The organism is Acinetobacter sp. SAAs474, from assembly GCF_032823475.1.
Taxonomy (GTDB): Bacteria; Pseudomonadota; Gammaproteobacteria; order Pseudomonadales; family Moraxellaceae; genus Acinetobacter.
In genome coordinates, this window is sequence record NZ_CP127915.1 from 1,268,773 (window position 1) to 1,326,443 (window position 57,671).

The window sequence follows — 57,671 nt, forward strand, 5'->3', positions numbered from 1 at the left end:
GTTGAAATGCTTCTTTAAAGCCTGCAGGTGTTGTCACATGACCATCTTGATATTTTGCCCCTTCTTCATCTCCTGAACGGTTTAACGGTAAAGTAACATTTTGTGCAAATTTAGCCATTTCTTCTAAAATGGCTTCAGCAGTTGCTTGATCTAAATGTGCCAGCTTTGGATTGGCTTGCCAAAATTCAGCGGCATTGAAAACATCATTTAAGATAAATTTCATATCTGTTAAAGGGGCATGATAGATTGGCATAGTTTTTCATCTCTTTATTGTTTACTGCGTTTAATCTTGATCAGTCTAAAATAAAAAAATATATAGCATTAGACATAAGACGACGCAAAATTAATTTTAGCTATGATTCTGATATGGAAAAGGACCGCCAACGTATTGGCTGTCCTTTTATGATTGGTTATAACAAGAAATTTAGAATGCGAAATGTTCTGCATCGAGTTCCATCAAGGGTGCCAGACCTGTTGCAATCACTTCGACATGTGAACGTACACGTGGCAGAATTTTCTTGAAGTAGAAACGGGCAGTGGTGATTTTTGCCTGATAAAAATCAACCTCTGTTGAGCCGGCAGCCAATTGCTGCTGTGCAGTTAATGCCATACGTGCCCAGAGATAAGCTAATGTGACATAGCCTGCAAAATATAAATAATCAACAGCAGCGGCACCGACTTCCTCAGGGTTTTTCATGGCACGCATGCCAATTTGCATGGTGAGATCGCCCCATTCTTTATTGAGTGCTGCTAATGGTTCGATAAATTCTTGCATTGCTGCATTATCTTTATTGGCTTCGGTAAACTTATAAATAATTTTGGTAAAGTCTTTGAGCATTGCACCTTGTGTACCCAAAACTTTACGACCTAATAGATCTAGGGCTTGGATCTCTGTGGTTCCCTCATATAAACATGCAATACGAGTATCACGGACAATTTGTTCCATGCCATGTTCAGAAATAAAGCCATGTCCACCAAAGACCTGAACACCATGATTTGCAGCTTCAAAGCCTGTTTCTGTTAAAAAGGCTTTAGCAATAGGTGTCAGTAGTGACAAAATATTGTCAGCAAATTTACGCTCTTCTTCAGTTGCACCTTTTTCAACCACATCCGCATAGAGTGCCAACAAATACACCAATGCACGGCCACCTTCAGCAAATGCTTTTTGTGTTAGCAACATATTACGTACGGCAGGATGAACAATAATCGGATCTGCTTCTTTATCTGGTGCTTTAGGACCAGCAAGAGAGCGCATGGCTAAACGTTCTTTAGCATATGCCAGTGCACCTTGGAATGAACTTTCAGATGCAGAGAGTCCTTGAACTGCTGTACCAATACGTGCGGTATTCATAAAGGTAAACATACAGTTTAAACCGCGGTTTTCAGGACCGATCAAAAAGCCTTTTGCCTGATCAAAATTCAGTACGCAAGTTGCATTACCATGGATTCCCATTTTATGTTCGATTGAACCACAATGTACCGCATTACGCTCACCTAGAGAGCCATCTGCATTGACATTAAATTTTGGGACAATAAACAGCGAAATTCCTTTGGTTCCTTTCGGTGCACCAGGAAGACGCGCAAGTACGATATGGATAATATTTTCAGCCATATCATGTTCACCAGCAGAGATAAATATCTTCTCGCCAGAAATTGCATAGCTACCATCTGCTTGAGGCTCTGCTTTGGTACGAATAATACCTAAGTCAGATCCTGCTTGAGACTCAGTTAAACACATAGTACCTGTCCATTCTCCTGAAATCAGTTTTGGCAGGTACTTTTCTTTTTGTTCTGCTGAACCATGATACTCAAGTGTACGTATGGCACCATGAGATAAACCTGGATACATTCCCCAAGCCCAGTTTGCAGTTCCAACCATTTCGGAAATAACGGTTGCTAATGAGTTTGGTAAGCCTTGTCCACCATATTGTTCTTCAGCAGAAAGTGATGGAAAACCCAACTCAATATATTTTTCATAGGCTGCTTTAAACCCGGTAGGTGTGGTTACTACACCATCATTCCAGGAGCAGCCTTCACGGTCACCCACCTGGTTGAGAGGAGAAAGTTCATTTTCACAGAAGTCCGCAGCGGCTTCTAAATATTGATCGACCAATTCACGGCTAACATTACCTTGAAATTCAGGTAATTTTTCATAATGTTCTTCAATATTTAAAAGCTCATGCAAAACAAATTGCATATCACGTAAAGGCGCTTTGTATTGTGGCATATCGTTTTCCTCAATACTGGTTAAACCAGCGTTTTCATCCTAAAAAAATATTTTATATGCTGTATATCGCATGTATTGGTATGGGCTTAATCGTGCAACATCTCATAGTAAGGTACAAGCGTTTCTGTACGGTTTCTGAGTGACTGCAAAGTCAATAAAAAAAACTTGTAATTTAAGATGCATCATCATGATCACAATAATAATTTTCCTTTTTTAATCCTTATTTACAGTTTTTAAAAAATAGTTATTGCGATATCAATAAATCAATTATCTGCCCAATCAATTATTTGTTTTAGCTTATATAGTTTTATTAGAAACAAATAGTTAAAAAACGTAAATAGATTTTAATGATGCTGAAGTACAGCAATAAAAAAGTTTATATTCTTCATGATTATGACTATAAAAGTGATTCTTATATCATCTTTACAAAATTGATGCTAAAGCTTTAAAAAAGCACTAAGGTGCTATGAATTTTATATTTTCGATTTAAATCTGTCTTCTCAGTAAGCTGGGGTTATGGATCATATCTTTGATCATTATTCAATTTTGAGATAATCAATGCATATTTTGCTAAATATATAAAAGGAATAATTAAAGTAGATTTATTTATTTTTCATAAAAAAACTAAATGTTTAGCATAGTAAGTCGTTGTTGTGTTAAGTGGAAAGTAAAGTGAGTAATAAATCAAAACCGTTAATTGTAACGGCCATTGTCATTATTGCATTAACAGCATTTGTATATTTTCAAAACACGCAACATGCCCAGAATCAACAGATCAAACATGTATCGACATCATCTGAAAAACCAGTTGTGATTGCTTATCAAACTGGAGTCGATCCCAGCAAAGTAGCGCAAGCCAATGGCGATTATGAAAAAAATAGTCAACGTGAAATTGAGTGGAAAAAATTTGATACAGGTGCTGATGTGGTCAATGCTTTAGCATCTGGTGATGTTGATATTGGTAATTTGGGTACCAGCCCGTTTACAGCAGCCGTGAGTCGTGATGTTCCTATTGCTGTTTTTTTTATTGCAGCAAAACTAGGTCATTCAGAAGCCTTAGTTGTTAGCCATCGATCTGGTATTACCCAAGCAAAAGATTTAATTGGTAAAACCATCGCAGTTCCTTTTGTTTCTACAGCACATTACAGTCTACTTTCGGCATTAAAACATTGGAATATTGCACCATCACAAGTGAACATTATTAATTTGCGACCATCCGAAATTTCTGCTGCATGGCAACGTGGAGATATTGATGCGACTTATGTTTGGGAGCCTGCTTTAAGTAAAGCATTGTTGTCAGGAAAAGTGCTGACAGATTCACAACAAGTTGCAGATTGGGGCGCACCAACATTTGATTTATGGGCAGTACGACAAGATTTTGCAGAGAAAAATCCTGAATTTTTAAAGGCCTTTGTTCAGAGCTCTTTAGCTAAAATTAATGAATATAATCAAAATCCTAAAGCATTTGAGAAACGTACAGATTACATCGAAAAAATTGCAGCATTAACAGGCTCTCAACCAAATGATATTCCATTACTGTTGGCTGGAAATATCTATCTGAATCAAGCACAACAGCTGGATATTTTACAGAAGACTTTTGCGCGTAATATTTTTGATACAGCAACGTTTTTGAAGTCTCAGGGCAAGATTGATCGTGTTAAAGATGATTATCAGGCCAACCTCAATTCACTGTTTTTAAAGCCTTGAGGATAAGTTTATGCAGACGTTAAAAGCTGAAAATATTAATTTAACCTATCCACAGCAAGATATCGCTGTATTACAGAATATCAATTTAAATATTCCAGAATCATCTTTAACCGTCGTAGTGGGTGAGTCAGGTTGTGGCAAAACCACCTTGCTAAATATCTTGGCTGGCTTTCAAAAAATGAGTGCTGGTGCTGTCAAAATTGATGATGAAGTGGTAACCCGTCCAGATGCACGTCGTGCAGTCGTTTTTCAGGAACATGCTTTATTACCATGGTTAAATGTTACTGATAATGTAGGATTTTCACTTAAATTAAATGCAATCCATCCTCATGAAATAACCCGTCGGGTAGCAGCTATTTTAGATACAGTGGGATTGTCAGATGCTGCACAGGCAAATATTTGGCAACTCTCTGGAGGAATGAAGCAACGAGTTGGCATTGCACGCGCATTAATTAGCCAAGCCCCTTTTATTTTACTGGATGAGCCTTTTGCTGCATTAGATGCTTTTACACGTGAAAACATGCAGCAATTGGTACTCGATTTGTGGATCAAAGAGAATAAAGGCTTTTTCTTGATTACGCATGATATTGAAGAAGCTTTATTGTTAAGTCAGCAATTGGTTCTCATGGCCGCACGTCCTGGACGCATTATTGAAATTTTGAATCTGGACTTTGCGACACGTTATCGTCAAGGGGAGTCAATACGCGACATTAAATCAGATCCTAGTTTTATCGTACTTCGAGAACGCTTGTTTGAACATCTTAAACAGCAGAAGTTGCATGCATTGGAGCACTAAATGAGTTTTCAATCACAACCCAGTATGGCGAAAGCACTGCGCAATAATCAGCGCTCTTCTCGTAAAGTCATCGGTAAGACCATCAATACAATACGAATCTATTCACAACATTATATGATTGTTGCTATTAGTCTCTCGAGTGTCTTAGCACTGCTATTGCTCTGGTATATCGTGACGGCTTTACATATTGTTCCATCACTTTTCTTACCAAGTCCAGCAGCAGTCTGGCAAAAATTTTTGGAAGTGAGTCAACAAGGCTTTATGCAAGCCACATTATGGCAGCATCTCGCTAAAAGTATTGGTCGAGTGTTATTGGCACTTTTTGCTGCAATTTTGATTGGTGTGCCACTAGGACTGTGGATGGGATTAAATAAGTGGATACGTGCTGTCCTTGATCCATTGGTTGAATTATTGCGTCCTATACCGCCATTGGCATATTTACCTTTACTGGTGATTTGGTTTGGAATTGGTGAAACCACTAAAATTCTTTTGATTTTCTTTTCTATTCTGACACCGATCATTATTAGTTCGACGTATGGCGTGTTAAGTCATCAAAAGAATAGAGAGCGTGCTGCATTATCTTTAGGGGCAACTCGGTTTCAGGTTTTTAAATTTGTGATTTTACCGACGGCATTGCCACATATTCTCACCGGTATTCGTATTGGTTTAGGCGTGGGATGGTCAACATTAGTTGCTGCGGAATTGGTTGCAGCAGATCGCGGTATTGGCTTTATGGTGCAATCTGCAGCGCAATTCTTAGTCACGGATACAGTGATCTTAGGCATTATTGTGATTGCAGTGGTTGCGGTAAGTTTTGAATTGTTTTTACGCTGGTTACAACAGCAGTTAGCGCCGTGGTACGGTCAAAATATGTAGAAGAGAAGTTATGTCATTACAAATTAAACAGATTAATCCAAATATTGGTGCAATTGTTGAAGGTGTTGATTTAAATCAAGTTAATTCAGAAATCGCTGCCGACATTCATCGTGCATTATTAAAACATCAAGTCATTTTTTTCCGCCAGCAAATGCTGACAGCACAATCGCAGGTTAAACTTGCCAAAATTTTTGGTACTTTACATATTCATCCTATTTATCCGGCACTGGATGAAGCACCTGAAGTAATTATTCTTGATAGTCATCGTCAAGACTTACGTGATAATGACTTATGGCATACTGATGTTACTTTTAGTCAAACGCCACCATTAGGGTGTGTTTTACAAGCCATCAAAATACCTGCCTCTGGTGGTGATACCTTATGGGCAAGTGGTACTGCTGCATTTCAGGCCTTGCCTGAAGATTTAAAACAGCAGTTACGTGGATTAACTGCTACGCACGATATGCGAAAATCATTTCCTACAGAGCGTTTTGCGACTTCGCTTGAAGATCAACAACGTTTAGAGCGATCGTTTCGTCAATATCCACCTGTTATTCATCCTGTGATCCGTACTCATCCTGAAACAGGGGAGGAAATCTTATTTGTTAATGAAGGTTTTACTACCGATATTAATCAACTTTCAGATAGCGAGAATGAAGATTTACTCGCTTGGTTATTTGCACATATTGTCAAACCTGAATTTCATTTACGTTGGCAATGGCAAGCGGGTGATGTGGCAATTTGGGATAACCGTAGTACTCAGCATAAAGCTTTATTTGATTATGGTGATGCACATCGGATTATGCATCGTGCAACGATCAATGGTACCGTTCCTTATTATACAGCACCATAAATGAGTAACAGTTAATTCTAAATGGGATGATATCCATGATTTTAGCTGGTATTGAGTTTCTTTATGAGCACCAATAGATCATCCGTTCACATACGATGTTAGTTGAGTTATCAGTTGATCCTTTAGAAATTGATGAGATCATTCAGCATGATCTCATTCAAAAAATACGTCATCCGATATCAGGATAGAGATAAATTTTGCCCATTTTATCAGGGTAGTTTTGAGTTTTTACTGGTATTTTTTTCTTGTCGTATCCCATCCGCTAGTGTCATAACATCACCACGTATAGTACTGATCATATTAGTTTGATCATATGTGATGTGTATTGACTATGATCTAACCAAAATTCAGTGATTATCTATGCTTTATTGTTTAAATATAAGTCAATGCTTAAAACGATTAATCTGCTTATCCTTCAATTGAGTTGTACTTTCATTTTAGACAATATGTGACTGACTATAAGGTGAGCAAAATTATGCTGTGATGATTTATTACTCATTAAATTATCATATTAAGATAATAATATTGACAAATTAAAGTGTATTTGTAAAAATTGACTAACAAAATATCTAAAAGTGAATAAATTGCCTTTAATTTGTTCTATGAGATATTTAACTCTCCTTTGAATAGCAACACGTCATCATGGTGTTGATCTATCACTTCTTTGATTTATGTAATTACGTTATATCGCTTGCTTTATAACGCACTGAGATTTTTCTAAAAGAAAATGATAGATGTTTTTAGAGATAAGCTATGTTGCTAATACGACCGATTCTCGCTTTTCGTCCAAATAAATTGGATTGGATCTTTGCGATTAAAACGTTTTTGGCAGGTATGCTTGCACTTTATGTGGCGTTTTCTCTGAATCTTGCTTATCCAATTTGGGCTGTTGGAACAGTTTTTGTGATTGCTAATCCCTATGCAGGGATGACGTCTTCTAAAAGTCTATATCGGCTATTAGGCACCTTATTAGGTGCCATAGTGGCTGTAGTTGCAACCCCTTTTTTAATCAATACACCATGGTTATTTACTTTTTTTCTCGCCTTTTGGGTCGGATTTTGTCTTTATATTTCATTGTTGGATCGAACGCCAAGAAGTTATATCTGTATGTTGGCAGGTTATACCACGGTGATTATCAGCTATAACATTATTTATAATATTGATACCAGTTCTGTTTTTGATATGGCGATTGGCCGATTTTTAGAAATTACCGTTGGCGTGGTATGTAGTGCGGTTGTAACGACGACGATTTTTCCGATGCATATTGGTCCTGCCATTCATACACGGGTATCGAAAACCTTACAAGATACGCATGCACTTTTTGAAAAAATTCTGGTTAATGGAGATGAATTTAGCAACTATAGTCAGGCATTACGTCATCTTGCCACAGACATTACAGATATTCATGTGATGGCAGTACATTTGAGTTATGAAAAATCAACATTAAAAGGGATGACCAAACCCTTACAAGAAATGCTACATCAACTGAGTATGCTGGTGGCCAATATGGTGGCTATGGCTGAACGGATTAAACAGTTAGATCAAATTGATTTAAAATATCGTGATGATTTGATACAGACCAGTCAGCATATTCAAGCCGTTCTACAATCTGATAGCGTGATTGATGAGAAGTCATTTCATATTTTACCTGCGCAGTTTGAGCAGGATTTTCACAACTTATTTGCTGTTGCAACACCTTCACAACAGGTAATGTTGGCCAGTCTTAAAATGGATATTCGGCATTTTATTGAAAATATCCGTGCTATTCAATGGATTTGGCAACGTATCCAGCAAGGAGAGGCGACTTTACCAGAAAGCATTGTGCCTTTAACCACCCAGTATCCCAGTTTGCATCGAGATCATGGGATTGCAATACGAGGAGGTATTTCTGCCTTTTTAGTGGTTGTGATTGCAACAGGTTTTTGGATCATCAGCGGTTGGAAAGCTGGATTTATGTTAGCAGAAATGGCTGCAATCAGTGCGTGTATTTTGACGGTTATGGATAATCCAGTCCCTGCATTAAAAATGTTTATTCGAGGCAATATTTATGCTGGTATATTGGTATTTATTTATGCTTATGGCATTTTCCCGAATATTAGTGAATTTTGGCAACTGGTTATCGTTTTAGCGCCTTTTATTATTTACTGTTTAATGATGTTTCCTCATCCACCATTAACAGGTCTTGCTTTACCTGTATTGATGGGCACTGTGATGGGACTCAATCTACAAAATCGTTATAATTTAGATCAAGTTTTCTTTTTTGATGCTGCTATTGGTACCGTACTTGGGCCGATTATTTCAGTTTATATCATCCATTTAGTACGCGCGATGTCACCGGATATCACTGCTCAGCGTATTTTATCATTACATTATAAAGCGATTCGTCAGGCACTTTATATTCCTTATGGTGTTGAATTTCGTATTCATTTACGCAGTATGTTGGATCGTATTGGGGTATTAAATAGTAAAGTTGTGCAATCTGATACACTCAAAAAAAATATTCATCTTGCTTTGATTGAATCAAGTGCTGTGGTTGATTTAACCCGAATACAAGAATTGATGGGGCAACTAGCTCAATTTCCATCGCTCTATACTGCACTGAATGATCTGCAACAACAATTAGATGATTTTTTTAGTGCTAAAGAATTACATATTGAAGATGATGTATTTAGAGTTAAAGTTTTAGAAAAAATTCAGGCTATTCAACAACAAATTATCATGTATGACGATTTAAATCTTATACAACGTTTACAGCTTTCTTTAAACAATATTCAAAGTAGTTTGTGTCATGTTGCTGTACAAGACACCACACCAATATATTGGAAAGGAGCAGCATCATGGGTGAATTAAATATTTATGGTGTCTATGTTCCGGTGTTATTGATCCAAGCCATCATTGCTTATCTTATTTTACGGTTAGTGATGATCTTGATGGATCGATGGGCCACTCAGACTTGGATTGCTTTTCCAGGTATCTTTTATTTAGCATTTTATATCGTGATTCTATGGCTCATTCATTGGGTTTTTCTGCTTTATTTGCCCTAAGCACGCCACGACTTGACATGAACAATGAGGTAAAATAAACATGATTTCTATTGATTCTCGTAAGGTTATTCGACCTTTAGTTTTGTTTATTGTCATCATTTTGGCCATGTTTGCACTGCGACATATCTGGAATTATTACAATGCTGAACCATGGACACGTGATGGTCGTATTCGTGGGGATGTTATGCAAATTTCTTCAGATGTTTCAGGTTTGGTCACACAAGTTTTGGTTCATGATAATCAGAGCGTTAAAAAAGGACAGATACTGTTTAAAATTGATGTTGCACGTCAAGCATTGGATGTTGAGCAGGCACGTTCAGATCTTGTGAAAGCCAAAGCTGGACTGGTGGCAGCCCAAGCTGAATTAGGTCAGGCCCAAGCCAATTTACTGAAATCTCAAGCCAATATTCAATTGGCTGATCAAAATGCCCATCGTTATGCCAACTTGATGGATGGCGCAATTTCGAAACAGGAACAAGATCAAATGTTTGCTGTTCGTGATCAAACTCATGCAGAACATCAACAATTTAAGGCTGCCATAGAGCAAGCCAAAGCCAATATACTACAGCAACAGGCATTAATTGATGTGGCGACCAGTCATCTAGATTTGGCTGAACTTAATTTGACACGTTCCGAAGTGGTTGCGCCTGCAGATGGAACATTATCTAACTTTGAATTAAAAGCCGGTAATTATGTTAAGGTGGGAGAAGCTGTAGCAGCACTATTGGATCGTAAACAGCTCTATGTGGTGGGGTATTTTGAAGAAACAAAACTCAATAAAATTTATGTTGGTGCACCTGCAACCGTTCAGTTAATGGGTGATTCACAGCAATTACGAGGACATGTGCAGGGTATTGCTTCAGGCATCGAGGATCGTGAACGCAGTTCAGGTACTGGTTTATTGGCAAATGTGAATCCAACTTTTAGTTGGGTCCGTTTAGCACAGCGTGTTCCTGTTAAAATTACCTTAGATGAAGTGCCAGAAAATGAATTGGCTTTTGTTGCGGGTCGTACAGTGACCATTCATATTGTGGCACCATCTGAAAATCGTAAAGCATCCTAAATAGGATGCTGCTGAGTAAAATAGCGCCATTCAGTTTATGCGTTTAGCTTATGGCCGTTTTGATATAGATGCGCTTTAATCTAATTTTCTTAGCGTTAGAATTTGTTCACTACGACCGAATGGGCCATGGCTATCATGTAGAATAGAACTGGTTAAACCAATTCCATCTGCGCCGTATTGTTGTACGGTTTCTAGACCTAGCCATTGACCTGTTGGGGCCCGATATAAATGAATTTGTAAGTCTAGATTTGGAAAGCCCCAAGTAAAGGCCTCATCTTGTCTTGCCACTACACCATTTGCAGTATCAACCATGCCCATAAGATGTACAAAATCAGAAGTAGGTTGATCTTCGACCATGGCTAATGAATTATTGAGCCAGACAATTCCTTTACCTGCGCGTCTATCACTATTGGTTCGTGCTTCTAAACTTTCAATAAAACCACCAGGCCAACGTTTGATTCCTGTCCAAGGTTGATAATCTTCAGGACGATGGATGGATTGATCTTCCAGACCTGCTACGCTTTGACTGTTTTGTGTACACATTCGCCAAGCCCGAGCGACGATACAGATTTTATTATTGGCACGCATCACGGCTTCAATTAACTCAATCGTTTTTCCAGCACGAATCACTTGGCTGCTAATGCTAAAGTCATTTAATGCGATGAGACCAAAAATATCAAAACTAATTCGTCCAATTCGTAGATCTGAACGTGGTTGAAATTGTTCTAGTTCTGCAGCTAAAACACCACTGGCAGCAGCCATATGTTGTTCATGAGCATTCCATGCACCTTGTGTATGTAGCGTGGGACGATAATGACTTGTGACAGTATCTTCAGTGATGACTCTATCTAATAATTGGTAATAAGCAGACATTGGTTTTTGATTATCCTTTCAAAATTAAATTATTTTTCATTGACCATCATGCCATTAATTGCCTCATTTTTTTTAATTAAAAACTCATGCGTCTAAAAAAATAATATCAATCGATTCAATCTATCAGTGGTTTATGTTTATTTTAGAAAAATTGATATTGCAATAGGATGTAAATAAACAGATCAACAATTTTCTCTATAGATGAATAATTGCCTTTATAATGGCCATATATTTTGTTGTATATTTTGTCTTGGTGTATGTCTCAACTTTCATATTATTTGGCACAGAATAGGTTTTGTGTTTTATTGGAGCATTTAACTTCAATTGCAGAGATTGTACCTATACAACCGACATTGGCAGGTTATCCGGTGTGTATCACGTTGGCAGATCGAGTACAGAGTGACCATGATATTGCCGTGATTGATCGTGCTGCTGATTATGCTGCAGCAATTGATAAAGTATTGCATTATGCGGGAAAAGATCGGGATATCAGCGATTTTGAGCATTTTTTAGTTCAAGCAAAGCAGCAACAGTATCAGAATTTATTATTACTTACGGGAGATAAACTTAAACAGCACCATGATGGTGATGACTTACATCCACGAACACGTTACTTGGAGTCTGTAAATGCAGTTATGGCGGCTAAAGCCTATGACTATTTCTACATTGGCGTTGCATTTAATCCTTTTAAGTATACGCAAGCAGAACAGGATGCTCAGTATTTTAAACTGCATAAAAAAATCAAAGCAGGTGCTGATTTTATTATTACGCAGCTCGGCTATGATATGGCTGCTTTAATACAGTTACAGCAATTTTTAAAACAGCAAAACTATTCACTTAAATTGTTGGCCTGTGTGATGCCACTCACTTTGCCACGTGCTCAATTTATGTTAAAAAATAAAACGGCTGGTATTGTTTTAACGCCACATATGCTGAACGTACTGCAACAAGAACAGCAAGCAGGCTTAGGTGATCGTGTTTATAGACGCTGTGCACTACAAATTTTAATGTGTCAGCATTTGGGTTTTGCAGGTGTGCATTTATCCGCCTGCCATCAAGCCAAGGAACAGCATTTACTGGCCGATTATATCGAGCAATATCGTCATCTGGACTTTACAGCTTGTCAACGTCTATGGAACGAGTTGTGGGAGATTACCTCAGATGAAGCATTGAGACCACATATTGATCATGATATGCCGTTAGTTACATCCCAGCAAATTGCTAAATATCAGTATTTACAGATCATGCATGACATGTTTTTTAACTCTAAAGTTGCTCGAAGCATGGGGCATTTTATTTTTAATCCCTCTTTTTGGCAAAAACACCTTGCTCAAAAAATGTTATTAAAAACTGAGCAGCTAAGCAAACAGGGGATTTTAGGCTGTGAGAGTTGTGGTCAGTGCCGAATTGCTGAAACACTGTATATTTGTCCCGAAACCTGTCCAAAGGGGTTGGCCAACGGTCCATGTGGGGGAACGTATTTAGATCGTTGTGAATTTGGTGATCGGCAATGTATTCACTCCGTTAAAGCCAGTTTAGCTAAAGCAGTCCAACAGACAGAAGTATTAGAAAACACATTGATTCCTACTGTACCGATTGCGATCAGAGGGACAAGTTCTTGGCAAAATTGGTATGTTAAATCGTGATAATACGATACAGAAATGATCGAGGCCAAAAGCGAAAGGATAGTGCATCTTTTTAGCGCTTTGTTACATTCTAAGATTTTATGTGTATAACACAGTAGCGATAAAATAAAGATACTGTGTTATTTAATTAAAATTGTCTAAAATTTATTTATCTTTAAAGACGGCAGATAGCGGCATAGAAAGTGTTGTTTCCAGATATTGATCTGCTTGAATTAACACCGGTATAAAGTCATGTAACCAAAGCTGTTGTGCATTAAACGTGACCAAATCTTTTTCATGTGGAAGAGCATAAGGCAGCTGTTGATAAAAGTGCCAAAAATTGACTTCAGAGAGGTTGCGAATCAAGGCATAATTATTATCATCCATACGACGAATTAAGTTCTGTTTTTCCAGTAATACCAGATAGGCAGGTAAGGCACCAATTTCATCACATCCTAAAATACTGAGTGCTTCGGATTCACTAACGACCTCTCCCGTTTTTTGCTTGGTATAAAAGAAATGAAGTAAGCTAAGTAACATGATGATGGGATGATTTTTTTGATTAGCACCTGAGTGAAATGCTGTAATGGCATAGCTAAGTTCTACACCTAACAGAATAATATTCCAGGTTAAAAATACCCAAAGTAAGAAAATAGGGATTGCAGCAAATGCACCATAGACAATTTGATAACTGGTAAAATTAGACATAATAAAGCCGAATAAATTTTTCAGTAATTCAAAAATCACTGCCGTAAAAATTCCAGCAATAAATGCAGCTTTAAGTGGAACAGTACGATTGGGAATCGTCCAATATAGAATAAAAAAACCTAAGATCGTTAAAGTAAAAGAAATGCTCCAGAGAATAAAAGAGCCATCAATTTCATAGCCTGCAAAGTTATTGCTTAGGATGTTGAGTGATGCAAGTGTTGATGAAATGACAAAAGCACTTCCCAATAAAATAGGACCGAGAGAAATAATAGTCCAATACCGCATAAAACCTAAAATACCACCACGTGTTTCCTGAACTCGCCAGATTCTATTAAATACATTTTCAATATTGGTGAGCATCAGTACTGTGGTTACAAATAAAAAAAGTACGCCAATAACGGTCAAGTTACTTGATTTATCAGTAAATTCACTTAAAAGTTTATCGAATGCAATCGTCGTTTTAGGTAAAAAATTACTATAAATAAGTTGTTGTAATTGTTGTCTAGCAGGTTCTAATGCTTTGATTGAAGAAATAATCACTAAAAACACAGTCAGCATTGGAACCACTGCAAATAACGTCGTATAGGTCAGTGCACCCGCCTGTTGCCGACAATGATCTGATTCAAAACGACGTAATACAAATAATATAAATTGAAACCAAGTCTTTTGATAAAAAGGGAGCTTTTTTAAATATGCAATCATGCTTTAAGTCATCTCAATTATTTTGGGATTGTACTGATTGTTGCCAAAATTTAGCAAAAATAGCAAAAATACCGTATAGTTTGAATCTTTCAGGTCTTATTTATAACAACATATGCAACCGTATATTTTAGTTCTATATTACAGCAAATATGGCGCAACAAAAGAAATGGCCCATTTAATTGCCAATGGTATTGAATCCACGGGGATGTCCGTCAAGATTCGCACAGTTCCGCAACTGGCAACCGTGGTGACAGAAGCAGCAGCAAGTATTCCTGAAGATGGTGATATTTATTGTAGTCTCGATGATCTTGCCCAGTGTTCTGGTTTGGCTTTAGGCTCACCAACACGCTTTGGTAATATGGCTGCAGAGTTAAAATATTTTTTAGATCAAACCACAAGCTTATGGTTAAGTGGTGCACTGCATGGTAAACCTGCATGTGTTTTTACGGCATCAGGTTCCATGCATGGTGGTCAAGAAAGTACATTATTAACGATGTTACCGCCTTTATTTCATCATGGTATGCTAATTATGGGACTGAGTAATGCCAACCCTGCATTATCAAATACAAAGACAGGTGGTACACCTTATGGCGCAAGTCATGTCAGTGGACCACGACATGAGCAAAGCTTAAGTCAGGATGAGCGTTCTTTATGTGAAATGCAAGGTCGACGATTAGCAGAAGCTGCTGCAAAATTATTATCTTGATTCATTCAAAATTTTTTAATTTACTTTTGCTATTCTGATTAACATCCCTCACATAAATTCTATTATGTGGGGGATCATCATAATTAATAGTATTGAATTGATGATTTAATGAAGAAAGTTTAATTTTTGATGAATTTCTATAGGTAAATTTTTGGTTGATAATCCACCATTATTATTCACGTGAATATGTGGATATAGATTAACAACACCTAACGGCCCTAAAAATAACGAGAGTAGGCTATAAAGTAATATTTTTTTCTTATATTTATTTAAATTATACAATAGCTGTGTTGATTGAATTATATTGGAATTAATTAAATAAATTAAAAGAATAATACTATTAAAAAGAAATAGACTAATCCATCTAAAGTAATCGAAAGCAATAACGGATAAAGCGAGTGGTGACATACTGAAGATAAATAACCATAGATATTTTTTTTGAGGAATTGATTTTATAACAAAAAAAATAACTGGAGCGATAATCGTTAAGCAAAGTGTCAATGGGACCAGCATTTTATTATCAATAAATGAATGATAATTCATGATCAAATTGTCATATAGACTTAATGATGTTGTTCTAAAGGCAAATTCATTATAGCCTCTATATGTTTGGTAATTTTCAACCAATAGCTGTAATTGATCTGCATTTATTTTGCCAAAGTAAGAAATTAAAATAATTGAAATAAATGCATAGATTGAAAATAAAAATATAGGAATGACTTGTTTGTATTGTAAATAATAAAGTAATAAAAGTGTTGGAATGAATATAATAATCCCAGCTTCATGAATCAGTGTGATTAAGGGTATAGCAATAAAAATATAACAAGAACATAAATATATGTTGGCTTTTTTTAATAATAGAATTAAAAACAATATTACGAGTATTTGAAATATTTGATCAAATCTAGACATTTCTAAAATAAACTGTGATAGCGTAAATGAACAAAAAAAGAAGCAACAAGCATAAGTAAGTACTTCATTGTTTTTTAATTTTAAATTAATTAGAGTCTTAATAATTAAAATATATAAAAGATAATATAGTGAAAGTAAAATAAATATTGCAATTAATCTAACATGATTATAATCTCTAGAAATATTAAGGAAGCTGAGCGTTTCTCCAACCAATCCACGTTTCATAAAACCATATTGATAATTAAAAAGCCAAGAACTATATAAATAGGGGTCTAAGGACAGGCTAAAATCAAGAGAAAAGGCTCGGCTATGTAAAAATAAAACAATAAATAAAATGAAGAAAGGGTAAGTTAAATATAACTTTACCCTTTCATTTTTTAAATAATGAAACATATCATTAAACCAAAATTATAAAAGAATATAGAGAAAATAAGCCACACTAATACCCGTAATTATTCCAGCAAAAATTTCTAAACGGGTATGCCCCATACGCTCTCGTAAAGGTATTTCTTGGGGACTATTGCTATTAATTTTATTAATGGCTATGGCATGTTTTCCGACTTGTTGTCTTAAGCTATTTGCATCGAGTAGGACAATAAAGGTGAAGGTTATTGCAACTGCAAAAGCAGCTGTATCGATCCCTTGTTGCAATGCAATCAGTGCTGTTGTACTACTGACGATTGCACTATGATTACTTGGTAGGCCACCATAACCAATCAGTGTAAAGGCTAATTTTTTAGTCTTGATTGAATTGATACAGAATTTTAAAATCCCAGCGGTGAGCCACGCACAAAAAGGAGTAATTAAATAGATATAATAATTCAAATCATTCACCAAAAGATATTAAGTTAATAATCATTAAAAATGAGGAATTAATACCCAAATACAACATGTTATCCATGCAAATACAGTAGTTAATATTTGGATATCTTGAACAATAATATCTGTGGGTGATTCACCTTCTGAGCATGTTTCAACAATAAACCAGTAACGATATAAACCAAACATAACAAAAGGAATTGTAATAATCAGTTTGGGTTGTACGGACATTACGTATAAACTATAAAAGATAATTGAACAGACTGCAGCCATTTCAGCAAAACGATCAATTAAAGAAATCGAGTAATGTTCTAATACACCACGACTTTGTGAGCCATTATGAATTAATTCTTGTCGTCTTTTAATTGAAGCTAAATATAGAGATATACTCAGTGTAGTGACAAACATCCAGTCTGAAATTGGCACATTAAGTGCAACTGCACCTGCATAGACACGTAATACAAAACCAAAAGCAACAATAAAAATTTCAATTACAGGTTTATGTTTAAGTTTAAAGGTATAAGCGAAATTTAAAGCTAAATAAATAATAATTACATAGAGTAAATGGGGGTTAAATAGCCAACAAAATCCAATTAATATATATATTAAGATTAAAAATATAATCGAACTTTTAATTGAAACTTCACCTGAAGCTAAAGGTCTTTTCTTACTTTTTTCTGGGTGAATACGATCTTGATCAATATCTTTTAAGTCATTAATAATATAGACACTTGATGCTGCTAAACAAAAAAATAAAACTGCATAAATAGTTGATTCAATTGATTCTAAATGAAGAAATAATCCTGAAAAAATTAAAGGTGCACATACGAAACTATTTTTCACCCATTGTTTAGGGCGTATCAGTTTAATTAGTCCTTTAATTTCTCCTAGAATCGATTTATTAAGTATTATATGATCATACATCTTTTATCAACTTTGATTTAATAATGATTAATTCTATTAGGCTAACAGTGCTTTATATTTGTTTTGCACTGATAGCAACTCTATTTAACATCTTAGCACAACAAATTTCAACTTATATTTATGATGGAAGTTTTTATATAATCTATGCAATGCTGATCGGAACTTTTTTAGGTTTAGTGATTAAATATATATTAGATAAAACCTTTATTTTCCAATATAAAACGAGAAATTTACAGCATAATACTCGATTATTTATTTTATATTTAATAGCAGGAATATTAACAACATTTATTTTTTTTGGAGCTGAATTATTATTTTATTATCTATTTGAGGATAAAGAAATGCGTTATGTCGGTGGTATAATTGGTTTAATGATTGGATATATATGTAAATATTATCTAGATAAAAAGTTTGTTTTTAAGGTTTAATATATGCAAACAATTCAATCTTGGGGTAGATTATCTAAAAATAAACATAATATTATTCATTTAAATAATACAAAAAATATAACATTACAATTACATCATCATTTGCCAGGTATTGTGTATGGTTTTGGACGAAGTTATGGTGATGTTGCTTTAAATCGTGATCGTAATTTGTGGTTAGGTCGAGGTTTAAATCATTTCATTTCATTTGATGATCATCGTGGTATTTTATCTTGTGAGGCGGGTTGTTCATTACAAGATATCCAACGGACATTGCTTCCTCGAGGATGGATGCTTGCTGTGACGCCAGGAACGCAAATGATTAGCGTGGGTGGTGCAATTGCCAATGATGTACATGGAAAAAATCATCATGGTTTCGGTTCTTTTGGTGACCATATTTTACAGATAACCCTATTACGTACAGATGGTGAATTGATCTGTTGTTCACGGACAATGCATCGTGAATTATTTTTTGCCACGATTGGTGGTATTGGTCTAACTGGAATTATTGTCGAAGTAAAAATTCAATTACGCCAAGTCACTGGTCCTTGGTTAGAAGCTGAAACTATTCCTTATTATAATTTAGAGCAGTTTTTTGAATTGGCTGATCATTCTGAGCAGGCATGGGAACATACCGTTTCGTGGGTTGATTGTATGCATGGTCATCAGCCACGCGGATTATTTATGCGTGCGAATTTAATTGACATTGGGGTCAAGCCCTATCCTCAGATCAAAGATAAAACATTTCCTATCACACCGCCTGTGTCACTTGTTAATCGATTAACGCTCCCTATTTTTAACTGGGCTTATTTTTATGGACATCGTCTTAAAAAGGATAAAACACTGATTCATTATGAATCCTTTTTTTATCCACTTGATGTTGTACATGAATGGAACAAAATGTATGGGCCTAAAGGTTTCTATCAATATCAAAGTGTTATCCCACGTGATGTCGGTCAAGATGCTACCCAAGAAATGTTACATGCAATTAAAAAATCGGGTGAGGGATCATTCTTGGCTGTATTAAAAACATTTGCTGCTCGTGAGTCTGGCGGTTTATTGAGTTTCCCTCAGCCGGGTGTCACCTTGGCACTCGATTTTCCTAATCGTGGACAAAAAACCCTTCAATTGTTAGCGACTTTAGATGCGATTGTTAAAGAAGCCAAAGGGCGTTTATATCTGGCGAAAGATGCAAGAATGCCTAAATCGCTGTTTGAAATTGGTTATCCAAAATTTAATGAATTTTTAAAATATCGAGATCCGGGCATAAGTTCAGAAATGTCTCGTCGTTTATTGGGTGTATAAATGTCAAAAAAACAAAGAATATTAATTATTGGTGCGACATCTACTATTGCAGAACACTGTGCTAGACAATGGCTGGCAAAAGATGTAACAGAAATTATTCTGGTTGCACGTAATTTAGAAAAATTACATCGTATGGCACAGGATTTAAAGGTGAGATATCCTCATGTTGAGATTCAATTACAACAGGTCGATTTTTTATCTGTAGCATCGGTTCAAGTGTGTATTGAACAGATATATGTGCAAGCAGCAATCGATATTGCATTGATTGCTCAGGGGACTTTACCTGATCAGCAAGCATGTGAAAATAATCTCGAACTGTTGAAACAGGCAATCGATATTAATGCATTATCGCCAGTATTATTTAGTGAAATGATTTTAAGCAAAATGATTGCATTAAATTTTGGTCGTCTGGCGGTTATTGGTTCTGTTGCTGGTGATCGAGGGCGTAAATCAAATTATATTTATGGTGCCTCAAAGGCCTTGATTGAAAAATATGTCCAGGGCGTACAGCATCGTTTAGCTTTGATTGGTTCTGATGTTAGTATCACATTAATTAAACCGGGGCCTACAGCAACAGCTATGACGGAAAATATGGCCACTACTAAAAGTTTAGCGTCACCAGAACAGGTTGCAAAAGCAATACTACAAGCAGTCGAACAAAGAAAGCATGTCCTTTATACACCCGCTAAATGGGCTGTAATTATGTTGATCATTAAAAATTTACCTTTCTTTTTATTTAAAAAAATGGATATTTAATCTATAGCAAAGCCATATGACGATGCCTTAAATAAAAACCATGATCAACGATAGAGAGGTGATGATACCACCTCTTTATGGTTAAATTAGGCAGAATGGTTCAATTAGACTGAAGCCGAAATTGGTTGTTTAAATTTATGTTGGCAACTTTTACATTTGTAATCTAGAAAAATACGTTGATCAATCAATACGCCAGCTTTTTTACCATAAAATCTTCCTAAAAATCCCCCGGTAATACCCACGCCCATTGCACCCACTACTGTTCCGACTGTTCCACCGACAATAATACCTAATGGTCCTGCAACCGCAATTCCAATTGCTGCACCAATGGATGCACCAGATGCAGCACCACCAACAGTACCTACCGTTGCACCAGCGGAGGAGAGTAATACACCGCCTATTTTTTGTAGATTCTGATGATTACGTTGTTCAATATCGCTGGAGCCGCATTGAGGGCAGTGAATTGGGTTGGACATATTAAATTCCATAATGTGAATGACCAAATAATAATTCAGGTATGATCGACTGAACTTACATGAGATATAGACTGTATAGCGTTATATTCATGAAAGCAAAAAAATAAGCGTCTTGAAATACATCAGACGCTTATTATTTATCCATATCTAAAGTTGTTAAGCTTCACGAACAAACTCAACAGTACCATTTACCAGAGATTTAACGCGTGCTAAAGACTCTACACGATAGCCTTTATCTAACAACAGTTGACGACCTGGCTGGAAAGATTTTTCAATCACAATGCCAATACCAACAACTTCAGCATTGGCTTGGTGAATCAGGTCTGCCAAGCCTAAAGCAGCCTGACCATTTGCGAGAAAATCATCAATCACTAAAACTTTATCTGTAGCATTGATGTGTTTGTTGGAAATTGCAATCGTACTTTCAATTTGTTTCGTAAAAGAAAATACTTTGGCACGATATAAATCATCTTTTAAGGTTAAAGATTGATATTTACGTGCGAAAATCACAGGAACACCAAGCTCTAGGCCTGCCATAACAGCAGGTGCAATACCAGAAGCTTCAATCGTAATGATTTTAGTAATGCCAGCATCTTTAAAAAGACGAGCAAATTCTTGACCAATTAACTGCATCATCGCAGGATCAATTTGGTGATTTAAGAAAGAATCGACTTTCAGAACCTCTTCAGATAGGACGATACCTTCAGCTAAGATTTTCTGTTCTAGTGCATGCACGGGAGAATCCTCAAGAGCGGGTGCTTGGAAAAGCAAAGGCATATTTTAAAAATCATATAAAAAAATGCAAGTGGAATTGACTAAATTCATTAATTTTTATGTGACGGGTTATATTTTTATTATACAGCATCGTTCAGTTTTTAAAAAAATAGCCAATAATCATTAACCATAATCAGATTAAAAGGACCATTTGATAGGTGAAGTCCACTTATTCAACACAGTACGATGATATGATTTTGATCGTGTTTAGCTGGAGGAATACTTATTCTTTAAGCCAAGCTGTAACGTGAAGTTAGCGATCAATTAGTCTCTAATAAAGTGATGCTGTATCTTCATTTGCCACTAAGAGTAATAATGATATGAACTTGAGCTGGTTATTGCTCTAGCTAGGATGCGATGTGGTCGTAGGAGCCTCAGTGGTATTTGTTTTGGATGCTTGATTATGCCAGTCGTGAGTATCGTACGGAATTGGATCTTTGGCAAAATTACCAAATAATCGCGTTAAATTAACATTCCCAATGACCACAAGCTGTGCCTCACGTAAAACAGCATGATTGACGTGAACTTTGCCTAGTGTATCAATAATCGATGCACTCTTACCTAACCAGCGATTAAGATCTAAATACAATAAGTCATCTTTGACTTTAAGGACATTTAATTTTTCTAAAATCATGCCTAAAGGATCTTTCATTAATATTTTTTGATAAAAAAATACGGCAATCCGTACTGCCCATTGATGAAAAATTGTAGGATAAGTTGCATTTACAATACGGGTATCACTGATTTGTTCAAATACAATCAATTGTGTTTTATTGTTGAGTTCCATCTGAAGCAGTTTCAGATCTACAGATAGTGTGATGTGTAGACCTTGGTAGTTAAGTGTTGCGTATAAACGTAACCAGTCATCATGTAGATCTGCATGTAAATCTTCAAGCATTTTAACATTATCTGTGACAAAGCGCTGAAATGTTGCATTTAAAAATACTTCAGAGAAAGAAAACTCTCGTTCATCTTCAATAAACCCTTCGGCTTTTCTATAGACCTGTTGAATATATTTAGAAATATTAGAGATCAACGCTTGCATGTAGAGCATTCCAAATAGTAGTTAAACTTTATATTGAATAAAAATAATTCAAATGATATAAAAAAGATAATGAAGATACTCAGTTTAGCAAAATAAATCGTATTGTTTTTAGAGTTTACAGACTCATCTGTGATTTATCTATGTGAAACGTGTATGAAATGTGCAGATCGTCTTTGCTGTATGTATTGTGATATCAGAAAAATATTTTATAATCTTGTAAGCCCATCGCCATGATGGACAATATAAACTGAAATTAAACTCTTTTTATCATGGCAATAGAAATATAATTAATAGGGAAGAGTATTGCTTTAATATGGGTTGTTAAACTTCGATAAATTTAAAACTTCAGTTGATTTTTGTGGTGATTGCTATAACAACAATCATGATCACACCTATTTGTACGGCATATTTGTGCTGTTAGACTTTTTATTTTAGGGGACATTAACAGTGATGTTAATGGATAATAATGTTAAAAAAAAATGCTTTTAATCCTCCATATTTTCATCAATGTTGGTGGAATGACTGGGTTTTTTTATGTGCACTATTGGCTGCTATAGTATTGCATGGCACATTAGTATTTATTGATTTTGCTGAAGTGCCGGCAGAGAAAAATACGCTAAAAGAAATGGCATTGGCGATGAATATCTCATCTGAGACACCACGAGATGCTGATTTTTTAGCACAAGCCAATCAATTGGGTTCTGGTAAGTTTCGTGAAAAACATCGGATATCCACCCCCATCATACAGACTTTGGCAATGGAGCAGCATTCAGATCATCATCTACAACAACAGCAAAATTCTCGATTATTTTTTAACAGAAATGATACCCAAGCACGAATATTATTGACCATTGTAAATTCACGATCAGTATTCAAACAGCAACAAAAACTATTACATGCATTACAACAACAATTTCAGGCCAAAGCAGCAATGATTGCTACCATTGAAGCTCAATATTTACAACATCAGCATCATTTTAGTCGGCAGCAAAAAATTAAAACGCTGGATAGTATTCAGGCAAAGCAGGATGTTTCAGCACATTATCTTGAACAATTTCGAGAAAAAGTTGAATTTTATGGCAATCATGACTATTCAACTCAAGCAACATTACAGCATCTTGCAGGAGAAGTTCGTTTATTGGTGGTTTTAAATCATTATGGTGAGATTCGTACGATACGCTTAATTGAAAGTTCTGGTTCTAGCATTTTAGATGAAGCGGCAAAAAATTCGGTGAGAAAAGCGGCACCTTTTGGTTTGTTTGACAAAAAAATGAAGAACATCAATGAATTGAGGATTATTCGTACTTGGCGCTTTAATCCAGTAGAAACAGAAATTAATATCGACCCATGAAGATAGGGTGAGCGTGAATATCAAATAATCGCCAAATCGAGTGTAAAGTCCAGTCCTTTGGGCAGGAGACAAAATATTAGACTTAAATAAAATAAGTGCCGTAACATCTTGTTGGCAAATCTGTAGATGTTACGACGACATGAATCTTATTAATCTTGTATGAGGTAAGGGTTATCAATCGCCAGTTTTTTTAAAATCTCAATTTCTAATGCTTCCATTTCTTCAGCATCTTGTTCGGATGTTTCATGGTCATAGCCCATTAAATGTAATGTGCCATGAACCAGCATATGGGTAAAATGAATCAGTGGCTGTTTATGTTGTTGATCTGCCTCTTGTAACACAACTGGAATACAAATAACCAAATCACCAATTGGAAATGAATCGAGAATTTGTGCCATTTCGTCTGCAATATCGCTAGGAAAAGACAGTACATTGGTGGGTTTGTCTTTCTGTCGGTATGTCAAATTAAGTTGATGGCTTGCATCATGATCGACACAAGCAATTCCAATTTCACAATCACTTTGTGTGCCGATATGACGTAAAGCTGTTTCTATAACTTTTTTAATATAAGCACGTTTTAACACCAGTTCAGGCGTTTGAAAACTTTGTTGTAAAGAAAGATTAAGTTTCAAAATGAATCCTTAAAATATGAATTAAATCAGGCATCATGCTGTGCATCAGCAGCAGCATCATTTTCAGAGATTAATGTATCTTGACGAGCTTTACGTTCTGCTCGTGCTTGAGCACTTAAACGCTGTTGTTCACTATCCCAGCCCTCATAAGCTTCAACAATTTTTTGCACCAATTGATGACGTACGACATCTCTAGAATGAAAACGCGTGATATGAATTTCTTTAACAGGTTCAAGTACACGTAACGCATGTGATAAACCGGATTGTTGACCACGTGGTAAATCAACTTGTGTTACATCACCTGTGATCACCGCACGAGAACCAAAACCTAAACGGGTCAAAAACATTTTCATTTGTTCTGGGGTGGTATTCTGTGCTTCATCCAAAATGACAAAAGAATGGTTGAGCGTCCGTCCACGCATATAGGCAAGTGGTGCAACTTCAATGACTTGGCGCTCAATCAGTTTGGCAACTTTTTCAAAGCCAAGCATTTCATATAAGGCATCGTAGAGTGGACGTAAATAGGGATCAATTTTTTGAGTCAGATCGCCAGGTAAAAAGCCGAGTTTTTCTCCTGCTTCGACTGCAGGTCGAACGAGTAAAATTCTTTGAATTTCATTGCGCTCAAGCATATCTACTGCTGCGGCAACAGCAAGATAAGTTTTTCCTGTGCCCGCAGGGCCAATACCAAAAGAAATATCACTTTGTAGAATTCGCTGTACATAGCGTTTTTGATTTGCGCCACGTGGATTAATACGGCCTTTACGGGTTTGCAGCCATACTTCATCTAAGCCAGTATGTTCTTGATCTGAGCAATCTTCTTGAAAATCTCGATCTGTTTGACTGCCTTGAATGATAAGATGAAGTGTATCTGCCGTAATTTGTGGATTAAGTTCACTTTCTTCATGGAGCCGATGTAACAGCTGTTCGGCCCTTGTGACGATATCGATTTCTCCATCGATGAAGAAAGCTTCTCCACGATGGAATATTTTGACATTTAAACGTTGTTCGATTTGTTTGAGGTGACCGTTATATGCACCTAACATGCTTTTTAAACGGTCAACTGAAATACCAGGAAAAGTTACTGTACGTCGAATCGCTGCAGTCAAGAGAATACCTTTTTGAAGTAGACGAATGTATTGCTCTACATTACGCTACGTCAGGTTCAAGATTCAAGAGCTCACCATAAACTAAATTCAATGTTTTAATCTCAGTAATCTCAATTTCTGCGAAACGACCGACCCAGCTTGGATCACCAATAAATGTTACTAAACGTGTATTATCTGCTGTTCCAACTAAAATATTCGAATCGTGTTTGGAAATATTCTCGATTAATACACGCTGAATGGTGCCGAGCATAGCATCTGTTTTATCAATACTCGATTTTTTAATCCAATGTTGAACTTTAGCTAAACGCTCTTTTTTCACTTCTTCTGCTGTATGATCAACCAATTCAGATGCTGGTGTACCTGGACGTTTTGAATAAATAAAACTATAGGAGTGATCGAAATCCATATCTTGAATAAATTGATAGGTTTCAGCAAAATTTTCATCTGTTTCGCCAGGAAAACCGATAATAAAATCAGAAGATAAGTGCATATCTGGACGAACGGCACGTAACTTTTTAATTTTTTCAATATAAACATCAATAGTATGATTGCGTTTCATTGCTTGTAGTACATCGTTTGAACCACTTTGTACCGGCAAATGAAGATGTGACACCATTTGTGGTAAATCACGATAACATTCAATTAAATCATCGTTAAATTCCAGTGGATGAGACGTGGTATAGCGAATACGACCAATGCCTGGAATTTCTGCCACTAAACGTAGTAAATCAGCAAAAGTACAAATCTCTCCCTCAAAGGTCTCACCACGATAACCATTGACATTTTGGCCTAATAGTGAAATTTCGCGTACACCTTTTTCAGCTAGGGTTGCAATTTCAGCCAGAACATCATCTAAAGGACGTGATACTTCTTCGCCACGTGTATAGGGTACAACACAGAAAGAACAGTATTTTGAACAGCCTTCCATAATTGAAACAAAGGCTTTATAGCCCTCGACACGAGGTTCTGGTAAAAAGTCGAATTTTTCAATATCTGGAAAAGAAATATCCACCAATTTGATTTTTTCTTTTTTAGGTTTCTGGCTTTGTTCAAAATGTTGATCTAACATTTGTGGTAAACGATGCAGTGTTTGTGGACCAAAAATCATATCAACATAATTGGCGCGCTTTTGGATATTATCACCCTCTTGAGAAGCGACACATCCACCGACACCGATGATTAGGTCAGGATTCTTTTCTTTCAGTTTACGCCAGCGACCTAATTCAGAAAATACTTTCTCTTGAGCCTTTTCACGAATTGAACAGGTATTCATAAGTAAAATATCGGCATCTTTAGGGTCTGTGGTTAGGATATAACCATGAGAATCACCTAACAGATCTGCCATACGATGACTGTCATACTCATTCATCTGACACCCTTGCGTTTCGATATAGAGTTTTTTAACTAAACCATCGTTAGCAGGGGTGTGCTGTGGCTGGTGAACAGTGTTTTCTGAGGCAGCTTGGGCACTATTGGGAATGAAGGTTTGAACCGTCATGTAGGCTCCTAAAGGGGTAAACAAACAGTCAGTTTAATCATGCTTCATTATCTCAAAGTCTATTGTTAACTTGAGCATAATGATTGTATTGCGGCATGATTCAGTCTGCAGAGAGAATAAAGGATACTATTTTAGCAGGAAAATGCTTAAAACTTATAGTTTAAAATACTAACTTCTGGGGATCAATTTATATGCTCAAAATCTTTGAGAATTAATATCGTTTAATCAGAAGGTTACATAATACAACAAAACCTTTGATCGAGAATTATTACACTAGTCAAAATTGATTAAGCTAGACAGATATTGGTTTGGATAATGATGGTAACTAAATATAGGCTGCATATGCTCGCAAAAGAAAAAAAAATAGATATCAAGCTAGCATTAGGCACAATTTCAATGTTGGTTTTTCCTACTTTATATGCAGCTGAAGAGCAATTTAATGATGCTTTAAGCGCATCAAATACAGGGAAGACAGAATTAGTTCAACAATATCAATCTAGTATGCAAAATGATGTGTTGGGGTATTATCCTGAATATTGGCTGTTAAATAGTAATTTAGCGTTGCAGCCTGCGAGTGCAATTATTGATTTTGCAGAACGCTATCCTCAATCGGCAATGGCGGAAAAATTGAGTGCAGATTATGTGGAAGAAAAAGTAAAACAGGCTGATTTTGCTAGTGCTCAGCCTGTTTTAGCCTATATTTCTAACCCGGATCAGGCGGAAACATGTGCGATTGCACAGGTCAGAGCAAGTAGTGGTGATCCATTGGTATTTGCACAATATAAAGATATTTGGTTGACAACCAGTAGTCAGCCTGACTCTTGTATAGGATTGGCGCGTATGATGTTGGCTAATCCACTCATGACCAAAGAAGATCGTGAACAACGCTTATGGGTATTGTTACGGTCTGGCCAAAGTGGTCAGGCTGTTGCAACTGCGCAAAGTCTAGGACTGAATTTATCTTTGGCACAGCTTAATCGTATCCAATCCAATCCACTCAATTACTTGTGGTCTGCTCCGAAAGAGAATGATACCGATTATGCTTATTTAATTTATGCGATAGGGCGTTTAGCAGAAAGTGACTTAAGTGCTGCATTGTCTACACTGCCACGAACGACCACGGATACACCTGATAAAATTCAAAAAGCATTATATAGAACAGTCGCTTATATTGGTGGTACGACTGTGATGAAAAATAATTTTAACCGTGAAGTTTTAACCAGTTTTGATCGTAGCTATGGTATGCCACTCAGTTATGAAGAAGCTGAAATTTATGCACGGCAAGCAATCCGCTTTAATGCTTGGGACAGCTTAGTGTTTGCCATTGATGCAATGCCGCCAGATAAAAGACAGGAAGCACGTTGGCAATATTGGCTTGCGCGTGCTTATGAACAAAGAACGGACTCCACATCAAAGAATGCTGCACGTGAAATGTATAAACAATTATCACAAGGTGATGATTATTATAATTTATTAGCAAAAGATCATTTAGGACATTCTTATCATGAGTTGCCTAAAAATTATCAACCAACCAGTCTTGATATAAAGCGTCTAGATCAGGATATCCATTTTAAACGTGCATTTACATTAAAATCGATTAATGCACCGGCAAACTATATTAATCGTGAGTGGAACTGGGCAGTACGCCAAGCATATTTAAAACATGATGATGGCCTGATTTTAGCAGCGGCAAAGCGTGCTACAGAGATGGGGTGGTATGATCGTGCAATTTATGCTGCAGATCGTACGACACAACAACATAATTATCAGTATCGATATGCTACCCCATATCGCAATTATGTTGTATCTCATAGTAAAAATGCAGGTATAGATCCCGCTTGGGCTTATGGTTTAATGCGACAAGAAAGCCGTTTTAATATTGGTGCACGCTCAAATGTTGGTGCGGGTGGATTAATGCAAGTGATGCCAAATACAGCAAAGTTAATTGCTCGACAAATGGGAGAGGCTTATAATCCTGCCGCATTAACAGATATGAATACCAATATTCGCTATGGGACATATTATTTGTCTATGATTCAAAATCAATTGGATGGCAATTCAGTGCTGGCGACCGCCGGTTATAATGCTGGACCTAATCGAGCACGCCGTTGGCAATCTGAAAATCAAGTGATTGCTGCAGATCAATATACTGAATCTATCCCACTTGCAGAAACGCGTGACTATGTGAAGCATGTGATGACAAATGCGACACATTATGGTGTATTACTTGGTCAAGGTGGTCAATCCATTACCAAAAGAATGCAAACGATTCCGATGCGAAATACGCAATAAACTATTTAGAAATCATTAGGTTTTGCATGAAGAAAATGGATCATACAATACAGTTTAATCATCGTGTTCTTTATTTTGTCAGTTCGCTAGTACTGTATTTAGTTTTCTCCAATACTCATGCAAATACCGTTAATGGTTATGTGATGGGAATTCAAATGACACCTGCAGTATGTTTAATGGATTCTGCTAAAGCAAAGACACGGCAATGTTTAGAAGGTTATGCCTTAAATATTACAGGGCTTTATCCAGAGACTCGGCAGGTTGATTGTCAAACTAACTCCTCGGCAGCATTGTCACCGATTCAGGCTAAGGTGGTTGCACGAGTGATGCCAGATGAGCGAGCAAGAGTTGCATTATGGAGAGGAATAGGAGGCTGTGTTCCAATGAATGCAAGTCAATATTTTCGAAATGTGATCAATTTTGCTGATCGTTTAAATATTCCGGCAGTGATGACCACACAAGCATCTGTACGTATACAGCGTGATATCTTAACAGCAATGTTTATACGACTTAACCCAAGTTTGTTAGAAAAAAGTATTCATTTTCAATGTAATCGTTATCGAAATACGACTTACTTAACCAATATTAAAGTGTGTTATAACCCTGTAGGTCAATATAAAGCATGTGCACCTACCGTGATTACTGAATGTCCAAAAACATTTACAATTAAAGGCTCTTATTAAGATAACAATCATTGCAGTTAAAACCAGACACATTCTAAATTGGTTTTTGGTGAATATTTGTTTACTTTGGTCGAGTTTTGTAATGATAAAGAAAAGCTAGGCTAGGTGATATCTCTTTGTTTGGTGTGCTTAGATCATATAAAAAAATATTTTCAATAGCTTAGATCAGTGTTTTTTTGATTAAGATGGATTATTTTTTTGAATATTTAATTTTATCTGATCTTTTTGTAAATTTTATTTATATTTTCTATCAGACTTTTGTTGAAATCTATTCTCTTTTACATGCATCTGGCTAAGTATTGGAGTACAATCTTTGGCGTTTATGATTATTAGATTAGATAGTTGCTATTTAATCGCAATGAAGATCCTCATTTGGAGATAATTAGATGAAGCAAGCAGTTCGTGTTGCCGTTACTGGCGCTGCAGGTCAAATTGGTTACAGCCTATTATTCCGTATCGCAAGCGGCGAAATGTTAGGTAAAGATCAACCAGTGATTTTGCAATTGCTCGAAGTTCCTTTTGAGAAAGCTCAACAAGCGCTTAAAGGCGTAATGATGGAGCTTCAAGACTGTGCATTCCCTCTTTTAGAAGGCATGATTGGAACTGATGATCCAAATGTTGCATTCAAAGATGCTGACTACTGCTTACTTGTTGGTGCTCGTCCACGTGGCCCAGGTATGGAACGTGCTGACTTATTACAAGAAAATGCTAAAATCTTTACTGTTCAAGGTAAAGCAATTAATGATCATGCTAGCCGTGACGTTAAAGTACTTGTTGTCGGTAACCCAGCGAACACTAACGCTTACATCGCGATGAAATCTGCTCCAGATCTTAATCCTGGTCAATTCACTGCTATGTTACGTCTTGACCATAACCGTGCTGCAAGCCAAATTGCTGCAAAAACGGGTAAAGCAGTTAAAGATATTAAAAACCTTACAGTTTGGGGCAATCACTCTCCAACGATGTATGCTGATTACCGTTTTGCAACCATTAATGGTGAAAGCGTTAAAGACATGATCAATGATCAAGAATGGAATGCAAATGTATTCCTTCCAACAGTTGGTAAACGTGGCGCTGCAATTATTGAAGCACGTGGTTTATCTTCTGCGGCTTCTGCTGCAAATGCTGCAATTGATCATATGCGTGATTGGGCACTTGGTACCAATGGTGAATGGGTAACAATGGGTATTCCTTCTGATGGTTCTTATGGTATTCCAGAAGGGATCATCTATGGTGTTCCTGTAACATGTGAAAATGGCCAATATACTCGTGTCGAAGGTCTAGAAATTGACGAATTCAGTCGTGAACGTATGGATTTCACATTGAATGAATTAGAAGAAGAACGTGCAGCAATTGCTCACTTGTTCAACTAATTAATTTCAGCTTAGGCTGCGATAAAAAAACACCCTAAATAGGGTGTTTTTTTATATTCAGTTTGAGGTTAAAAATTATACATAATAAAAAGATACAGTTTGCAACAATAAAAATTATTTAAGGGCTAGGTTTTCGGGTAAATATCTTATAAGTTCAGTTAATAACAATGGATAGATAAGTTGATAAGGAGGGCATTATGCTCAATCAGAATAAACCATCCTTAGCTTTACTCTTTGCACAGCTTGGTTTGGCAAATAGCCCTGCTGCAATTGAATTATATATACGTACACATCAGCTACCTCGTCGTCAAAATTTGCATGATGCATCGTTTTGGAATAAGGCACAGCGTGATTTTTTAATCAGTCATTTGGTTCAAGATGATGAATGGTCAATTTGGATTGATGAATTAAATCAACAGTTGCATCTGGATGCATATAAATTACAGGTGATTTAAACTGCTGATTAAGTATGATAAAAAAGCGCCCTATGGCGCTTTTGTATCTGATCTAATGTATTTTTTTAAATAATATATGTTGAAACCAGTCATGATTGTGATAGCTTTTAAAAGCGGGATGTTGCTGGGTTTTTAATCGATCAAATTCTGTCGTATGGCTATATTTGCTTAGCCAATGACGTGTCATTGCTGGTTGCTGATTAGCCGCACTACTATATGCCAACAAAAATAAAATATCGCTATCTTGATAATGCGCCAGAGGTTTTAGAATTTGCTGCGTAATGAGGGCAAATTTGCTCTCTTTACTGATTTCGTAATAGAGCATATAGGCATTGGCTAAGCATATGGATAATTCTAGATATCGATTTAATGTTATATCTTCAAATTCAACTCGAGCTTGTTCCAACAGAACAATTGCCTCTTGTAAAAAATGTATTTGTTCCTGATGTAATTGACTGTAGTGGACGAGCTGTAGTCTTAAGTCTGCACGTTCTAAGGCAAGTTCAGCTGTATTTTCTTGTAAATACAGCTGATCAGTTTCGCCAATACGCTCAATAATAGCAGAGATGGGTTTGCGCATGGTTTATCCTCACCATAACAAGGTTGGAGCAGTTGAAGAGTCAATAAATCATATTTCATGTGACATTATTGTGTTTTAACAAGACGCAAGATTGCAGTTATGAGCGAATTGTTAATAGATTCTATATAAGGCTTATTTTTTGAATTTAAAGCTTAAAATAGAACATGATCATGGCGTAGCCAAGCGGTAATTGATAAGCGTTGTTGCTTTGCTATACGAACTTCATGCAATAAATCACTTTGAAACAACACAATACGATTGGGTAAGGGAGGCAGGATATGCCAATCCTTGTTTTTATCTTGTAAATGAAGTTCTCCGCCCCAGTCGGTTCGCCAATCTTGATGTAAATAATAAACAGCGGAGATAACTCGACCATTTTTACCTTGGGGATTATCCCGATGTAATGCATAAAATTCACCTGCATTATAACAAGCAAAATGCGCCTCAATATCTTGAATACCTAGGAAAAAAAATCTGTTTAGTTGCTCGGATAAATGATGTAGTGCTTGGATATGCTGTTGAGCGATAGGAAATTTTTCATCAATCCATAGGATATGGTCACTACGAATATTACTGATCACACCGTTTTGGACTGCGGCCTGACGAAACTCATCAAAATGTGCACTACATTCCTGAATGAGTTGATCGTGATATTCTGGCTGATATGCATGATCAATCACAGCAAAACCATGTTGGTCTAAATCATTGAGAATCTGAGCGATAGGCCAAGACTTTTGTGGCAAAACTGTATCCATATACAAAATCCCAAAGGATGTAAAAATGCATATTTATTTTAGGGTAATAATTGCGTCGAAACGAAATATTTTTTTCATGCTAAAATATGTATTGATACGAGGAATAAATGCAACATGAATTACCGTCACCATTTCCATGCTGGCAACTTTGCCGACGTGATGAAGCATGTATTATTGCTTCAATTATTAAGTCGACTGAATGCAAAAGATAAACCTTATCGCTATGTAGATACACATGGTGGTGCGGGTAAATATGATTTATCAACGTCTGAGGCACAAAAGTCAGGTGAGTTTTTAACTGGTATTCATCGTCTGGTTAAACTTGATGATTCTATTAAACGTAATGCGCCCGAAGGTGTTCAGCAATATTTAAAAATTGTTGAAAAAATGCGTCAAAATTTGGGTAAGGGTGCTTATCCTGGTTCACCTTGGTTTGCTTTAGAAGGAATGCGTGCTACAGATAAAGCCACTATTTTTGAAATGCAGCGCGATGTATTTCAACAATTACAACACAATATTTTTGATAAGCGAGCAGGCTTACATGAACGTGATGCTTATGAAGGGCTATTAGCGGTTATTCCACCTGTGGAAAAGCGTGGTTTAGTCATGATTGATCCACCTTATGAATTGGAGCGTAAAGATTTTCCTCAGTTGGTAGAATTAATTGCTAAAGCATATAAAAAATGGTCTACCGGTGTCTTTGCAATATGGTACCCAATTAAAGATCGCGCCATGATTGATCGTTTTGAAAAGAAAATGATTAAAACGGGTATTCGTCGCCAGTTAATTTGTGAGGTTTGTGTTTGGCCAGATGATACTCCTGTGGGTTTAAATGGTTGTGGTTTGTTGGTGATTAATCCACCTTGGAAGTTTTCTGAAGATGCAGATGAAGCATTACAATGGTTATTTCCACATTTACGTATGAGTGAAAATGGTGGACATGCGGCAGTACGCTGGTTAGTAGGTGAATAAGCTCCTCATGAATATGAACATCGGTCACAGATAGGATTAAATAATGACAAATATAAATAAACCTGAACGGGGAATATCGTCAACGGCAGAAGAAAAATCATTTGATGGCATTACTTTTGAAGTTGAAGAAGAGGAACATACCCATGAGGGGCAGAAGGTCAAACGTCGTGGTATCTATTTGTGGCCAAACCTGATTACAACCCTAGCATTGTTTTCAGGCTTTTATTCAATTATTGCCAGTATGAATGGTCACTATAATCAAGCGATTTATGCAATTTTTATTGCAGCATTGCTTGATGGTCTGGATGGGCGTGTTGCCCGTGCAATTGGTGCACAAAGCCCTTTTGGTGAGCAATTTGACTCTTTATCTGATTTACTTGCTTTTGGTGTGGCGCCAGCAATTTTGATGTATAGCTGGGGATTACATGATTTTGGCCGCATTGGTCTTGCATGCTGTTTTGTTTACACTGCTTGTGCTGCATTTCGTTTAGCACGTTTTAATGTACAGATTGGTGTAGTTGATAAACGTTACTTTATTGGTATCGCGAGTCCTTTGGCTGCAATTATCATTATTTCTAGTGTATTGGTGGCTTTGGACTTTCCAACGCTATTTGATGTTCAAGATAAAACGATACAAATAATCTGTTCGGTATTAATTGTTACAGTTGGTTTGTTGATGATTTCGAATATCAAGTATTATTCTTTTAAAACAGTTGACCGTAAACGTGTACCTTTTGCAGTACTGCCTTTAATTGTATTTATTTTAGCTGCGGTCACTTATAATATTCCAGTGGGAATTTTAGTTATTTCATTAATCTATGTTTTATCTGGTTTTGTGACAACATTTCTTGCGAGAAAGCAAGTGAATACATAAAAGTATAATAATGAGGAGCTTGATATGAGTTTATTGCAAGATTTTTTGGATCTGTCTAAACACTTAAATCAAGCTTCTTTAGATCCACATAAAGTTTTGCGCTATCATCCTCCGAATCAACGCTTTAAATCAGTCGTCATCGGGCTGAAACTTCCTGGTCTTCCTGCACCTTTGCATTATTTTCAGTTTGTTACTGTTTTGGGCTTACCAAACTCGGCTTTATTACACAATCAAAGTGCGATACAGACCACTGCTCTTGATACTGCGACAGTTTGTAGTAGTATCAGTCTACATATGGTGGGGCAACTAAATTGCTATTCTATTGCGCAAGAATGCCAATTTGAGTTCGATAAATTACAGTTTGGTCATCAACATGCTATTTCTGGAAATTTGCCACATTTAAAATTATCTCGCACAGACCCAGAATTAAGTTTTGATATTGATGTTCAGACATTCAGACAAATCATTTACTTTGCCAAACTAAGATTGGGATTGGCCGAGCACTGGTCATTACCTGCGCTATGCCAAGGCTCTGTTACATATAAAAATCAAAAATATCAAATCGAAGGATTGGCGAGTTTTGAATTTGCCAAAATGGTTAATTTCCCCTATATGCCGTTTGCTTTTTATATCTATCAGATCGTTAATTTTAATGCTGATCAGCAAATGATTTTAATGCAATATCGTGATGCTTTTAATCGTATTTTATATTCGCGTATTTATATCCGAAACTTACACAGTGGAGGCATTCAATTTTTTGATGATCGCGTACAATTAAGTATAGATCGTGTTTATCCTGTGGTTCAAACGCCGAACGGTGATAGCATGTATGTGCTACGTGAGTTCACGTGGTGCTATTGTGATGAAACTTATCAGATTCAATTACAGGGAAAATGTCGAGGTGATTTTAAATTTGGTTTCGGTACTGGTTTTATGGGAAGTTTTTGTTATCAGCTCGTGATTAACGCTCAATATTATGAGGGAGAGGGCGGGTATTGTGAATATATTGATTGTCGTGCTTTAAAGTGGCAAGAGCAAAATCAAACAGAAACATTGTTAACAGATTTAGAAAATTCCGTACCTTTAATGCTCAAAAAATAAAAAAAAGCACAATTTAGTTTAATAATTAATCATATAAATTATAAATTATAAAAAAGGGCTTGTGTTCGATGTGAAATACTGTAGAATGCACATCCATCGGCGGTGATGTTAAATAAAACTTCTGATAAATCAATAAGTTGCTTAAGTGTTAAGATTCTGATTAGGGTTTTGAGTTTAAGGTTAAACTTAGATTTGTTAGAAAATAAATTAACAAAACCAGTTGACTTTTCTACCGAAGAGCGTAATATAGCCGACCTAGCTTGCTGGTGACGAACCAACAAGAAGATCATTAAGAAATTATGAAGAACAACTTGTGTGGATTTTTACTGATTGATTGATCGAAATATTATCATTGATTGATTGGTTTAAATTACTCGAAGTTTATTTGAGAGAATTTGTCAGAAAATTGATGAGCCAGATTTAGTAGCTTAGATTAAAGCTACAAAATGATTTTAACTGAAGAGTTTGATCATGGCTCAGATTGAACGCTGGCGGCAGGCTTAACACATGCAAGTCGAGCGGGGAAAGGTAGCTTGCTACTGGACCTAGCGGCGGACGGGTGAGTAATACTTAGGAATCTGCCTATTAGTGGGGGACAACATTCCGAAAGGGATGCTAATACCGCATACGTCCTACGGGAGAAAGCAGGGGATCACTTGTGACCTTGCGCTAATAGATGAGCCTAAGTCAGATTAGCTAGTTGGTGGGGTAAAAGCCTACCAAGGCGACGATCTGTAGCGGGTCTGAGAGGATGATCCGCCACACTGGGACTGAGACACGGCCCAGACTCCTACGGGAGGCAGCAGTGGGGAATATTGGACAATGGGGGGAACCCTGATCCAGCCATGCCGCGTGTGTGAAGAAGGCCTTTTGGTTGTAAAGCACTTTAAGCGAGGAGGAGGGTACCTTGGTTAATACCCAAGAGTACTGGACGTTACTCGCAGAATAAGCACCGGCTAACTCTGTGCCAGCAGCCGCGGTAATACAGAGGGTGCGAGCGTTAATCGGATTTACTGGGCGTAAAGCGTGCGTAGGCGGCTTTTTAAGTCGGATGTGAAATCCCCGAGCTTAACTTGGGAATTGCATTCGATACTGGGAAGCTAGAGTATGGGAGAGGATGGTAGAATTCCAGGTGTAGCGGTGAAATGCGTAGAGATCTGGAGGAATACCGATGGCGAAGGCAGCCATCTGGCCTAATACTGACGCTGAGGTACGAAAGCATGGGGAGCAAACAGGATTAGATACCCTGGTAGTCCATGCCGTAAACGATGTCTACTAGCCGTTGGGGCCTTTGAGGCTTTAGTGGCGCAGCTAACGCGATAAGTAGACCGCCTGGGGAGTACGGTCGCAAGACTAAAACTCAAATGAATTGACGGGGGCCCGCACAAGCGGTGGAGCATGTGGTTTAATTCGATGCAACGCGAAGAACCTTACCTGGTCTTGACATAGTAAGAACTTTCCAGAGATGGATTGGTGCCTTCGGGAACTTACATACAGGTGCTGCATGGCTGTCGTCAGCTCGTGTCGTGAGATGTTGGGTTAAGTCCCGCAACGAGCGCAACCCTTTTCCTTATTTGCCAGCACTTCGGGTGGGAACTTTAAGGATACTGCCAGTGACAAACTGGAGGAAGGCGGGGACGACGTCAAGTCATCATGGCCCTTACGACCAGGGCTACACACGTGCTACAATGGTCGGTACAAAGGGTTGCTACCTCGCGAGAGGATGCTAATCTCAAAAAGCCGATCGTAGTCCGGATTGGAGTCTGCAACTCGACTCCATGAAGTCGGAATCGCTAGTAATCGCGGATCAGAATGCCGCGGTGAATACGTTCCCGGGCCTTGTACACACCGCCCGTCACACCATGGGAGTTTGTTGCACCAGAAGTAGGTAGTCTAACCGCAAGGAGGACGCTTACCACGGTGTGGCCGATGACTGGGGTGAAGTCGTAACAAGGTAGCCGTAGGGGAACCTGCGGCTGGATCACCTCCTTAACGAAAGATTGACGATTGGTAAGAATCCACAACAAGTTGTTCTTCATGCAATATATCTGAGGGTCTGTAGCTCAGTTGGTTAGAGCACACGCTTGATAAGCGTGGGGTCACAAGTTCAAGTCTTGTCAGACCCACCATGAACAAGACTTAAAGTACTACTTTAAGGCGAAGTGCAAGACAAACGAACGAAAGTGAGTGCGTAGTGTATGGGTTCAAGGATTCTGAGTGAAAAGAAACAAGATATATTGAGATCTTAAGCTGGGGACTTAGCTTAGTTGGTAGAGCGCCTGCTTTGCACGCAGGAGGTCAGGAGTTCGACTCTCCTAGTCTCCACCAGAGTTTGGAAATAGCGAAATATATTTCGCCCAAACGCAAGACAAGCAGCTATGCTGCGCGTAGCGTTACTCTGAGTGTTTAGACTTTAATCGAACGAAAGCTAGATTATAGAGCTTAGTGATAAAGCATTGTATAATGCATTGTTATTAATCTCTGTGATTTATCACAGTTTACTACGTGCTGACGAGGCAGTAGTTAATCATTAACAGAATATATTTGAGTTGAAATAATTTTTTCATACTCGTTTTAGTTAACCTAACAAGCAATTGTTGATGTTAAATGAAATGAGTTACTAGCGATTAAACTGAATCAAGCGTTTTGGTATATGAATCTAATTGAAGCTGTATAGTGATTAAGTTCACAAAGCTCTAAACTGTAATGTTGGTTGTTCTACTTGTAGGAACAAACGACTGTTTGGGGTTGTATAGTCAAGTAATTAAGTGCATGTGGTGGATGCCTTGGCAGTCAGAGGCGATGAAAGACGTAATAGCCTGCGATAAGCTCCGGGGAGGCGGCAAATATCCTGTGATCCGGAGATTTCTGAATGGGGAAACCCACTTACCATAAGGTAGGTATTGCAACATGAATACATAGTGTTGCAAGGCAAACGAGGGGAAGTGAAACATCTCAGTACCCTTAGGAAAAGAAATCAATTGAGATTCCCTCAGTAGCGGCGAGCGAACGGGGAACAGCCCATTAAGTTATGTGTGTTTTAGTGGAATGCTCTGGGAAGTGCAACCGTAGTGGGTGATAGTCCTGTACACGAAAGGGCACACATAATGATGACGAGTAGGGCGAGGCACGTGAAACCTTGTCTGAATATGGGGGGACCATCCTCCAAGGCTAAATACTCCTGACTGACCGATAGTGAACCAGTACCGTGAGGGAAAGGCGAAAAGAACCCCTGTGAGGGGAGTGAAATAGATCCTGAAACCGCATGCATACAAGCAGTGGGAGCCGACTTGTTCGGTGACTGCGTACCTTTTGTATAATGGGTCAGCGACTTACATTCAGTAGCAAGGTTAACCGTATAGGGGAGCCGTAGGGAAACCGAGTCTTAATAGGGCGTTTAGTTGCTGGGTGTAGACCCGAAACCAGGTGATCTATCCATGAGCAGGTTGAAGGTTGGGTAACACTAACTGGAGGACCGAACCCACTGTCGTTGAAAAGCCAGGGGATGACTTGTGGATAGGGGTGAAAGGCTAATCAAACTTGGTGATAGCTGGTTCTCCCCGAAAGCTATTTAGGTAGCGCCTCGGACGAATACCATTGGGGGTAGAGCACTGTTTCGGCTAGGGGGTCATCCCGACTTACCAAACCGATGCAAACTCCGAATACCAATGAGTACTATCCGGGAGACAGACTGCGGGTGCTAACGTCCGTAGTCAAGAGGAAAACAATCCAGACCGCCAGCTAAGGCCCCAAAATTATAGTTAAGTGGGAAACGATGTGGGAAGGCATAGACAGCTAGGAGGTTGGCTTAGAAGCAGCCACCCTTTAAAGAAAGCGTAATAGCTCACTAGTCGAGTCGGCCTGCGCGGAAGATGTAACGGGGCTAAAACTATATGCCGAAGCTGCGGATGTATACTTTGTATACGTGGTAGGGGAGCGTTCTGTAAGCCGATGAAGGTGGATTGAGAAGTCTGCTGGAGGTATCAGAAGTGCGAATGCTGACGTGAGTAACGACAAAACGGGTGAAAAACCCGTTCGCTGAAAGACCAAGGGTTCCAGTCCAACGTTAATCGGGGCTGGGTGAGTCGACCCCTAAGGCGAGGCCGAGAGGCGTAGTCGATGGGAAATTGGTTAATATTCCAATACTTCTGTGTAATGCGATGAGAGGACGGAGAAAGTTAAGTCAGCCTGGCGTTGGTTGTCCAGGTGAAAGGATGTAGGCATGTATCTTAGGCAAATCCGGGGTACTCTATGCTGAGATCTGATAGCAAGCGAGTTTACTCGCAAAGTGGCTGATACTATGCTTCCAGGAAAAGTCTCTAAGCTTCAGTTACACAGGAATCGTACCCGAAACCGACACAGGTGGTCAGGTCGAGTAGACCAAAGCGCTTGAGAGAACTCTGCTGAAGGAACTAGGCAAAATGGTACCGTAACTTCGGGAGAAGGTACGCTGCTGTCGGTGATGGAACTTGCTTCCTGAGCTGATGGCAGCCACAGAAACCAGGCCCCTGCAACTGTTTATTAAAAACATAGCACTCTGCAAACACGAAAGTGGACGTATAGGGTGTGATGCCTGCCCGGTGCTGGAAGGTTAATTGATGGGGTTAGCGTAAGCGAAGCTCTTGATCGAAGCCCCAGTAAACGGCGGCCGTAACTATAACGGTCCTAAGGTAGCGAAATTCCTTGTCGGGTAAGTTCCGACCTGCACGAATGGCATAATGATGGGGGCGCTGTCTCCAGCAGAGGCTCAGTGAAATCGAAATCGCCGTGAAGATGCGGTGTACCCGCGGCTAGACGGAAAGACCCCGTGAACCTTTACTGCAGCTTGACATTGAACTTTGATCTTACTTGTGTAGGATAGGTGGGAGGCTTTGAAACCGAGACGCTAGTTTCGGTGGAGCCAATCTTGAAATACCACCCTGGTAATATTGAGGTTCTAACTCTGTCCCGTAATCCGGGACGAGGACCATGTCTGGTGGGTAGTTTGACTGGGGCGGTCTCCTCCTAAAGAGTAACGGAGGAGTACGAAGGTGCGCTCAGCGTGGTCGGAAATCACGCGTAGAGTATAAAGGCAAAAGCGCGCTTAACTGCGAGACCCACAAGTCGAGCAGGTACGAAAGTAGGTCTTAGTGATCCGGTGGTTCTGTATGGAAGGGCCATCGCTCAACGGATAAAAGGTACTCTGGGGATAACAGGCTGATACCGCCCAAGAGTTCATATCGACGGCGGTGTTTGGCACCTCGATGTCGGCTCATCTCATCCTGGGGCTGAAGCAGGTCCCAAGGGTATGGCTGTTCGCCATTTAAAGAGGTACGCGAGCTGGGTTTAGAACGTCGTGAGACAGTTCGGTCCCTATCTACCGTGGGCGCTGGAAATTTGAGAGGATCTGCTCCTAGTACGAGAGGACCAGAGTGGACGAACCTCTGGTGTACCGGTTGTGACGCCAGTCGCATCGCCGGGTAGCTATGTTCGGAAGGGATAACCGCTGAAAGCATCTAAGCGGGAAGCCTACCTCAAGATAAGATTTCCCTTGGACTTTATGTCCTCTAAAGAGCCGTTGAAGACTACGACGTTGATAGGTTGGATGTGGAAGCATGGTGACATGTGAAGCTGACCAATACTAATTGCTCGTGAGGCTTGACTATACAACACCCAAACAGTTGTATACAAAGCATCAATCGATTCATAAAACATCATCTAACGATGAAAATACTTGATTTAGTATCGCTAATCGAACATCATATCCAACTCAGATATAACCTCTGTTAATAACTCATTTGGTAGAAAACTTAGCAATAGGTAAGTCTAAGCAAGTATCCATAAACAGTTGTGCTGGCGACAATAGCAAGAGTGAACCACCTGATCCCTTCCCGAACTCAGAAGTGAAACCTCTTCGCGCTGATGGTAGTGTGGCGTTAGCCATGTGAGAGTAAGTCATCGCCAGCTCATTATTCAAAAATCCCTCAAGTAACCACTTGGGGGATTTTTTTTGGTTAAAGAAAAAAATTAAAAAATAATTATTAATTAAAAATTCACTTAAAAAATATACTGAATATAATTAAATTCAGCATAATTGTTTTTAATGATTTTATTTGATCTGTATGAAATAGATTTTAATTATGTTATAAATTTCATTAATGGTATAAAAATTGCTTATAAAAATGTGCTAAAAATGAGGAAATGATTTTATGAAGCTATCGGTTGGATTAAAAGTTGCTAATCTATTATCATTAACGCCTCAATTACAACAAGCCATTCGCTTATTACAGTTGTCGAGTTTAGAGTTGGAACAAGAAGTAGAATTCCAACTTGAAAGTAATCCATTATTAGAAAAAGTAGAAGAACAAACCAGTTTAGAACGTTTATCTGATCTGCAAGATTGGGAACAGGGGCAAAAAGATCTGACTCATGAGTTGAATGCTAATTATTTACCTGATGATTTACCTGTAGATACTCATTGGGATGATGTTTATAGTAGTCAGCCGACAGGTTTGGCTGCAGTTGAGTTTGAAGAGCGTGAAGATAACCGTCAAGTAACCACCAATTTAAAAGAACACATGTTAGAGCAAATTAATTTACTACATTTTTCGATGGTAGATAAGTTAATTGCACATTGTATTATCGATGCATTAGATGATAAAGGTTTTCTAGACTGTACTTTAGATGATATTACAACATCAGTTCAATATCTTTTAAAATCAATGGACTATGATGATGATGTTGAAGAAGCTGAAGTTTTAGCTGTTCTAAAATCTATTCAGCGTTTAGATCCAGTAGGTATTGCATCGCGTAATTTAGTTGAATGTTTGAGTATTCAATTGAGCATAATGCCAGACCAAATAGCATTTAAAAAAGAAGCATTGCTATTGCTTCAGCATTATCAGTTCTTGGTTTCCAATGAGTTGGCAAAGCTTCTGAAACATACTCATTTAACGATGGATCAGCTCAAACAAGCGATTGATTTACTTAAAACCTTAAAACCTTATCCTGGTGAGGTATTTGAACAAAAAGAAATTGATTATCAAGTTCCCGATGTTGTGGTGTCTAAGAAAACGGATCGTTGGTTAGTGCAGTTAAATCCAGATGTTGTGGTAAAACTACGAGTGAATCCATTCTATATGAATATGATTCGACGTGCTGATCAAAGTAGTGATAATCAATATTTGCGTAATCAAATGCTTGAGGCAAAAAACTTTATCAAGAGTGTTGATGAGCGGCATAAGACCTTATTAAAAGTTGCCACGTGTATTGTTGAAAAACAAAAAGCTTTTTTTGAACAAGGTCCAGAAGCCATGAAACCGCTGGTTTTAAGAGATATTGCAGAAGAAGTGGAATTACATGAATCAACAGTTTCTCGTGTAACGACCAATAAATATATGTTGACACCACGTGGTTTGTTTGAGCTTAAATATTTCTTTTCCAGTCATGTTGCGACAACATGTGGTGGTGAGGCATCATCAACTGCTATTCGGGCAAAAATTAAAAAACTCATTGCTGAGGAAAATTCACGTAAGCCATTGTCTGATAATGCAATCTCTGGTCTTTTAAAACAAGATGGAATTGATGTCGCTCGAAGAACTGTAGCAAAGTATCGTGAATCGTTACATATTCCTTCATCCTCAGAAAGAAAAGTATTGCTCTAATTCTAATCGACAGATTATTCTATAGATTCATTATGACAAAATAATGAATCTATTTTTTATCGAAGGATTGGCTAAAAATGATTTAATTTTCTGATACTTAATTGAATCTGTTTGGCTATAACGCTGTACATTCTAAAAAGTGAGGGACATCATTATGCAAATGACAATTCGTGGTCATCATTTAACAATTACACCAGCAATAGAAGAAAATATTAGACTGAAATTTAGTCAAATGACTCAGCATTTAGATCAAGTCAATAGTATGCAAGTTAAGCTTAGTAAAGATCATCAAATTGATAAACGTTCTAAAAAAGGCAGTGCGAATCATCGAGCAGAAGCGATTATTCGTTTGCCTGGTGTGGAATTGTTTGCTCAAGCGGTTGCAGATGATATGTATACCTCAATAAAAAAATTAACTGAAAAACTTAAAAGGCAATTACATAAGCATCGAAAAATGCATTTATTTTTTCAACCTTTAACAATTTAGTTGTCATTTTATAAAAGAGAGGTTTTTATAAACCTCTTTTTTTCTATATATAATATTTGTCATTGATGAATTTTTCTAAATATTTATAGTAGAATGGCAAGTTTTTACACCGTTGGTTCCATAAGAGGTCTTTGTGATGAATAGTGAACAGCTCACTGAAATTTTAAAAGCTGCTTTTCCAGCGGCGGATGTTGCTGTAAGTGGGCAAGGCGGAAAATTTGATCTGCGTATTGTAGATGATCAATTTGAAGGGAAGCGCCCTGTTGCTCGTCAGCAAGCTGTTTATGCACCGTTAAACACTTATATTGCGAGTGGTGAAGTGCATGCAGTCACTATTCGTGCAATGACTCAAGAAGAATGGCGTAAAGCAAGCTTATTTGGAGCTTAATAAGTTAATGGATAAATTTTTAATTCAGGGCGGTGTTAAGCTCGAAGGTGAAGTGCGTATTTCTGGTGCGAAAAATGCAGCACTTCCTTTGTTGGCAGCCATGATTCTTGCTGACTCACCCGTGACACTCACCAATGTTCCCAATTTAAAAGATGTCAATACATTGGTTAAGCTGATTGCTGGTCTGGGTGTACAAATTTCATATGCCGATGGTGTAGTTCAGGCAGATATTTCAACTTTAGATAATCAGTTTGCACCATATGAACTCGTCAAAACAATGCGTGCGTCTATTTTGGTGCTTGGACCTTTATTGGCACGCTATGGTCGTGCCAAAGTTTCTTTACCTGGTGGCTGTGCGATTGGTTCTCGTCCTGTTGATCAGCATTTAAAAGCATTAGAAGCGTTGGGTGCAGAGATTGAAGTTGAGGCAGGTTATGTCCATGCCAAAATTGACGGTCGTTTAAAAGGTGGTGAAGTTGTTTTTGATGTCGTCACTGTAGGTGGTACTGAAAATATTTTAATGGCGGCTGCTTTAGCTGAAGGTGTTACGACGATTCGTAATGCAGCGCGTGAACCAGAAATTACTGACCTTGCACAAATGCTGATTAAAATGGGTGCAAAAATAGAAGGTTTAGATACAGATACACTGATTGTTACTGGTGTCGAAAGTTTACATGGTTGTCAATATGCCGTGGTTGCTGATCGCATTGAAACAGGTTCATATCTGGCAGCTGCAGCAATTACGGGTGGTCGTGTAAAAACAACGAATACAGATCCGAATTTACTGGAAGCCGTTCTGGATAAGTTTGAGGAAATGGGTGCTGAAGTTACCCGTGGTGATGACTGGATCGAATTAGATATGATGGGGAAGCGACCTAAGGCAGTCAGTTTTCGTACTTTACCACATCCAGATTTTCCAACAGACATGCAAGCACAGATTATGGCTGTTAATGCAATTGGTCGTGGTTTTGCAACGATCTCTGAGACAATTTTTGAAAATCGTTTCATGCATGTTCCAGAATTGGCCCGTATGGGTGCAAATATTCAAGTTGAAGGTAATGATGCTATCGTTACGGGTGTAGATATACTTTCAGCTGCACCTGTAATGGCAACAGATTTACGTGCTTCATTTTCTTTGGTATTGGCTGCATTGGCTGCTGAAGGTGAAACATTGATTGACCGTATTTATCATATTGATCGAGGTTATGAAGATGTTGAAGCAAAATTACAAGGTTTAGGTGCCCAAATTAAGCGAGTAAATTAATGAGCGATATGAGAAACGATGATCCAAATTTTGACGTCATGGGCAATTTTGATCATGGTTTAACTTTAGCATTAAGCAAGGGACGTATTTTAAAAGAAACACTACCATTGTTAGCGACAGCGGGTATTAAGTTATTGGAAGACCCTGATCAATCTCGTAAATTGATTTTTCCAACGACACATCGGCAAGTTCGTATTTTGATTTTACGTGCTTCTGATGTACCCACATATGTTGAAAATGGTGCAGCAGATCTGGGTGTGGCAGGTAAGGATGTGCTGATGGAACATGGTGCACAAAATGTCTATGAACCACTCGATTTAAAAATTGCCAACTGTAAGTTAATGACAGCCGGGAAAGTCGGCATGGAACGTCCTAAACGACGTTTAAAAATCGCAACCAAGTATGTTAATTTAACACGTCAATATTATGCCAGCCTTGGTGAACAGGTTGATGTGATTAAACTCTACGGCTCGATGGAACTTGCACCATTGGTTGGTCTGGGCGATTACATTGTTGACGTTGTGGATACTGGTAATACTTTACGTGCTAATGGCCTTGAACCATTGGAAGAAATTTGTAAAGTGTCGTCACGTTTGATTGTCAATAAAGCAAGTTTTAAGCGTAAACAGCGTTTATTAACGCCTATACTTGCACAGCTTGAGCATGCTGTACAAGCACGTGATACACAAGCTTAGTTGATGATTATATTGATCGATTAAATGGGTATGACCAGTAATGCTTTTGATAATATCCATCTGCTGTGTTGAAAAATCAAAACTGTAGTTTGGTATTGGAATCAGAAACGGAGTGTGAAACTTTCCGTTTCTGTTTTATCGATAGGTATTGATGATTTATGGATTGCAATGTTGGTTATACCAGCTTGTCAACTGCTGCGCATTTAAAGCCTTTCTGATCAGATGAGAAGGGCTTTTTTGTTTTTCTTTATATGAAGTGCCATATACATATTCCATTTTAGTCGTATATTTTAGTTAATACATCCGGATCAGTGATGTAGGCTCAATCAAATGTATTTATTTTTAAGAAAACTCTTGCTTGTTGTTGTTATTGATCACCACAAAAGTCTTGAAACAAGGTAAACTAAATCTTTATTAAATAACTTTGTGGGTAAATTGATGCGACGTTTATCGACTCAAGAGCAAAATTTTAAGCAGGTTTTTGCTGATTTATTAGCTTTTGAAACAGTGAGTGATCCTGAACTTCTAAAAACAGTAGAGCAAATTATTGCAGATGTACGCCAATATGGTGATGCACATGTACTTCAACTCACTCAACAGTTCGATCGACATCCAGCGCATCAATTTTCAGATTTAGAACTAACACAAGCAGAGTTAAAAGCAGCATTTGAAGGTTTAAATCCTGAAATTCGTGAAGCTTTAGAATTGGCAGCACAGCGCATTCGTGAATTTCATCAAGCACAAAAGCAAGAAGGCTGGTGCTATGTAGATACACTTGGTAATACTTTAGGCCAAAAAGTAACACCACTTGATCGTGTTGGGATTTATGTACCAGGTGGTTTAGCATCTTATCCTTCATCTGTTTTAATGAATGCATTGCCTGCACATGTTGCGGGTGTGCCTGAAATTATTATGGTGGTACCTGCACCGAACGGTGAGTTAAATCCATTGGTACTCGCAGCTGCACATTTGGCAGGTGTTAGTCGTGTCTTTACCATTGGCGGTGCACAAGCAGTTGCTGCTTTGGCTTATGGAACAGAAACGATACCTGCAGTCGATAAAATTACTGGGCCAGGCAACCGTTTTGTTGCAGCCGCAAAGCGAGCTGTATTTGGTCAGGTAGGTATTGATATGATTGCTGGACCATCTGAAATTCTAGTTTATGCAGAAGGGATCAATAATGCGCAGTGGTTAGCCATGGATGTATTATCTCAAGCTGAACATGATACGGTTGCTCAAGCTATTTTTATTACACCAGATGAACAGCTTTTACAACAGGTTGAACAGGCGATCGAACAACATTTGGCAGCGTTGCCTAAAGCAGAGATTGCGCGAACATCGATTGCGAATCGTGGTGCATTAGTGTTGGTTAAAAACCGTCAAGAAGCGATAGAACTGATTAATCAGGTTGCACCAGAACATTTAGAGTTATGCTTAGATGATGCTGAAGCAATGGCTGAACATATTCGTCATGCGGGCGCTATTTTTATGGGACGCTATACACCAGAAGCAATTGGTGACTATTGTGCAGGCCCTAATCATGTTCTGCCGACATCAGGTACGGCACGTTTTTCATCACCACTCGGTGTATATGATTTCCAAAAACGTTCAAGCTTGATTATGTGTTCAGAACAAGGGGTGAAAACTTTGGCTCGAACCGCAGATATATTGGCACAACAAGAAAATCTAGATGCACATGCACGATCTGCGCGTTATCGTTACCAGTAATTTATATTTTTTACCCCAATTATAGTGCTGTACTTATTGTCCTGAGCTTACTGTTGAACAGTGGCTGAGGACGAAAGCTGCTAAAGAGAAACAACATGCCAACGATTAGTACCACACAAATGCGCTTTTGGAGTCCTGATGTACGTGAGCTTAAGCCTTATGTACCTGGTGAACAGCCTAAAATCCAAAATCTACTCAAACTAAATACCAATGAAAACCCTTATCCACCTTCGCCGAAAGTAGTGGCAGCGGTACAGGCCGTATTACATGATTCAGCTGATATTTTGCGTTTATATCCTGATCCTGATGCGACTGTTCTTAAACAGGCAATTGCCCAGCAGCAACATGTCGATGCTTCACATGTATTTGTTGGTAATGGTTCAGATGAGGTTTTAGCCCATATTTTTAAAGCATTTTTTGTCCAAGATAAGCCAATTTTATATCCAGATATTACCTATAGTTTTTATCCGGTTTATAGTCAATTTTTTGGTATTGCAACGCAGACTAAAATTTTACCACTAAATGATGACTTTGAAATTATTGTAGATGATTATAAGCAGCCAAATGGGGGGATTATTATCACCAATCCCAATGCACCCACCAGTATTGCCTTAGCTTTATCTGCGATCGAAGAGATTTTACAAGCCAATCCAGATTCAGTGGTGGTGATTGATGAAGCTTATGTTGACTTTGGTGCAGAATCAGCGGTAACTTTAGTTGAGCAATATGAAAATCTTGTGGTGTGTCAGACCACCTCTAAATCACGTTCTTTAGCTGGTTTACGTGTTGGTTTTGCCATTGCACAACCACATTTAATTGCGGCATTAGAAGCAGTTAAAAATAGTTTTAACTCTTACCCAATCGATCGTTTTGCGCTTGCAGCAGCAGTTGCTTCTTTTCAAGATCAGGCCTATTTTATTGAACAAAATCAGAAAGTGATTGCAAGTCGTGAACACTTAGTAACGCAATTAACGACCTTAGGCTTTAAGGTATTACCGTCGAGCGCCAATTTTATTTTTGTTACACATCCTCAATATGATGCCGCTACTTTAGCGACTCAATTACGTGAACATGGCATTATTGTACGTTATTTTAATCAGCCACGTATTGATCAGTATTTACGTATTACGATTGGTACAGATCAACAAAATCAGCGGTTAGTCGCGACATTACAAGATGATATTCTAAAATAGTGGTTAATCATGTTTTAAGACATGATCGCAATTAATTTTAACCAGAAGCCTAATCATAGATTAAGTTTCTGGTTAAGCGATCACTCTTGGTCTGATGTTGTATTTTGAAATTCTTGCAGCAAATCAAGCAGAGCAGAAACTTTATCAAAGCACTCTTGGTATTCTGCATCACATTGTGATGCAATGGTAATTCCTCCACCAGCCCATAACGAGAGCTGATCCTGATATTTTTGTATAGAACGAATTAAAATATTCCAACTCCCAATGCCTTCATGGCTCAGATAACCCATAGAGCCACAATACGCACCACGTGGCGCCATTTCTAATTCATCGATAATTTGCATAGCACGAATTTTCGGTGCACCCGTGATAGAGCCACCTGGGAGAGCAGATATCAGCATTTTAAAAGGATTGATCTCTGCTTTTAGTGTTGCTGAAACCTCACTCACCATATGATGTACTTGATTAAAACTTTCAATATTAAAAAGTTTAGGCGTTTTAACAGAACCCGTTTCCGCATAAACACTGAAGTCATTACGTAATAAGTCAACGATCATGACATTTTCAGCTTGATCTTTTTTAGAATGTTGTAGTGTAAGTTTCGCTTGTTGATCTAATTTTGCATCGCGATAGCGAGGCATCGTGCCTTTAATGGGTTTGGTCACAATTTGCCCTTGGGCTTTAAAGTCGATAAATAGCTCAGGTGAGCAACTGAGCAGTTCAAAATCTGCAATACGTAAATAACCTGCATAAGGTGCAGCAGTTAATTGCCAGAAATCATCTGCACTAGACAGTAATGTACCCTGAGCGCGTGTATTAAATTCTTGTGTTAGGTTAATTTGATAGCAATCTCCTGCCTGAATATAGCTTTGTACGCGATGAAAAGCTTGACGATATTCTGTTTTAGACCAGCGTGGACGACAGTAATCTGTGAGTGATAATGGTGTTGTATTAGTAGTTTGATTTATCAGGTGATTAATGTGAGTGTAAATTAGCGCTGCATCTGTTGTAAAACTATTAAAATACCAGCCGTCATTTTCAAAACTCAGATAATGAGGAAAATGTCCTAAAAATAAACTGGGTTGCTCTTTTTCTTGCTTGAGTGTGATGTGTTGTTCTGCGGCAAAATCATAGCTAATAAAACCCATCGTGAGACCGGGTTGCTGTTGTTGTGCTGTTGTGTCTAAAAAATCATCAATGGATGAGTGTAGCGAGTGTGCTTGATAATGATTAAACTCAGTCTGTTGAAAAAATTGATACTGTTTTTGTTGGCAAAGCAAATAGTCTTGCGCCAAAAAACCCACTAATGGCTGTTGGTCATTTTGAATAAAAATAACATGATTTAATGACTGCAGTGATGCAATTAAATCTTGATGACTGAGATTTTGACGAGATAAAGCTTTTTTAAATAGAGGAGACGGTAGCATACAGAGCAAAAACATAGCACATAAATTTTAACTATATTTTACCTTAAACTGGATCATAACAAGCAATATATTCCCAGCACATCAGTGATTAATATCACGAAAATGATTTCAATTGCCAAGAGGTTGCTGTCAATTATCCTTCAGAGGTATCAATTGCAATACACCTCTGAATTTTCCATGCTCGGTTGTATTATTACTGGATTGATTTTAAAAATCGAGCCTTAGTATCAACATGGTTCTTAAACTAAAGTTGTCCTCAATTTAAATTAAAATCTATTTAGCCAGTGTGGTTGGTACGAGAACCTAATGTTTCTAAATGCGTTGGAAATAAATTGGTTTTACGGTCATTAAAATAATGTTTTAAAGTGTGCTCTACACTTGGAAATGCCAGTTCATCCCATGGGATTTCATCTTCACTAAATAAGCGTGATTCAATCGTCTCATCACCCGCACCAAATTTTCCATCAATCAAATGTGCTTTAAAGAGCACATAGATTTGCCCGATTCGTGGAATATTATATAAACAATACAGCTGTTCAATATTAATTTGAGCATTGGCCTCTTCCTGTGTTTCACGTGCAGCACCTTGCTCCATGGTTTCAAAGAGTTCCATATAACCTGCAGGTAAGGTCCATAGGCCATAACGAGGCTCAATGGCACGTTTACATAATAAGACACGATCTTGCCAAATAGCTAAGGCTCCACAAATGACTTTAGGATTAACATAATGAATATGATGACATTGGGAACAGACTCGACGAATTTGATGATCACCTAACGGTATTTTTTCAATTGTTTTACAACCACAAAGTTCACAGAAGTTCATATTCATCATCAATGATAAAGATAGGATCAGGATAACTTAAAAATATAATTTTAGCATCACTTGTATTTTCTTGTGTGAAAACTAAGCTATGATAAAAATATCTAATTGAGGGTATATTTATGAGTGATGGTTCATTAACTCAGCTATTACAACAACGCCTAACATTTGAAAAACAAGCCCAAGATGCACAAGCTGCTGTGTTGATTGCAATTACAGATGAAACTGATCCGAAAGTATTGCTCACGCGTCGATCCATTATGCTCAATCATCATGCTGGCGAGGTTTCCTTTCCGGGTGGAAAGCGTGATCCAAATGATAGCAGTAATATTGTGGTGGCTTTACGTGAGGCACAAGAGGAAACAGCATTAAATCCATTTGATGTGCGATTGATGGGTGATTTGCCTATGCAAAAAGCCAAAAATGGTATGACCGTTAAACCGATTGTCGGTTTGATTTCACCAGATGTGCAACTGATTGCACAGCCAACGGAAATTGATCGTATATTTTTTGCATCTTTACAGCGCTTGATGGATGCACCAACCATGCCTTATGAAGTGCAATATGCACAGCAAAAATTATATTTTCCAAGTTTTCAAATTGAAAATGAAGTGGTCTGGGGACTTACTGCCCGAATGCTGGTGTCTTTATTTGATTATGGATTGGATTATCAGAAAGAGTGGCCTTTATTATTGGCACCGATTGACGCATCATAATCTGTTAAATATTTAATTTTATTTTTATAGATTCATTAAAATAGTGTCAATGATGAGATAAACAGGATCAAAAATAAGGATATTGTCATGCTATATAAATTTAAAGATTTTGCACCCTATGCAATCCATCAACCTTGGGATGGATGGGTAGCGGAAAATGCTACGGTCATTGGGCAGGTTGCATTAGGTCGTCAGGTCAGTATTTGGTTTGGTGCAGTGGTTCGTGCTGATAATGCTAAAATTAGTCTAGGCAATTTTACCAATGTGCAAGAAAATGCAGTATTGCATACAGATGCTGATATTGACATGTTGATTGGCGACTATGTCACTATTGGTCATCAAGCTATGTTACATGGCTGTACGATAGGCGAAAATAGTTTAATCGGGATTAATGCGGTAGTACTGAATCATGCTGTTATTGGGCGTAATTGTATTATTGGTGCCAATGCACTCATTCCAGAAGGAAAGGTGATTCCGGATAATTCGGTGGTGATGGGTTCGCCTGGTAAAGTTGTAAAAACCTTAGATGCAACGGCAGCAGCACGTTTAAAGATCAGTGCATTGCACTATGCTGAACATTTCAAACATTTTCAAAATTTACAACAGGTTCAGCTGTAATACGCTTTTGTTTAAGTAAAAAGTCGCATATTGATATGATTGAATGATAAACGCGCCTAGCATGATGATCTTCATCCTTTGTTTAGGCTTATATAGATCGTCATGAGATTATGGACAAGGCCTCGCGCATTATGAAGGAGTGGAGTATTATAGCGGCTGTTTTTAGATATTTCCCTTTAAGGTTGTAAATGAAATTGCTGGCATTGGAAACTGCCAATGAGCAGTGTTCCGTCTCTATTGTAGATGAAACGCAAGAACTTTTTTATCAACTTGATACCAGAGCAAAAGCACAAACGCAAACCATTTTACCGATGATAGAGCAAGGTTTTTTGCAGACAAAAAGCAAAATTGACGATTTAACTGCGATCGCATTTAGTCGTGGACCTGGCTCATTTAGTGGGGTACGTATTAATGCTGCTGTGACACAAGCCTTAGCATGGTCACATGATCTTGCCGTTATTCCTGTTTCAACATTACAGGCTTTGGCTCAAGCAGCATATCGTCATTTTGGCTTAACTCATGTTAGTGCTGTTTTAGACGCCAGAATGAAAGAAGTTTATATAGCAAGCTTTCAACTGGATCAACATGCCATTATGCAAGCGGTTGATGAAGAAAAATTATTAAGTTATACCGATGCACAGCAATATGCCAAATTTCCATTGGTAGGATCAGGGTCATCATTGGTTCATGAAGCACAAATACACTATCAAAATTTAAACGCTACAGCTCAAGATATTGCCATGATTGCTCGTCAATTGGCTCAGCAAAAGCAATGGGTAAGTGCTGAATTGGCATTGCCTGTGTATTTAAGGGACAATGCGTGGAAAAAAATTGCAGAGCAAGGCAAAGCCTAATTTAGGATGATTTTATGGATGTTTTACTGCTGTTTAAAGCAGCGATTATGGCCATTGTAGAAGGGGTAACAGAGTTTTTACCTATTTCAAGTACAGGTCATTTAATTTTAGCTGCAGAAATTATGAATTTTTGGAGCAAAGAAAAAAGCGATGTTTTTGTGGTGGCCATTCAAATTGGTGCAATTGCAGCAGTGATTTATGAATATTGGGCACGTTTATGGGGCGCTGCAACAGGTATTGTAACAGGTGAAGCAACTGGGCGTCGTTTGGGGCTAGGATTAATTTTTGCATCGATTCCTATTGTATTGGTGGGTTTAACTTTCGGTCAGGAAGTTAAGGCATTATTGTTTAACAATTATGCTGTGGCAATTGGTCTGATTGTCGGTGGTTTTATTATTATGTGGATTGAAACACATCCACCGCGTATTCGAGCTAAAGAGGTTGAGGATCTGACCTATAAAGAAGCGATTTGGATTGGTCTGATTCAAGTTTTATCACTTATTCCGGGAACTTCTCGTTCAGGTGCTACCATTATTGGTGCCATGTTTTTGGGGGTCTCTAGAAAAGCAGCCACCGAATTTTCATTTTTCTTGGGTATTCCCGTTATTATTGGTGCAGGTTTACTTGATCTTTATCAAAATTATAAAATTTTTACCACAACTGAAGATTGGGTTATCTTAGGCTTTGGTACTTTAGTTGCTTTTATTTCAGCATTGCTATTAATTCGTGGTTTAGTGGCTTATGTGGCACGCCGTAACTTTATGATTTTTGCATGGTATCGGATTGTTTCAGGACTGATTATTTTATTATTCACCTTCACAGGTTGGAAATTATGGTAAGCGAAATCCGCTTATATACTGAACAAGAGTGTGATCAGCAAGCACAGCACTATGCAGCTGTGCTTTGTGCACGTGGTATTGCAACAACAATTGAAATTGTTGAAAAATTAAATGCTCGATTTTTTCGTTTACATCAAAATTTAGCATTATGTGTAGATCGTCAAGGTCTATGGTTATGTGCGAATGGTATGCGTATGCAGCCTGACTGGCAGGCCGAAATTTCTCGTCTAAAACGTGCATCACTTAAATCTGAAATGATTGCACGTGCTTGCCATTTAGCTGAAAAACCTCAGTTAATTGATGCAACAGCCGGTTTAGGGCATGATGGTTTACTGATGGCATATTTGGGTGCCAAAGTAATATTGGTTGAGCGTCATCCCATTTTATTTACATTATTGGAAGATGCCAAAGCACAAGCACAGCAAGATCCTTTTTTAAGTAAAGTCGTGCAACATATTGATTTAGTTTTTTCGGATTCAAAGGCATATTTAAAGCAGCAAGCAGCCGATCAGATACAGGTCGATGTGGTATATTTAGATCCGATGTTTCCTCAACGAGATCAACATCAACAAGCTGAAAAGAAACACGCTTTAGTCAAAAAACAAATGCAATTACTACATTTATTATTACCAGAGGATGGTGAAATGGATTTAGGTGATGCACTTTTAGATCTAGCAAAGCTTGTAGCTAAAAGAGTAATCGTTAAACGTCCTCGACTTGCGGTATTCTTAGCAAATCAACCCCCAAATCATCAATGGGTAGGTGATGCATGTCGATTTGATGCCTATTTTGCAATATGAAATATTAAGTGATTATGGTAATTTACATAATGTTGTAACAAATGGTTATATCATTAGAAAATTTTATAACAATCACATTAATCATAAATTTAGGCAGATCACTGCAATTGGAACTTAGTATACACTCATGATTCATTTTAAGCCCTCTATTAATTTTTGGCATGATTTTAAAAGCAATCAAATAGCAGGGTTATGGTTGTTTTTAGGTTCTAGACGCTCTTTACAGATTGTTCGACCATCTATTTTCCAGTTGATTTTTTGGGGGATCTTAGGTGGATTGGTCAATACGCTTTTTAGTTGGTTGAGTGCGGGTGAGATTGGTGAATTTAATTCACAAGGCTTAATTAGCTATTCCTTATGGCCATTTATTGCGTTGATTGTTGGGATATTTTTATCACAACGTGTTGATAATCCTCGTATTATGCTGGTTCCAGCCTTGCTTTGGTTGGTTCTGGATACCAATATTGCATTATTACAAAGCTTTATTCAGTATTTGAGTATGGTTGATCTGTTGCCAGAGATCTCTTATGACTTTATTCCGATACTGTTTATGATATTTTTTGTTTGGCAAAGTTTAGCAGTTGTTTGGGTTTTTGCTCGCGAATTAAAATGGCCATGGTGGGAGCTGGCCTTGATTATGTTGGCAACGCTGGTGACTTTGGTGATTTGGCAAATGTCAGTGACCAGTCAACCGATCTGGAAAGTTGAACAAGCAACACCAACTTTGAGCGAAGAAGCATTCTATGCCCAAAGTAAAGTATTAGATAAATCACTGGCCAATATCGAAGTAGGTGAATTTACACAGTCACATTGGTATTTTCTGGGTGTCGCTGGTGCAAGTTACCAAGATGTATTTATGTCTGAAGTTGAACGTATACAAGAGCAATTTGATACACGTTTTGGTACTTTAGGCCGTTCTATGGTATTAATTAATAATCCCTCAACACGCAATGTGATTCCAATTGCGTCACAAACCAGTATGGAAATGGCATTGACCCGTATGGGGCAACAAATGAATCGTGATAGTGATGTACTGTTTTTATATATGACGTCACATGGTTTGCCAAATGTATTTGAAATGGAGAATGCACCTTTAGATCTACGTCAAGTTGACCCCAAGTGGTTAAAACAGGCTTTAGATAAATCGGGTATTCGTTGGCGCGTGATTGTGATTTCTGCTTGTTATGCAGGAAGCTTTATTCCCGCTTTACGCGATGAAAATACCTTAATTATTACGGCATCTGCTGCTGATCGCGCCTCATTTGGCTGTTCTAATGAAGCTGATTATACCTATTTTGGCCGTGCTTTTTTTGATCAGGCAATGCGAGATAATAATTCAATTGAATCGGCATTTAAGCAGGCAAAACTTACGATTGCAAAATGGGAAGATGCGCAAGGATTTGAACCATCAGAACCACAGTGGTTTTTAGGCAAAAATATGGAATTGATGCTTCCTCAATTACAACAACGTTTATTTCCACCTGCAGTTCAGCCAGTCACAGGTGAATTGAAATAAGAGCATGCGTTGCTGAGTTCGAGGATCTTACTGATACAATCAATATTGCAACATTGCCGTGTTTGGAAAGTACACGCTATATGTTTGTATAGGTCATAAAGATTCCTTCACTATAGCTATAGCCTTTGGTTTAGTGAAGGAGTATATCTCAATGTATGTAGATACCTTTTGATGTGGTGTAGTCGTTGCGAAAGGTGATTGATGAGAATTTAGTTCGAGCGTAAGATTCTCTGTCAATGTAAGAGATGTCTCTTGTTTTTAACAGGATCAGGTGAAATCTTTTTAAGTATATGGGGGGTGCTCGTGCATTTTGATGATGAGCATAGCGTAACGGTATGCTGAATCATCGTTTATAATGTTTTTGAAAAATATAAAACATATTTGAGTAT

50 protein-coding genes, 2 tRNA genes and 3 rRNA genes (1 of these 55 running past the window's edge) are annotated in these 57,671 nt (G+C 37.9%); 38 read left to right on the plus strand and 17 right to left on the minus strand.

Annotation, left to right across the window (positions count from 1 at the left end; genetic code table 11):
• Nucleotides 1-253 carry the beginning of an acyl-CoA dehydrogenase C-terminal domain-containing protein gene (locus QSG86_RS06960; RefSeq protein ID WP_317030825.1) on the minus strand. It extends 1,529 nt beyond the left edge of the window, so only the first 253 of its 1,782 coding nucleotides appear in the window; its start codon is at nt 251-253; the stop codon falls past the left edge of the window.
• Nucleotides 254-424: 171 nt separating this feature from the next.
• Nucleotides 425-2,227 carry an acyl-CoA dehydrogenase C-terminal domain-containing protein gene (locus tag QSG86_RS06965; protein ID WP_317030826.1) on the minus strand — a complete coding sequence of 601 codons (1,803 nt, stop codon included), beginning with the start codon at nt 2,225-2,227 and terminating at the stop codon, nt 425-427.
• Between the two features lie 672 nt (nt 2,228-2,899).
• Between QSG86_RS06965 and tauA the strand changes: the two genes are divergently transcribed.
• The 7 genes from tauA (at nt 2,900) to QSG86_RS07000 (ending at nt 10,566) form a co-directional block, all read left to right on the plus strand.
• Entirely contained in the window at nt 2,900-3,934 is a 1,035-nt protein-coding gene (tauA, locus tag QSG86_RS06970) for a taurine ABC transporter substrate-binding protein (RefSeq protein WP_317030827.1), read from the plus strand.
• Between the two features lie 10 nt (nt 3,935-3,944).
• Entirely contained in the window at nt 3,945-4,730 is a 786-nt protein-coding gene (locus QSG86_RS06975; protein ID WP_317030828.1) for a taurine ABC transporter ATP-binding protein, read from the plus strand.
• Nucleotides 4,731-5,606: a taurine ABC transporter permease TauC gene (tauC, locus tag QSG86_RS06980; RefSeq protein ID WP_410487451.1), complete on the plus strand. Its 876-nt coding sequence runs from the start codon at nt 4,731-4,733 to the stop codon at nt 5,604-5,606. It abuts the gene before it with no gap.
• A 10-nt stretch (nt 5,607-5,616) separates the two neighbouring features.
• Nucleotides 5,617-6,459, plus strand: a complete 843-nt coding sequence (gene tauD, locus QSG86_RS06985) for a taurine dioxygenase (protein ID WP_317030829.1) — start codon at nt 5,617-5,619, stop codon at nt 6,457-6,459.
• Nucleotides 6,460-7,212: 753 nt separating this feature from the next.
• A complete protein-coding gene (locus QSG86_RS06990) occupies nt 7,213-9,309 on the plus strand; it encodes an FUSC family protein (protein WP_317030830.1) in 2,097 nt (698 codons plus the stop codon).
• The gene (locus QSG86_RS06995; protein ID WP_317030831.1) at nt 9,297-9,503 is read left to right on the plus strand and encodes a DUF1656 domain-containing protein; all 207 of its coding nucleotides are present in this window, start codon (nt 9,297-9,299) and stop codon (nt 9,501-9,503) included. The genes QSG86_RS06990 and QSG86_RS06995 overlap by 13 nt, the downstream gene beginning before the upstream one ends.
• Nucleotides 9,504-9,543: 40 nt before the next feature.
• Nucleotides 9,544-10,566 (plus strand): HlyD family secretion protein, encoded by a 1,023-nt coding sequence (locus tag QSG86_RS07000; protein ID WP_317030832.1) that lies wholly within the window; start codon nt 9,544-9,546, stop codon nt 10,564-10,566.
• A gap of 75 nt (nt 10,567-10,641) precedes the next feature.
• On the opposite strand, the gene QSG86_RS07005 is transcribed toward QSG86_RS07000, so the two are convergent.
• Complete coding sequence (locus QSG86_RS07005) at nt 10,642-11,439, minus strand: thioesterase family protein (protein WP_317030833.1); 798 nt, start codon at nt 11,437-11,439, stop codon at nt 10,642-10,644.
• 257 nt (nt 11,440-11,696) lie between these two features.
• On the opposite strand from QSG86_RS07005, the gene QSG86_RS07010 reads away from it, so the two are divergent.
• Nucleotides 11,697-13,085 (plus strand): methylenetetrahydrofolate reductase C-terminal domain-containing protein, encoded by a 1,389-nt coding sequence (locus QSG86_RS07010; RefSeq protein ID WP_317030834.1) that lies wholly within the window; start codon nt 11,697-11,699, stop codon nt 13,083-13,085.
• A 144-nt stretch (nt 13,086-13,229) separates the two neighbouring features.
• Here the strand turns inward: QSG86_RS07010 and QSG86_RS07015 are convergent, their stop codons facing one another.
• Nucleotides 13,230-14,474, minus strand: a complete 1,245-nt coding sequence (locus QSG86_RS07015) for a YihY family inner membrane protein (RefSeq protein ID WP_317030835.1) — start codon at nt 14,472-14,474, stop codon at nt 13,230-13,232.
• 112 nt (nt 14,475-14,586) lie between these two features.
• Here QSG86_RS07015 and wrbA point away from each other — a divergent pair, with 112 nt between their 5' ends.
• The gene (gene wrbA, locus QSG86_RS07020; RefSeq protein ID WP_317030836.1) at nt 14,587-15,180 is read left to right on the plus strand and encodes an NAD(P)H:quinone oxidoreductase; all 594 of its coding nucleotides are present in this window, start codon (nt 14,587-14,589) and stop codon (nt 15,178-15,180) included.
• A 105-nt stretch (nt 15,181-15,285) separates the two neighbouring features.
• Here the strand turns inward: wrbA and QSG86_RS07025 are convergent, their stop codons facing one another.
• From QSG86_RS07025 to QSG86_RS07035, 3 genes are read right to left on the minus strand one after another with little or no spacing between them, the layout of a single operon-like run.
• On the minus strand, nt 15,286-16,485 hold the full coding sequence (locus tag QSG86_RS07025) for a sel1 repeat family protein (protein WP_317030837.1): 1,200 nt from the start codon (nt 16,483-16,485) through the stop codon (nt 15,286-15,288).
• 15 nt (nt 16,486-16,500) lie between these two features.
• On the minus strand, nt 16,501-16,917 hold the full coding sequence (locus QSG86_RS07030) for a divergent PAP2 family protein (protein ID WP_317030838.1): 417 nt from the start codon (nt 16,915-16,917) through the stop codon (nt 16,501-16,503).
• A 33-nt stretch (nt 16,918-16,950) separates the two neighbouring features.
• Complete coding sequence (locus QSG86_RS07035) at nt 16,951-17,835, minus strand: decaprenyl-phosphate phosphoribosyltransferase (RefSeq protein WP_317030839.1); 885 nt, start codon at nt 17,833-17,835, stop codon at nt 16,951-16,953.
• Nucleotides 17,836-17,858: 23 nt separating this feature from the next.
• On the opposite strand from QSG86_RS07035, the gene QSG86_RS07040 reads away from it, so the two are divergent.
• The 3 genes from QSG86_RS07040 to QSG86_RS07050 are packed head-to-tail and all read left to right on the plus strand — an operon-like array spanning nt 17,859 to nt 20,321.
• Nucleotides 17,859-18,263, plus strand: coding sequence for a GtrA family protein (locus tag QSG86_RS07040; RefSeq protein ID WP_317030840.1), 405 nt, complete (start codon nt 17,859-17,861; stop codon nt 18,261-18,263).
• 3 nt (nt 18,264-18,266) lie between these two features.
• Nucleotides 18,267-19,565 (plus strand): FAD-binding oxidoreductase, encoded by a 1,299-nt coding sequence (locus QSG86_RS07045; RefSeq protein ID WP_317030841.1) that lies wholly within the window; start codon nt 18,267-18,269, stop codon nt 19,563-19,565.
• Nucleotides 19,566-20,321 carry an SDR family NAD(P)-dependent oxidoreductase gene (locus QSG86_RS07050; RefSeq protein WP_317030842.1) on the plus strand — a complete coding sequence of 252 codons (756 nt, stop codon included), beginning with the start codon at nt 19,566-19,568 and terminating at the stop codon, nt 20,319-20,321.
• A gap of 104 nt (nt 20,322-20,425) precedes the next feature.
• On the opposite strand, the gene QSG86_RS07055 is transcribed toward QSG86_RS07050, so the two are convergent.
• The 3 genes from QSG86_RS07055 to QSG86_RS07065 all read right to left on the minus strand — a co-directional run bounded on the left by QSG86_RS07055 (nt 20,426) and on the right by QSG86_RS07065 (nt 22,616).
• Nucleotides 20,426-20,797: a hypothetical protein gene (locus QSG86_RS07055; RefSeq protein ID WP_317030843.1), complete on the minus strand. Its 372-nt coding sequence runs from the start codon at nt 20,795-20,797 to the stop codon at nt 20,426-20,428.
• Nucleotides 20,798-20,953: 156 nt separating this feature from the next.
• Nucleotides 20,954-21,532 (minus strand): xanthine phosphoribosyltransferase, encoded by a 579-nt coding sequence (locus QSG86_RS07060; RefSeq protein ID WP_317032696.1) that lies wholly within the window; start codon nt 21,530-21,532, stop codon nt 20,954-20,956.
• Between the two features lie 382 nt (nt 21,533-21,914).
• Nucleotides 21,915-22,616, minus strand: a complete 702-nt coding sequence (locus QSG86_RS07065; protein ID WP_317030844.1) for a hypothetical protein — start codon at nt 22,614-22,616, stop codon at nt 21,915-21,917.
• A gap of 466 nt (nt 22,617-23,082) precedes the next feature.
• Here QSG86_RS07065 and QSG86_RS07070 point away from each other — a divergent pair, with 466 nt between their 5' ends.
• Complete coding sequence (locus tag QSG86_RS07070; protein WP_317030845.1) at nt 23,083-23,967, plus strand: TonB family protein; 885 nt, start codon at nt 23,083-23,085, stop codon at nt 23,965-23,967.
• A 149-nt stretch (nt 23,968-24,116) separates the two neighbouring features.
• Here QSG86_RS07070 and ybeY read toward each other — a convergent pair whose 3' ends face one another.
• Genes ybeY through miaB form a run of 3 tightly spaced genes read right to left on the minus strand, consistent with a single transcriptional unit; the run spans nt 24,117 to nt 27,206 of the window.
• Nucleotides 24,117-24,599, minus strand: a complete 483-nt coding sequence (ybeY, locus tag QSG86_RS07075) for an rRNA maturation RNase YbeY (protein ID WP_317030846.1) — start codon at nt 24,597-24,599, stop codon at nt 24,117-24,119.
• A gap of 26 nt (nt 24,600-24,625) precedes the next feature.
• Nucleotides 24,626-25,708: a PhoH family protein gene (locus tag QSG86_RS07080; RefSeq protein ID WP_317030847.1), complete on the minus strand. Its 1,083-nt coding sequence runs from the start codon at nt 25,706-25,708 to the stop codon at nt 24,626-24,628.
• Between the two features lie 40 nt (nt 25,709-25,748).
• Entirely contained in the window at nt 25,749-27,206 is a 1,458-nt protein-coding gene (gene miaB, locus QSG86_RS07085) for a tRNA (N6-isopentenyl adenosine(37)-C2)-methylthiotransferase MiaB (protein ID WP_317030848.1), read from the minus strand.
• 396 nt (nt 27,207-27,602) lie between these two features.
• On the opposite strand from miaB, the gene QSG86_RS07090 reads away from it, so the two are divergent.
• From QSG86_RS07090 to QSG86_RS07105, 4 genes are all read left to right on the plus strand, one after another.
• Nucleotides 27,603-29,498 (plus strand): lytic transglycosylase domain-containing protein, encoded by a 1,896-nt coding sequence (locus QSG86_RS07090; RefSeq protein WP_317032697.1) that lies wholly within the window; start codon nt 27,603-27,605, stop codon nt 29,496-29,498.
• A 26-nt stretch (nt 29,499-29,524) separates the two neighbouring features.
• Nucleotides 29,525-30,181, plus strand: a complete 657-nt coding sequence (locus QSG86_RS07095) for a ribonuclease I (protein ID WP_317030849.1) — start codon at nt 29,525-29,527, stop codon at nt 30,179-30,181.
• A 386-nt stretch (nt 30,182-30,567) separates the two neighbouring features.
• Nucleotides 30,568-31,554 carry a malate dehydrogenase gene (locus tag QSG86_RS07100; RefSeq protein ID WP_317030850.1) on the plus strand — a complete coding sequence of 329 codons (987 nt, stop codon included), beginning with the start codon at nt 30,568-30,570 and terminating at the stop codon, nt 31,552-31,554.
• Between the two features lie 197 nt (nt 31,555-31,751).
• Complete coding sequence (locus QSG86_RS07105; protein WP_317030851.1) at nt 31,752-32,009, plus strand: DUF2789 family protein; 258 nt, start codon at nt 31,752-31,754, stop codon at nt 32,007-32,009.
• 52 nt (nt 32,010-32,061) lie between these two features.
• Here the strand turns inward: QSG86_RS07105 and QSG86_RS07110 are convergent, their stop codons facing one another.
• Together QSG86_RS07110 and QSG86_RS07115 are read right to left on the minus strand one after the other, a co-directional pair.
• On the minus strand, nt 32,062-32,589 hold the full coding sequence (locus QSG86_RS07110; protein WP_317030852.1) for a hypothetical protein: 528 nt from the start codon (nt 32,587-32,589) through the stop codon (nt 32,062-32,064).
• 152 nt (nt 32,590-32,741) lie between these two features.
• Complete coding sequence (locus QSG86_RS07115) at nt 32,742-33,344, minus strand: 2OG-Fe(II) oxygenase (RefSeq protein ID WP_317030853.1); 603 nt, start codon at nt 33,342-33,344, stop codon at nt 32,742-32,744.
• A 114-nt stretch (nt 33,345-33,458) separates the two neighbouring features.
• Here QSG86_RS07115 and QSG86_RS07120 point away from each other — a divergent pair, with 114 nt between their 5' ends.
• The 15 genes from QSG86_RS07120 (at nt 33,459) to hisC (ending at nt 49,689) form a co-directional block, all read left to right on the plus strand.
• On the plus strand, nt 33,459-34,316 hold the full coding sequence (locus QSG86_RS07120; protein WP_317030854.1) for a 23S rRNA (adenine(2030)-N(6))-methyltransferase RlmJ: 858 nt from the start codon (nt 33,459-33,461) through the stop codon (nt 34,314-34,316).
• A 43-nt stretch (nt 34,317-34,359) separates the two neighbouring features.
• Nucleotides 34,360-35,190 carry a CDP-diacylglycerol--serine O-phosphatidyltransferase gene (gene pssA / locus QSG86_RS07125; RefSeq protein WP_317030855.1) on the plus strand — a complete coding sequence of 277 codons (831 nt, stop codon included), beginning with the start codon at nt 34,360-34,362 and terminating at the stop codon, nt 35,188-35,190.
• Between the two features lie 24 nt (nt 35,191-35,214).
• Nucleotides 35,215-36,291: a DUF6670 family protein gene (locus QSG86_RS07130; RefSeq protein ID WP_317030856.1), complete on the plus strand. Its 1,077-nt coding sequence runs from the start codon at nt 35,215-35,217 to the stop codon at nt 36,289-36,291.
• Nucleotides 36,292-36,744: 453 nt separating this feature from the next.
• Nucleotides 36,745-38,283: ribosomal RNA gene (locus QSG86_RS07135) — 16S ribosomal RNA — on the plus strand.
• Nucleotides 38,284-38,343: 60 nt separating this feature from the next.
• A tRNA-Ile gene (locus QSG86_RS07140) sits at nt 38,344-38,420 on the plus strand.
• Nucleotides 38,421-38,543: 123 nt separating this feature from the next.
• Nucleotides 38,544-38,619, plus strand: a tRNA-Ala gene (locus tag QSG86_RS07145).
• Between the two features lie 426 nt (nt 38,620-39,045).
• A 23S ribosomal RNA gene (locus QSG86_RS07150) occupies nt 39,046-41,936 on the plus strand.
• A 186-nt stretch (nt 41,937-42,122) separates the two neighbouring features.
• Nucleotides 42,123-42,237 (plus strand): 5S ribosomal RNA (gene rrf, locus QSG86_RS07155).
• The 16S, 23S and 5S rRNA genes sit together here with 2 tRNA genes alongside, the layout of an rRNA operon.
• A gap of 242 nt (nt 42,238-42,479) precedes the next feature.
• Nucleotides 42,480-43,934 (plus strand): RNA polymerase factor sigma-54, encoded by a 1,455-nt coding sequence (locus QSG86_RS07160; protein WP_317030857.1) that lies wholly within the window; start codon nt 42,480-42,482, stop codon nt 43,932-43,934.
• 154 nt (nt 43,935-44,088) lie between these two features.
• Nucleotides 44,089-44,421, plus strand: a complete 333-nt coding sequence (hpf, locus tag QSG86_RS07165) for a ribosome hibernation-promoting factor, HPF/YfiA family (protein ID WP_317030858.1) — start codon at nt 44,089-44,091, stop codon at nt 44,419-44,421.
• 136 nt (nt 44,422-44,557) lie between these two features.
• Nucleotides 44,558-44,809, plus strand: a complete 252-nt coding sequence (gene ibaG, locus QSG86_RS07170; RefSeq protein WP_317030859.1) for a BolA family iron metabolism protein IbaG — start codon at nt 44,558-44,560, stop codon at nt 44,807-44,809.
• A gap of 7 nt (nt 44,810-44,816) precedes the next feature.
• On the plus strand, nt 44,817-46,073 hold the full coding sequence (murA, locus tag QSG86_RS07175; RefSeq protein WP_317030860.1) for a UDP-N-acetylglucosamine 1-carboxyvinyltransferase: 1,257 nt from the start codon (nt 44,817-44,819) through the stop codon (nt 46,071-46,073).
• Nucleotides 46,073-46,768 carry an ATP phosphoribosyltransferase gene (gene hisG / locus QSG86_RS07180; RefSeq protein ID WP_317030861.1) on the plus strand — a complete coding sequence of 232 codons (696 nt, stop codon included), beginning with the start codon at nt 46,073-46,075 and terminating at the stop codon, nt 46,766-46,768. The genes murA and hisG overlap by 1 nt, the downstream gene beginning before the upstream one ends.
• Before the next feature lie 426 nt (nt 46,769-47,194).
• On the plus strand, nt 47,195-48,496 hold the full coding sequence (hisD, locus tag QSG86_RS07185) for a histidinol dehydrogenase (RefSeq protein WP_317030862.1): 1,302 nt from the start codon (nt 47,195-47,197) through the stop codon (nt 48,494-48,496).
• Nucleotides 48,497-48,591: 95 nt separating this feature from the next.
• Complete coding sequence (gene hisC / locus QSG86_RS07190; RefSeq protein WP_317030863.1) at nt 48,592-49,689, plus strand: histidinol-phosphate transaminase; 1,098 nt, start codon at nt 48,592-48,594, stop codon at nt 49,687-49,689.
• Nucleotides 49,690-49,769: 80 nt separating this feature from the next.
• Here the strand turns inward: hisC and QSG86_RS07195 are convergent, their stop codons facing one another.
• Together QSG86_RS07195 and QSG86_RS07200 are read right to left on the minus strand one after the other, a co-directional pair.
• Complete coding sequence (locus QSG86_RS07195; protein ID WP_317030864.1) at nt 49,770-51,116, minus strand: anthranilate synthase component I family protein; 1,347 nt, start codon at nt 51,114-51,116, stop codon at nt 49,770-49,772.
• A gap of 277 nt (nt 51,117-51,393) precedes the next feature.
• Complete coding sequence (locus QSG86_RS07200) at nt 51,394-51,942, minus strand: NUDIX hydrolase (RefSeq protein ID WP_317030865.1); 549 nt, start codon at nt 51,940-51,942, stop codon at nt 51,394-51,396.
• A 119-nt stretch (nt 51,943-52,061) separates the two neighbouring features.
• Here QSG86_RS07200 and QSG86_RS07205 point away from each other — a divergent pair, with 119 nt between their 5' ends.
• From QSG86_RS07205 to QSG86_RS07230, 6 genes are all read left to right on the plus strand, one after another.
• Nucleotides 52,062-52,655, plus strand: a complete 594-nt coding sequence (locus QSG86_RS07205; protein WP_317030866.1) for a CoA pyrophosphatase — start codon at nt 52,062-52,064, stop codon at nt 52,653-52,655.
• Nucleotides 52,656-52,742: 87 nt separating this feature from the next.
• Entirely contained in the window at nt 52,743-53,273 is a 531-nt protein-coding gene (locus QSG86_RS07210) for a gamma carbonic anhydrase family protein (RefSeq protein WP_317030867.1), read from the plus strand.
• A gap of 188 nt (nt 53,274-53,461) precedes the next feature.
• Complete coding sequence (gene tsaB / locus QSG86_RS07215; protein WP_317030868.1) at nt 53,462-54,127, plus strand: tRNA (adenosine(37)-N6)-threonylcarbamoyltransferase complex dimerization subunit type 1 TsaB; 666 nt, start codon at nt 53,462-53,464, stop codon at nt 54,125-54,127.
• Between the two features lie 14 nt (nt 54,128-54,141).
• Entirely contained in the window at nt 54,142-54,966 is an 825-nt protein-coding gene (locus QSG86_RS07220; protein ID WP_317030869.1) for an undecaprenyl-diphosphate phosphatase, read from the plus strand.
• On the plus strand, nt 54,960-55,766 hold the full coding sequence (locus tag QSG86_RS07225) for a class I SAM-dependent methyltransferase (protein WP_317030870.1): 807 nt from the start codon (nt 54,960-54,962) through the stop codon (nt 55,764-55,766). Before QSG86_RS07220 ends, QSG86_RS07225 begins: the two co-directional genes overlap by 7 nt.
• A gap of 127 nt (nt 55,767-55,893) precedes the next feature.
• Complete coding sequence (locus tag QSG86_RS07230) at nt 55,894-57,282, plus strand: C13 family peptidase (RefSeq protein WP_317030871.1); 1,389 nt, start codon at nt 55,894-55,896, stop codon at nt 57,280-57,282.
• Nucleotides 57,283-57,671: the final 389 nt, after the last annotated feature.

Bases quoted from the DNA above. Each gene is read 5' to 3' on its own strand.
- QSG86_RS06995 (WP_317030831.1), top strand. From the start codon at position 9,297: ATGGGTGAATTAAATATTTATGGTGTCTATGTTCCGGTGTTATTGATC.
- QSG86_RS07000 (WP_317030832.1), top strand. From the start codon at position 9,544: ATGATTTCTATTGATTCTCGTAAGGTTATTCGACCTTTAGTTTTGTTT.
- QSG86_RS07005 (WP_317030833.1), bottom strand. From the start codon at position 11,439: ATGTCTGCTTATTACCAATTATTAGATAGAGTCATCACTGAAGATACT.
- QSG86_RS07050 (WP_317030842.1), top strand. From the start codon at position 19,566: ATGTCAAAAAAACAAAGAATATTAATTATTGGTGCGACATCTACTATT.
- QSG86_RS07230 (WP_317030871.1), top strand. From the start codon at position 55,894: ATGATTCATTTTAAGCCCTCTATTAATTTTTGGCATGATTTTAAAAGC.
- QSG86_RS07025 (WP_317030837.1), bottom strand. From the start codon at position 16,485: ATGTTTCATTATTTAAAAAATGAAAGGGTAAAGTTATATTTAACTTAC.
- QSG86_RS07115 (WP_317030853.1), bottom strand. From the start codon at position 33,344: ATGGATACAGTTTTGCCACAAAAGTCTTGGCCTATCGCTCAGATTCTC.
- murA (WP_317030860.1), top strand. From the start codon at position 44,817: ATGGATAAATTTTTAATTCAGGGCGGTGTTAAGCTCGAAGGTGAAGTG.
- QSG86_RS06975 (WP_317030828.1), top strand. From the start codon at position 3,945: ATGCAGACGTTAAAAGCTGAAAATATTAATTTAACCTATCCACAGCAA.
- hisG (WP_317030861.1), top strand. From the start codon at position 46,073: ATGAGCGATATGAGAAACGATGATCCAAATTTTGACGTCATGGGCAAT.
- QSG86_RS07090 (WP_317032697.1), top strand. From the start codon at position 27,603: ATGTTGGTTTTTCCTACTTTATATGCAGCTGAAGAGCAATTTAATGAT.
- QSG86_RS07120 (WP_317030854.1), top strand. From the start codon at position 33,459: ATGAATTACCGTCACCATTTCCATGCTGGCAACTTTGCCGACGTGATG.
- QSG86_RS07095 (WP_317030849.1), top strand. From the start codon at position 29,525: ATGAAGAAAATGGATCATACAATACAGTTTAATCATCGTGTTCTTTAT.
- QSG86_RS07040 (WP_317030840.1), top strand. From the start codon at position 17,859: ATGATTAATTCTATTAGGCTAACAGTGCTTTATATTTGTTTTGCACTG.
- QSG86_RS07200 (WP_317030865.1), bottom strand. From the start codon at position 51,942: ATGAACTTCTGTGAACTTTGTGGTTGTAAAACAATTGAAAAAATACCG.
- tauC (WP_410487451.1), top strand. From the start codon at position 4,731: ATGAGTTTTCAATCACAACCCAGTATGGCGAAAGCACTGCGCAATAAT.
- QSG86_RS07055 (WP_317030843.1), bottom strand. From the start codon at position 20,797: ATGTCCAACCCAATTCACTGCCCTCAATGCGGCTCCAGCGATATTGAA.
- QSG86_RS07160 (WP_317030857.1), top strand. From the start codon at position 42,480: ATGAAGCTATCGGTTGGATTAAAAGTTGCTAATCTATTATCATTAACG.
- tsaB (WP_317030868.1), top strand. From the start codon at position 53,462: ATGAAATTGCTGGCATTGGAAACTGCCAATGAGCAGTGTTCCGTCTCT.
- QSG86_RS07210 (WP_317030867.1), top strand. From the start codon at position 52,743: ATGCTATATAAATTTAAAGATTTTGCACCCTATGCAATCCATCAACCT.
- hpf (WP_317030858.1), top strand. From the start codon at position 44,089: ATGCAAATGACAATTCGTGGTCATCATTTAACAATTACACCAGCAATA.
- QSG86_RS07195 (WP_317030864.1), bottom strand. From the start codon at position 51,116: ATGCTACCGTCTCCTCTATTTAAAAAAGCTTTATCTCGTCAAAATCTC.
- QSG86_RS07130 (WP_317030856.1), top strand. From the start codon at position 35,215: ATGAGTTTATTGCAAGATTTTTTGGATCTGTCTAAACACTTAAATCAA.
- pssA (WP_317030855.1), top strand. From the start codon at position 34,360: ATGACAAATATAAATAAACCTGAACGGGGAATATCGTCAACGGCAGAA.
- ibaG (WP_317030859.1), top strand. From the start codon at position 44,558: ATGAATAGTGAACAGCTCACTGAAATTTTAAAAGCTGCTTTTCCAGCG.
- QSG86_RS07045 (WP_317030841.1), top strand. From the start codon at position 18,267: ATGCAAACAATTCAATCTTGGGGTAGATTATCTAAAAATAAACATAAT.
- QSG86_RS07010 (WP_317030834.1), top strand. From the start codon at position 11,697: ATGTCTCAACTTTCATATTATTTGGCACAGAATAGGTTTTGTGTTTTA.
- QSG86_RS07220 (WP_317030869.1), top strand. From the start codon at position 54,142: ATGGATGTTTTACTGCTGTTTAAAGCAGCGATTATGGCCATTGTAGAA.
- QSG86_RS07100 (WP_317030850.1), top strand. From the start codon at position 30,568: ATGAAGCAAGCAGTTCGTGTTGCCGTTACTGGCGCTGCAGGTCAAATT.
- QSG86_RS07070 (WP_317030845.1), top strand. From the start codon at position 23,083: ATGTTAAAAAAAAATGCTTTTAATCCTCCATATTTTCATCAATGTTGG.
- QSG86_RS07225 (WP_317030870.1), top strand. From the start codon at position 54,960: ATGGTAAGCGAAATCCGCTTATATACTGAACAAGAGTGTGATCAGCAA.
- miaB (WP_317030848.1), bottom strand. From the start codon at position 27,206: ATGACGGTTCAAACCTTCATTCCCAATAGTGCCCAAGCTGCCTCAGAA.
- QSG86_RS07110 (WP_317030852.1), bottom strand. From the start codon at position 32,589: ATGCGCAAACCCATCTCTGCTATTATTGAGCGTATTGGCGAAACTGAT.
- wrbA (WP_317030836.1), top strand. From the start codon at position 14,587: ATGCAACCGTATATTTTAGTTCTATATTACAGCAAATATGGCGCAACA.
- hisC (WP_317030863.1), top strand. From the start codon at position 48,592: ATGCCAACGATTAGTACCACACAAATGCGCTTTTGGAGTCCTGATGTA.
- tauD (WP_317030829.1), top strand. From the start codon at position 5,617: ATGTCATTACAAATTAAACAGATTAATCCAAATATTGGTGCAATTGTT.
- QSG86_RS07015 (WP_317030835.1), bottom strand. From the start codon at position 14,474: ATGATTGCATATTTAAAAAAGCTCCCTTTTTATCAAAAGACTTGGTTT.
- QSG86_RS06990 (WP_317030830.1), top strand. From the start codon at position 7,213: ATGTTGCTAATACGACCGATTCTCGCTTTTCGTCCAAATAAATTGGAT.
- QSG86_RS07205 (WP_317030866.1), top strand. From the start codon at position 52,062: ATGAGTGATGGTTCATTAACTCAGCTATTACAACAACGCCTAACATTT.
- QSG86_RS07065 (WP_317030844.1), bottom strand. From the start codon at position 22,616: ATGCAAGCGTTGATCTCTAATATTTCTAAATATATTCAACAGGTCTAT.
- QSG86_RS07105 (WP_317030851.1), top strand. From the start codon at position 31,752: ATGCTCAATCAGAATAAACCATCCTTAGCTTTACTCTTTGCACAGCTT.
- QSG86_RS06965 (WP_317030826.1), bottom strand. From the start codon at position 2,227: ATGCCACAATACAAAGCGCCTTTACGTGATATGCAATTTGTTTTGCAT.
- QSG86_RS07035 (WP_317030839.1), bottom strand. From the start codon at position 17,835: ATGTATGATCATATAATACTTAATAAATCGATTCTAGGAGAAATTAAA.